The sequence below is a fragment of the Microbacterium sp. CFBP 8794 genome, from assembly GCF_014841235.1.
In the GTDB taxonomy this organism is placed as follows: Bacteria; Actinomycetota; Actinomycetes; order Actinomycetales; family Microbacteriaceae; genus Microbacterium.
Genome location: NZ_JACYTT010000001.1, coordinates 628,608 through 683,383, shown reverse-complemented (window position 1 = coordinate 683,383; position 54,776 = coordinate 628,608). Strand labels below are relative to the sequence as shown.

Here is a 54,776-nt window from a genome sequence, read left to right as displayed (position 1 = left end):
TCCCCGTTGAAGCTGCGGCTCTCCCGCGCGCGGTCGTAAAGGATCCGGGCGATGCTCTCCGCGAGCCGGTTGCCCGAGAACGTCATCACGAGTTCGTGGAAGGCGACGTCCGCGGGAACGAAGGCCTCGGGATCGTCAACCACCTCCGCCATCCGGTCGATCGCGGCTCGCATGCGATCGAGCTGCTCGTCGGTGCGCCGCCCGGCAGTGGCAGCGGCCATGGCCGACTCCAGCCTCGCCCGGACGATCGTCAGCTCGTCGAGGACGTCCAGCGAGTCGTCGCGGCTGATGAGAGCACTCAGCACGATCCGATCGAGCATGTTCCACGAGCTCGTCGGCTGCACTCTGGTCCCCCGACCCTGCGCGACAGCGACCAGGCCCTTCTCCTCGACACGCTTGATCGACTCACGGAGGACGGTCCGGCTGACTCCGAACTGCTGAGCGAGCGGCCCCTCGGGAGGCAGGACGTCCCCGGGCTGCAGCTCACCCGAGACAATCGCCGTGACCAGCCCCTCCACGACAGCGACGCCGAGCCGAGCAGCCGGCGTCCGGGAAGCGCTCGAGAGGACCCGAAGGGTTTCGGGGGCTTCGGATTCACTCATGACACCAGTGTAAGAGAACGTCATACCTCTTCGTTAGGTATGATGTATGCTGTTTATGCCCGGACGGCACGTGGCCGCCCGCACCCATTCGATGATGAGCAGGGAATCCATGAAGATCACGGGCTATCGAACGCTCACCACGGTCCACCGGTGGGGGCGGCCGATCGGGGACGTCAACGGTCACGTCGCGGGTACCACCGAGGTTCCGATCGTCATCCTCGAGACCGATGAGGGACTGGAGGGCATCGGCCTCGGGTCGCACCGCGACCTCGACCGACTGTTCCCGGCACTGCTAGGCGAGGACCCTCGCGCCACCACCGCCCTTTACGACCGCATGCTGGCCTTCGTCTTCAAGTCCGGGCACAGTGGCGCCACCTTCGGCGGCATCGGCGCGCTCGACATGGCCCTCTGGGACCTCAAGGCGAAGGCTGCGGGAGAGCCGCTCTGGCGCCTGCTCGGAGCGCGTGATCGCTACATCCCGGGCTACGCGTCCGGACTCGAGATCGCGGTCGCCGACGAGGATCTGGCGCAGCTGTACAGCGGTTGGGTCGAGCGCGGCTTCACGGCCGTGAAGATCAAGGGCGGCCGCGACCTCGCGAGCGACCGTCGACGCCTCGAGATCGCCGCCGATCTCTTCCGTGCCAACACGACGTCTCCTGCACTCATGTTCGACGCGAACGAGTCCTGGAATCGCAAGCAGGCCGTCCGCCACATCAGCGCGCTCGAGGAGACGCTCGACCTGACCTGGGTCGAAGAGCCCTTGCGCCGATGGGACGCCGCCGGCCTCGCCGCCGTCTCGCAGGCGGTGCGCGCCTCGGTCGCCACCGGAGAGAATCTGACCGGGCTCGACCAGTACCGCTCCCTGTTCGACTCCGGAGCCGTCGACGTCGTCCAGACCGGCAGCGTCTGGGGAGTGACCCACTTCCTTCGCGTGGCCGTACTCGCGCACGGCCACGATCTGCCGATGAGCGCGGTGAGCTACAACACCAATCCCCTCGCCCACGCCGCTGCGGCCATCCCCAACAACCTCTGCATCGAGGTCCAGGATCTCGGATCGCCCGTCGGCATCACCGTCGACCAGGAGATCGCGGACGGCGGGATCGTCCTCGGCGATGCGCCCGGGTCCGGCGTGGTCATCGACGAGGCGGCGATCCGGCAGGCCAAGGGCGCCAATGGGTGGACCGACCCGGTCGGGCCGCACTTCCGCCCCGAGCGTGCCGGGCTCCGACTGGTGCCCGAGCAGGTCTGATCCCCGCCCGCGGTCTCGACCGGGAAGGGCTCCGCGTCGGCTTTCAGGAGTCGGCGCGGAGCCCTTCCGCATACTCGGCGCTCGGGACCCGTCACTCGCTGCGGAGGAGCCCGTACCGAGGAACCCGCCCCGCCGACCACTCCTCCCGGACATCGTCCGACATGATGCCCCCCACCGCTCCTTGTCCTGTTGCCTCGTCTCATCTACGCCCACGGGCAGGGGCAGGGGCTCGATGCGATAACGGCGCCGCAGCGCCGAAATCGAGCTTCTCGGCGTTCCCGTTCGCAGAAGCCGCCTGCCTGCGGTCCCCCGGGGATCCGCGCCGGAACAGCCGTGATCCCCGGGCCCGGTGCGCACGGCACCGATCCCGGGGATCGCGGTCTGTCGGAGGGTCAGCGCGTCACCGGCAGCTCACAGCCCCGTACGACACCTGCACCGTGCTCGAAGCGCGCGCCGGTCCCGTCGCCACGACGGTGAGGACCCCGGCTGGCATCGCCGTAAGCCGCGTCGCGAACGCGGCCGTGGTCGCTGTGCCTGGCTGGACAGCGGCCGTCGCCTTCTCACCGTACGGGGACGACACCTTTACGCCGATCGGTACCCCATCGGTGTTTCGCACGGTCGCGATGAGCTGGACCGTCCCCGCAATGCAGCGGGGCGCGGCGGTGGGTTGCAGGGAGACGCCCCTGCTGGCAGTGATCGACACCTTCCCCGAGGAACTCGCGCCGGTCGCGGAGTCCCGCGCCATCACGGTGTACTCCCCTGCCGTCAGTCGGGGCACGATGACGATCGCAGACCCACGGGCGGGCACGGTCGCGCCGGAACGAAACACCATGCCGCCGGTCGCCGTGCGCGAAGCGGTGACCTCGACGAACTGCTCGCGGTCGGTCGGATTCGTCACCGTCGCGGTCGCCGTCCCGTTGCGCGATCCGTCGGTCTCGGGTGAGGACGCAGTGAGGGTCAGACCCGGCGCCGCGGTGCGCGCCTTCGTGAGGAAGTCGCGGAACGACGCGCTGCCCGCATTACCGGTCACCCCTGCGTTCGTCGACTGCACGACACCGGCGTCGACTGCTCGGTCCCGCCCGGCGGCGAAATAGTCCGTGCGGGTACCGAGCACCTGGAAGGTGGCGCCTCCGTCGAGCGAGTAGGACGCGACCAGAGTCGTGCCGCCCTCGCGGCTGAGCTTCAGCGTGATCGGGCTCGGGATCGTCTGGGCGACGTTCCAGGCCGTGGTGGACGCCGCCTCGACCGTGTACCAGTTGGCCGCCCCGTTCTCGACGGTGAAACGGATTCCGCGCGTCGGGGTGAGCGCCAACACGGCCTCTCCGCTCGAGGTGCCCGTGCCGTTCGAGGCTCCGCTGGAGCCCGAGGTCGAGACTGCGAGGTCGTCGCGGATAATCAGCCCGGACTTAGTGAAGTCGCCGATCCGCTCCTGCCCGGTCACCGTCACCTGGACGGAGTCGTCGGCGCCGAGGACATCGGGCTGGTACACGGTGCTGTACGAATCGGTCTTCGTGGGGTTCTCACCGCTGATGTCCGCGCTGCGCTGCCCGAGGACGGCGATCTGGCTTCCCTCCACGCTCATCGAACTCGCGGTCGCGCCTTGGAGCGAGCTCGTGCGCCACGGCGCGGGCAGGCCGGTGAACGCCCCGTTCGTGATGGTGAAGCTCTGCGCGACCTGGGCCGAAGCGTCGTCCCCAAGGACAGTGACCGTGTAGACGCCACCGCCCAGACGTTCCGCCCGAGTGGCCGCCGTCGCTCCCCCGGCGGCGGTGAGGTCGGCGGAGTGCACAGTCGCGCCCGCGGCGTTCGTGACGACCACCGAGTAGCGCGTCGGATCGACGGTGGGGTTCCTCACCTCCACGCGTGCAGATCCCGACGTCAGTCCTGGCACGGTGGGCTCCTGCGCCGCGATCCGGACCTCCGGTGCTGCGGGAGCCGATTCGCGGACGACGATGCGCACGGCGGTCGTCGCGGCGCCTGCGTCGGTCCGGGCCTCGATGGTCGCCGTGAACGCACCGGCGCGAGTCGGCGTGCCGGTGATCGCACCGGTGGCGGCGAGCGTCAGTCCCTCCGGGAGCGACCCGTCCACGATCGCAAAGCGGGCGTTGTTCGTCGCCGTCAGTGTGGCCGAGTAGGGTCGGCCCGCGACGCCCGCCTTCTCCGGCGCCGCTGTGATTTCGGGCATCGTCCCCGTTCCTGTGAATCGCAGACCGGAGAATATCGCGGTCGACGTCGTCAGCGCCTGCGTCGCCGCGATCGCGATGCGGTCGGCACTCGAGTGGACGAGTCCCGCATCGAGCCTTCCCGTGTCCGCTCCGGTGAGGTCGACCGTGTTCCGCAGGTCCGTGTAGGCGTTTCCGTCGAGGGAGTAGGACGCCTTCAGCGTGTTCCCGGTGCGGGTGATTCGCAGCCACAGGGGACGATCCGGGACAGCGGCCTGATCGATCTGGGTGTCGATCACGCCGTCACCGCTGCGATCGGCGCGGAAGGCGATCCACCCCGGTTCGGCCACAAGAGTGGCGTAGCCCGTCGACTTCTCGGGCACCGCGGCATCGGCCGTGCGGCCCAGATCGTTGCGCACGGAGAGACCGGAGCGGTAGAAGGCTCCTTCGACGGAGTCCAGCCGCGTCGTCACCGTGCCGTCGTTCGCGAGGCCGTCACGCGAGTACACGGTCGTGTACTCGTCACCGGCGATGCCGATGTCGCGGCCAGAGGACTGCAGCGCGATCGACTCACCGCTCCTCACCGCCTGTGGGGCGAGGTAGGTGCCGAATCCGGCGACGGTCAGCGCGGGGTCCACCGGCCCGCCGAGCACCACGGGCAGGGTGCGCTTCACTTCCGTGCTCGTCGTGACGGCCCCGGAGCGACTGGACGTCGACACTGAGACGGTTCCGTCCGTGATCGCGGCGGCTCCCGAGACCTTCCAAGTGGCGGTCCCCGTCGCACCGGGGGCCAGCGAGACCGGAGCCTGCGCGAGTGGCGTGAGGGTCACTCCGCTGGAGCCCGTCGCCCTGACGGTCACCGCGCCGAGCGGGTCCGTTCCGAGATTCGCGACGGTGGCGGTGACCACCTGAGCGCCGGATGCGTCCCGGGTCAGAGCGAGGTCGAGCCCGCGAGGCTCGCCGACACGGTCCCCCGGACGGCGGTGCTCGGGGCGGATGCCCGCGGCAGCGACGACCTTCTGAGCGGCGAGCGGGAGCTCGGATATGCCGATCTGACTCCGGGTCGTGATCCGGTTGTTGTAGCGCCCGTCACCGGCGGGATCGCAGGCGGCGGAGTCGTAGCACCACGGGCCGAGGTTGAGCCCACCGCCGAGAGCCCAGGTGCCGTCGACGGTGTTGTCACGGGTGGTGTTCGGCTGGCCTTTCGCCGGCGTGGGCGTGCCTTCGGAGAAGCCGTTGGCGAAGGTCCAGATCCCGCCGGCCGACAGGACGTTGTCCTTGGCCGTCATGTACCGGGTGCCCTCATCGAAGTAGAGCTTGAAACCTGTCGCGCCGACGACGTGATTGCCCTCCCAGGAGCTCCCCGGCGTGGCTCCGAGGTTGTAGAGGATGCCGCCGTCGGCGCCTTCCTTCTTGAAGTCCCACATCGCGTTGCGGGCGACATGGATGTTCCGGTTCGTCGTCGGGTCGTCGTCCGCGTACCGCTTCATGAACAAGTAGGCGCCGCGTCCCTGGTAGACCGCGTTGCCGCCCGCGTCCGGAACCCCCCAACCCCAGCCCGTGTCGATTGCGTCGTACGCGCCGTCTGACAGCTCGTTGTGGACGACCTCGGCCCCGTCGAAGTAGGTGACGAGAATCGCGGACCGGTCGAAGTAGTCTCTGCCGACGCCTGTGATCCGGTTGTCGCTCACGATAAGCCGAGCATTGCGGCTCGCCTCCCGTGAGGGGTGATGCGCCTCGGGCGAGACTCCTCCGGCCGCGATCGCAGTGCCCGCGATGTCGCGGAACGTGCTGGTGAGCACGGAGACGTCCTGAGCGGCGAGACCGACGCCGCTCAGGGTGGCGCCGGAGTCGTTCCCGATGCCCAGGGCATTGCCGCCGATGTGAGCGAAGGTGCTCCCACTAAAGGTGACGTTCGTCGCCGCGGTCACCTGCACCGCGGAGGACGCCTGCTCGAACAGGTCACGCCAGGATTCGAACGCAATGCACTCGTTCGGGTAGAAGGGGCGTGCGCAGGAAGACTTCGGGGCCTGCGGATGAGCGGCGTTCCACGCCGCCAGCTGGGCGGAGTTCAACGGCAGGTTCGGATAGTCCCGCACATCGATCAACCGGGGCTTGTCGGCCGCCGCCACGGCGCTCCCGTCGTCGAGGTAGCGATGGACGCCATCGCTACCGAGACGGAGGAGTCGGACGACCGGGGCCTGCTCCGCGCCGACGAAGACGCGCTGGTCGGAGGTGGGAAGGTCCTTCGTCACCGGGTCGACGAGGGCGAAGACCCGGCCGGAAATGAAGCTGCCGTTCTGCTGGTTGGCGAATCCCTCGTCGGTATTGGGCCTCAAATCGCTCGAGTGCTCGAACGAGAGGCCTTCGAAGCGGAGATTCCGCACGGGGTTGACGGAGCTCTCGCCACTCACGCTGAGAAGCGTCTGCTGCTGAGGAGCGACGATGTCCACGTTGTTGGGATCGACACCCACGGCGGGCTTGTAATGGAGCGCTCCGGCTGTCTGATCGAAGAACCATTCGCCGGGCTGATCGACGAGCACTCGCGCGTTCTGCAGGCGGAGAGTCCGATGGCTGTTGTCGGGAAGGGGTTTGTCGATGGTGTCCCAGCCCCAGGTGTTGTTGTCCCACGACGGCTGCTGCATCACCGCCGAGGAGGCGGCGAGGGAGGACACGGGCGCGATGCGGTCGGTCCAGGACCCGCGGCTACGCAGCTCGACGCGCTGCTGGTCGCCCGCCGGCAACGCCTTCAGAACGGACCAGATCCGACCGATGTCCGAGGAGAGGTAAGCGGGATCGACGGAGAACCCGGTCCGGTTCCACGTGATCCTGTTCGCATCGAGCTCTACGTGAGAACGCGTTGCCTGTCGTCCGTCGACGTACAGCTGCCGGAAGTCGAAGTCGGACTCCAGGGGCGCCGACCAGACTCCGGATGCGTCAGGACCGGTCCAGTCCTCGACGGCGCGTCCACCGGAGATGACGGGGGCGGCGTCGGGCGCTGCTCGCCACGTCACGCTGTGGCCGTTCCGCCCTCCGTCCTCGACACCGAAGCGCAGGGGACCCTCGAGGAGGAACGTCCCGTCGGCCACGACGACGGTCACGTCCCGATCAGCCGAGGCAGAGCGGACCGCCTCCTGGGCTCTCGTCAAGGATCGGAACGGCGCGGAACTGGACGTCCCGGAGGACGAGTCGTCGCCGCTCGGCGATACGTAGTAGGTCGCCGTGTCGGCTGCAGCAGCGGCGGGAGCGGTCAGGATCGCGGCGAGCAGCGCGGACACTGTCACCAGCGCTGTCGTCAGGACGGACTTCTTCAGTGGCACACGGACTCCTCGTCGAGTTCTCCAGACTCCTCAGCGAGTCCGGGTTAAAGGTAAGACGTATGACTAAGTATTACAAGGAAGAGAAGACGCCTTGTTGCCGTGAACGATCGACGGTCCGGTCCGAGCACCACTCGCAATCGGACTGCGGCCCGCCTGCCACCGCAGCACATCGGACGCAGCCCGATCGCGTGGATCGAAGACGAACCCGAAGGGACTCTTGTCGATGATGACGAGACGATGACACTCGAGCACACGCCCCTGACCATCGGCGCTCTGGCCGCAGCCGCGCTCGTTGCGAGCGACACCGTGCCCGTGGCGGCCGCTGAGACTGGGGCCGCCGTCCCGACCCCCCAGCAGAGCCTGCTCGGGTCGTTCACCTTCGACACGGCGCCCAGCGGCGGTGCCTTCACGGACCGCTCGGCCAGCGCGAGCGTGCAGGGCGCCGCGGCTCTCGTCGTCGGCCAGGAGGGGCAGGGACAGGCCGTGCGCCTCTCCCCATCGTTCTGGCTCGACGTGAAGGCCGCCGACGGCACTTCCCCTACTGAAGGGGGCGGGTCTCGATGTCAGCCGCCCATCCGCGCTCGTTGAACTGATGCGGCCGTTGGTCCGGCACGAGCGCCACGGACGACCACCCGCGGTTACGCGGAGCAGCTGAAGGACGACACGTGGTACGCGGCAGCAGCTATCGCGAGCGATGCACAAGCACTGTGGTCCGATGACCGGACCTTGAACATCCTGGCCGCTGACTTTGGATCACAGACGTTCTCGACCCCCGCGCTACTAGACGTCCTCGAAGAGGAAGGCCGACTCGCGTCCGCCATCGTGACACAGATGCGAGCGCACCTCGTGGCCGAGCGATACGTCCATGCTGACTTCAATGAGGACATCTTCGCCAGGGCTATGACACGCTTCGGCCCGGCGCCGCAATGAACGTCGCGAGCGTAGTCGAGCACCTAGACGGCGTCCGCGCCGAAGCGAAAGTGCGACTTCATGCTCTCACACGCCACTCAGCACACACCGGTCGAAGTCGACGGCGACAGCCTTCCCGCCGGCCTTGGTTGTGTCGCGCACCGCGGCGGTGGTGTCGTGGCCGGCTGCCTGCAGGAAGGAAAGGAGGGGAGCGCCCTGAGCGCCCGTTGCACCATGAACGATGATTGTCATGCGACTATTAGTGCACACACTGCACTATTTACTTCAAGTGCACTAAGGAGTCGGCATGGGGTTCATCGCGCAGACTTGGCCGGAGTGCGGGATCGCTCGCTTCCTGTCCTTGCTGGAGGGGCCATGGGCGACGTTGATCGTCCGAGAGCTCTTGAACGGTCCTCACCGTTTCGGGCAGTTGAGGGACGCTCTGCCTGGGATCAGTGCTCACACGCTGACCGACAGGTTGAGGCGGTTCGAGACGTACGGGATTGTCACCAGGACCTCATACCCGGAAATCCCGCCCCGGGTCGAGTATGAGCTCACCGAGTTGGGGCGAGGACTCCGGCCTGTCCTCGATGCGATGAACGCATGGGCGCTGACTGTCCCCCCCGCCGTTGCCGAGGAAGAGGAGGTCGCGCTCCCGGCCTCTTGTGCTGGCGTCGTCTACGAACCGAACCAGCCGACCTCTCGCGCGTGAGATGAACGATTTAGTTCCGACGCTGCCGGTGACGGCTGACCGCATCGTTGTTGCCGCAGCGCGCTGAGCAGTAGGTCCGGCGCCCATTGCGGCTGGTGTCGACGAAGACCCTGTTGCAATCGGCGCGGGCGCACACACCCAATCGTTCACCTCCGCTTTCGACGAGGAAGATCGCGATACCACCGGCGGTGACGGCCATCACGCGGGCGACGATGTCCTCGTCCTCACCGGTGAAGTGCAGGTGCGGGCTCCAGCCGTCGTGTGTCGTGAGGTAGGCGCGAGTCGTCCCCCCTGTGAGGATCACGTTTGCGGCGCGTGTGCGGTCCTCCGTGGCTGACGCTGCGAACACCTCCCGGAGCAGGTCGGCCCACTGCGCGAGAGCGTGAATGTGGTCATCGGCCAGCTCTGGTTGCCGAATCTCATGAGAAAGCAGCACGTCCCGCATAGCCACGCGGGACAGCGGTTGTCGTACCCCCGTCACGGCATTGACGAGGTCGGCGGCGAGGGCGACGCCCGTCATGTTGTCATGGTCGTACTGCATTTAACAATTACACCACCTCGGCACCACGTCGTTCACGGTGACCCTGCCAGCAGGGCGAGTGCTGCCGGCAAGGTGATGACCGACAAGATCGTCTGAACAGCTGTGATGGAGGCCATCAGTCTTGTATCACCCCCATTCGGGCTGCGAGGACAGTGGCTGACGGGGCGGTGGGAACGGCGGAGATGAGCACGATGGCCACCAAAGATGTCCCCGAGATGCCCATCGCGATCGCGATGGACGCCGCGGCCCACGGGACCGCGACGAGCTTCAGCGCGCTGGCTAACGAAATATCCAACAGGTCCCGCCAACGTGCGTCGAATCGGATGGCTGCGCCGGCCGCAAGAGTCCCCGCAACCAGAGCCGGGGAGGAGAAGAGATTCAGCAGGGGTGCGACAGCATCCGGTACGCCCGTTCCGGTCAGGCTCAGGGCGACTCCGGCCGCGCACGCCAGGATCAGAGGGTTCGAGGCGAGCTCGCGCACGAGTCTCGACCGCGGCCGCGCCGCCGCAAGGTAGCCATAACGCGCGAGGGTGGACACGCACAGGACGTTCACCAACGGCACGACGACGGCGCTAGCAATCGCAAACGACGCCACACCCGCTGTCCCGTGAGGCGCCGCCGCGAAAGCGAGCCCGATATACGTGTTGATGCGGACGCTTCTTTGCACGATCGATGTCACCGCCGGCCCGCGTAGCCTCAACGGGCGTCGCAACGCGATGACGACAGCTGTCGCTGAGACCAGCGGTATAGCCAAGCTTGCAAGCATCAGCAAAGCATCGAGCGAACCTAGGTCCGTTTTGCCGATCGACGAGACAAACAGCGCTGGAGTGAACACGAAATAGCTCAGCCATTCGATCCCGCGCCACACGTCAGGCCTCTTCAAAGTCGAGCGACGAAGCACCGCCCCTAGAACGAGAACAGCGGTGATCGGCAAGACAGTCGAGAACACGATGGACACCTGACGACAGTGATGCAATCAGTCACATCGCTTCAACCATCACGCACGGCTTCGAGCGCCCGATGGGCGGCACCGTTGTCTCGCGGGGGCGACTGTTTCCGGTCGCGCGTTGTGCTTCGAGTGGTCATCGTCGAGGAGCACTCAAACGAAGGTTACGCAGGAGTGGCCGGGTCAGGCTCCACAGGTGCAGATGAGTGTCTGTTTGGAGTCCGTCACGGCTGTAGCAGAACTCAGCTCACGCCCGGCTCGATGCTCAGCGAGGGAGACGAAGGGCATAGTGACAACACTGAGCGTGGTGAGGATGATGCCGAGTGTCGAGCGCTCAGCGTCGATCCGGCCGGCAAGGGAGAAGGCGTCCGCAAAGGTGACGTAGGCGGCGAGAGCAAAGAACGCGAACGCGGTGACGCGGAGGGTTCCCTCCTCCCACCGTTCGGGGTCTCGGTGGGTGCACTGCCAAGCTGCGGCCGCCGCCGAGAGAACCTTGATCGCGCAGTCCAAGCCGAACGCTACGTGCGCGGCAGAGCCAGCGACAGAGCCTGCAGCGATCGCGACTACCGCTTCAATCAAGTTGTAGCCAGTGGTTGCCGTGGCAATCCACCGAATGCGGCGTTGCAGCTTGTGCCGACGTTCTGCGGCGAGATGGGGGTCGCGACAATCAAAGAAGAGACGTCAATATACCCCCCAGGGGTATATTGATGCATGCAGGAGCGCCGATGATCGAGCATGCGCACACCCAGAACGACCACACCAGCCCAAACGCCACGTCGTGGCGGGGGCAGCGACCGTGCATTGCCTGACGGGATGCGCGGTCGGTGAAGTCCTTTGGCATGGTGTTGGGACGAGCCTCGGTCTTCACAAGGCCGGCAACGTCGTGACCTCGATCGCCCTGGCATTTCTCTTCGGCTACGCGTTGACTATGCGCGGCCTGCTGCGGGCCGGACTGTCCTGGCGTGCCGCGGTCGGGATTGCCCTCGCCGCTGACACCGTTTCGATCGCAGTCATGGAGCCCATTGACAACACGGCGATGCTCGCCATCCCCGGCGCGATGGGCGCGGGGATCGCGAGCGGCTTGTTCTAAGGTTCTCTTGTCGCCGCTCTTGCTGTCGCGTTCGTGGTTACGACGCCGGTCAACCGCTGGCTGATCAGCCGCGGCAAGGGCCACGCGGTCGTTCACCGTCTCCACCACCAAAGCGCAGCCCGGAGAGCTACCCCAATAGTCGAGATCTGGACCGGTTTGGACTGAGCTGTCAGTTCGATGCCGTCATTCCGAGAGGGGAAATGGCCGTAGAGCCTGTGGCGTCAAATCTGCGACGGTAGCTCGAGGGGGTGCAGTCGAAGGCGGAGAGAAAGTTCTGGCGGAGGGTGATCGGGCTCCCGAAGCCACAGAGGTTCGCTATCTGGTCGATAGTGAGGTCCGTGGCTTCCAGTAGTCGTCTGGCTTCATCTAGTCGGCGCGAACGCACCCATGCTGCGGGTGTTGCTCCGGTTGCTGACCGGAAAGCGCGGACGTAGGACCGTCTGCTCAAGTGCGCCTGCGCAGCGAGCCGTTCTACGTCGATCTGTTCGCTGAGGTTGGTGAGCGCCCACTCTTGCGACTGGGCGATCGGGTCGCCTGCGTCTGCCTGGGGCACGGGTCGTTCAATGTACTGCGCTTGTCCGCCCTCACGGTGGGGAGCGATGACCATCGATCGTGCAATGCGGTTGGCGGCATCGGCGCCGAGCCGGCCTCGGACGAGATGAAGGCACGCGTCCAGGCCTGAGGCGGTTCCCGCCGAGGTGAGGACGTCTCCGAGATCGAGATAGAGAGCGGATGCGTCGACCGTGATGTCCGGGTGGCGCTCGGAAAGCTGGTCGACTGCACGCCAATGGGTAACCGCTCTTCGGCCGGATAGCAGACCGGTGTCGGCGACTGCGATCGCGCCGAGACAGAGTCCAACGATGAGAGCGCCCCGCGCATGCGCAGCTCGCATCGCACGGCGAAGCCCGGGGCCCAACTCCTTGCCTTCGCGTTGCCACGAGGGAATCACGACGATCTCGGCGTCCGACGTCGCTTTGAGTCCCTTGATCCCGCTTACGGAGTAGCCCTCGGCGGTGCGAACCGACCCGGCGCGGTCGGAGAACAAAACCGTTTCCCACTGTGCGAGACGGTGTCGTCGCACTTCATCGAAGACAATTTGGGGCGTCGACAGGTGAAACATCGTCACCCCGTCGAACGCATAGATGGCGATCTTCACGCGTCTATCTCCCTCCGTGGCCCGAATTCATCGTATGCAGTCATTCGTGCCACTGGCGCACGGCGAGCGGTGCTCGGATGCTGGATGTACCGCCTACCCCTGGAGTTGAGATCTCATGACCACCCCGAATCGCGCGCTGATCCTCGTCGATGTGCAGCAGGAGTACTTCACCGGCCCCCTGGAGATCCAGTACCCGCCGCACGCCGAGTCGCTACCTCAGATCACCGCCGCCATCGACGCCGCGAAGGCCGCCGGCCTCCTGATCGCAGTATTCCAGCACACTGCCGGTAAGGATGCCCCGGTTTTCAATCCCACGATGGACGGCTTCAAGCTGCACCCCGAGGTCGCGGAAAGGGTCACGCCCGAGTGGAAGAGCGTCACGAAGAAATACGGCACGGTCTTTGCTGGTACCGGGTTGCTCAAATGGCTCCGGGTTCATGACGTGGACACCATCACCCTGGTCGGTTACATGACCAACAACTGCATTGTTGCCTCCGCGGCCGAGGCGGAAACGCACGGTCTCGCGGCGGAGGTTCTTTCGGACGCGACTGGCGCGATCAACATTGCCAACGATGCAGGCATTGCGGACGCGAAAACCGTACACACCACCCTGCTGGCCCTGTTGAACTCCAACTTCGCCGCAGTCGCCACCACCGGCGCGTGGGTGGACGCGGTCAACGGCGGCGTGGCCCTTCCCAAGAGCAATCTTGCTGAGTCCGCGGTGATGGGCGCGCAGCGGGCGGCCGCCCAGTGAGCGCCTGCAACCGTCGGTGGCCGTTGGCCGAACGCGTCGCTGAGGAACTGAGGCAGATGGTTTTCACCTACCGGGAGGGACTCGTCGAGCACGACGTCGTCCAGGTCGGCTCATTTTTCAGGAGCTGGTCGCTTCGCCGGGCTGCACCAACGCCCTGACGACCAACTCGCATTCAAACTGGTTGGCTCGCCTGTCACCCTGTGCAGGCGAGCCAACCGCTTATGACAACCTCCTGAGCATTCACGCCGGTGGACAGGGTGTTCGTCGGTCGCGCCCGCATGAACGTCACTCCCATGATCCCGGCTACCGCGATGATCCCCGCCGCCCCCATGAGCACGGCCCCGCCGTCCGCGCGATCAACGCGGCGCTCATCCTGCTCATCGATCACGACCTGGCCGTGTCGACCTTCGCCGCGCGGGTGGCGGCCTCGGCCCGCGCCGACGGGTACGCGGCGGTCGGCGCAGCTCTGGGAGCCGCCGACTCGCCCCTGCACATCGCCGCCGCCACCCGCACCTCCCGCCTGCTCACGCAGGTGCGCCGGGGCAGGGAGCCCGAGCGCGCGCTGGCCGACGCGGTGCAGGACGGCAACGGCATCCCGGGCTTCGGTCATCCCCTCTACAGCGGCGTCGACGACCGCGCCGACGCGCTCTTCCCGCTGCTCGCGCAGCTCCCCGACGGGGAACGAACGATGGATGCCGTCACCCGGCTCAGCGACACCGTCGCCGCCCGTGCGCACGCGCGGCCCAACGTGGATCTCGCGCTGGCCGCCCTGGCATCCGGAGCCCGTCTCCCCGACGACGCGGCGAGCTCGATCTTCGTCGTGGGCCGGCTGGCGGGGTGGATCGCGCACATCGCCGCCGAGTACGCCGAAGCGCCGATGCGCCTGCGACCGCGCGGGGAGTACGTCGGGCCGTGATCCCGCACGAAGCAACCGGGTCTGCGACTCGCTCGCCCGTGGCGGGGTCATGGCAAAGCACCGCGCCCTCGTCCGTCGGGTCTGGTACATCCTTGTGTCACACGACACATACTTGTTACCTTAGGCACATGGATGTTCCGTCTCTGATCGAGCTCCTCGGGCGCACGCCGACCGCAACGGCGCGTGCGACCGGGCTCTCTCGTATGACCGTGCGCCGGGTGCGCGATGGAGTGTCCGCGCCGACGATCGAGACGCTACGCGAGCTCGCGCTGGCGGCCGGGTACGACATCGACGTGCAGCTGGTGCCCGTGAGCGACCCGGCAGCCGCCGTGGCGGCGCGAGTAGTCGCCGACCCGGCCACCCCGACCCGGGAAGATCTTGAGGGCTGGGGGATGACGTCACCTGAGGAAGTCCAGCAGATCGACGAATGGATGGCTCGCCTCGAGCGTCACGCCGGCCCCGACCGGAATCGACTGCTCGAATTGGCGGGCCGGTACTCGGCCGCGCAGCACCGGAAGGGTGCCAGGTTCTTCGCCCCGAAGCCGGGGCTCACGCAGCAGCAGACGATCGAGGTGGCCAACAGTGCTCTGCGTCCGCTGAGCGGGGCAATTTCGGGAGTTGCGGCTGCTCGCGCCTACCTCGGCCACGCCCCGGACCCCGGTCCCGTGGTGGCGTGGTCGACGGATACCGACGCGGTGGCCGAGCGGCTGTCGGCGACGATGCGCGAGGTTGACGAGTATCAGCCGGCCGGTGTTCTGGTTGCGCCTACGATGCAGGCTTACCTGGTCGACATGATGATCCCGCCGGACTGGGAGCAGCAGATCGTCTCGCCGATCCAGGCGGCGATCGACCTGTACGGACTGGGCTACGACCAGCTGGCCGACGAGATCACCGAAGGGTGGTGAACGATGAGCGAAGAGAGCACGCAGGAGCGGTCTCCGAAGAAGTGGGGTATGACCGCGGCGGACTTCGCCACGCGTGCGCAGGAGAACCGTGACCGACACCAGGCGGGGGCTTCGATCCGTGATCCGTTCGTCGGCGACGCCACCCGTGAGCAGCGCACGGGCCGGATCACCTGGCGACCGGGTGCGGTCAACTTCGAACTCGTCGAGCCGTCTGCGGTGCAGCGGTCGCTCTTCCGCCTAGAGAAGTCGCTGCCCGAGCTCGTCTGGAACGCGGCCGCCCTGGAGGGCAACACCTTTACGCTGCCGCAGGTGCAGACCCTGCTGGATGGTGTCACCGTCGGTGGGAAGAAGCACGAGGAGGCGGAGCAGATCCTCGCCCTGAGCGAGGGCATGGACCTGATGATCAGCGCGGTGCGTGACGGCTCCTTCTCGCTGCGCAAAGAGATGAGTGACCGCATCCACGGTGTGATCGCCAGATACGAAGCGATCGAGTCGGGCAACTTCCGTGGCGAGGGTAGCGTGCACGGCGGCGGTTCCGTCACGCTCGCCAGCGGCGGGACCGTCGACGGTGATCCGACCGGGAGGAACGGGGAGCAGCTACGGGAGGACTTCACGAACCTGCTGGCCGGGCTCGGCGCACTCGGCGATCCGAGAGCCCGCGCCCTGGTGTACTTCGCCTCGGCAACCCGGTCCCAGTTCTACTTCGACGGGAACAAACGCACCGCCAGAATCATGATGACCGGCGCGCTGGTCCAGTCGGGCTTCGCGCCCATCAACATCCCCTATGCACGGCAGGAGGAGTTCAACGTCGCGCTGGACGAGGTGTTCCGCACGGACGACGGGACCCGGCTGATCTCCTTCCTCACGACATGCACCATGCTCGACCGACGATGAGAACGCCGGTGATCTGCGGAACTTCCGCGTCGCGTTTCGCACTGCGGTGATGTCGTCTTCGCCGAGAACGACACCTAGCCAGTTTCCTGGCTAGGATGCCGCCATGATGTACAACGTCCTGGACGCGCGGAACAACCTGTCGAAGCTGATCGCCGACGCCGAGTCGGGGATCGAGGTCACGATCGCGCGCCGCGGGGTGCCGGTGGCGCGGATCGTGCCCATCGAGGGCGCCCCGTCTCGCACGCGCAACGCTTTCGCGGAGTGGTTGGCAGCGAACCCCGTCACGGCGGAGCGAGCGCGACCGGTCGACGAGATCGATGCGATCGTCGCCGAGAATCGGGCCGCCGGGGCGTGATCTACGTCGACAGCTGCCTGGTCATCTACGCGGTCGAGCGCGACGACGACATCGGCGAGCGCACGCGCACCGCACTCGCAGCCGCCGACGAGCCGCTCGCGACGAGCCCCCTGGTCATGCTCGAGGCGCTCGTGAAACCGATGCGGGATGCCGACGCCCAGGCGCAGTCGACCATGTGGAGCGCCTTCGATGCTCTCGAACTGCTGCCGGTGGACCCCGACGCCTTTCTCGACGCGGCGTTGCTGCGTGCCCGCTATCGAGGCCTGCAGACGGCGGATGCCCTGCATCTCGCCGTCGCCCGACGGGCGGGGTGCCGCGCTCTCTGGACGAACGACTCGCGTCTCGAGACGGCGTCGGGGGGCTTCGCGGTCGACGTCATCGGCAGCGCTCGCTAGCTCCCCCACCTGCGTGCCCTGCGCCCCCTCCGGCGTTCGAGGCCGATGCCGCCCCGGCGTCTCAGCGGTTCTCCCACCCGCGCGCGAGTTCCACGACCGCCGCCACCGCGGCCTCGGTGTCGGCCGGTGAGCCGCCCGCGCGACCGGCGACGAGCCCCGCGACGAACGCGCTCAGCGGCGCCGCGGGCCGGGCCACGCCGTTCGCGACGTCGCGAGCGAGGTCGAGGATCAGCGAGATGGGGATGTCACCCTCGCCCAGGTCGAAGCGCTCGGCGAGCGCCGCGCTCCAGTCGTTGAGCGCCTCGGGCGGCAGGGTGCGGGATTCGGTCATGGCTGCTCCTCCTCGGGCTTCTCGGAGATCGTCCCACGTGTCGACGTCGTGCGTCAGGGCCGGGTCGACCGACACCGGGGTCACCGTCATCCCTCCGAGCAGGGCCCGCATCGACGCATCGCGGCCGCGGTCGGGAAGAGGGGATGCCGCTGCGCGGAGCGCCGCCGTCCGGTACCGGCCGATCAGCCACTGGCGTCGGCCGTCGTCGAGGCAGACGCCGTCGACGCCCGACGGGAGCACATCGGGCAGCAGCGCCACCGCCTGCCCCGCCGTCGGCAGGTCACAGGCGACGACGTAGACCTCATCGGCATCCACCGACGACAGGGCCGCGATGATCCCCGCCACCGGGCCGCCGAACGGGGGCTCCTCGCGCACCCACTCGACGTCGAGGCCGGGGTCGAGCTCGGGCGCGGCGACCACGATGCGCTCGACGCCCGCCGTGCGGACGGCGGCAATGGCCGCGGCGAGCAGAGTCGTGCCGTTCACCTCGAACAGGGGCTTCACCGCCCCGCCGACCCGCGAGCCGCGCCCCCCGGCCAGCAGGATCGCATCGGCCGTCACCACAGCGTCACGCTCACGAGATCGCCCGCGACGAGGTCGGTCTCGCCCGGGGGGACGACCGCCAGACCCTCGGCATCGCCGAACCCGCGGGTGCCGCGCTCGACCGGACGGGCGAGCCACCGCCCGGGATCACGGCGGTCGAGGGCGACCGGCACGTACTGCACCCGCTCGGCACGCGCGCGCCACCCCGCGGCGAGCGCCACGCGCACGGCGGCGCGACCGAGGTCGACATCGCCCTCGAGCGCGCGCAGCGCGGGCCGAACGAACAGCTCGAACGACACCGCCGCGCTCACCGGGTTGCCGGGGAGGCCGAACAGCAGGGTTCCCGCGGGGGTGCGCCCGAAACCCTGTGGCTTGCCGGGCTGCATGCGCACACGGTCGAAGCGCATGAGGTCGCCGAGGGTGTTCTTCACGACCTCGTACGCCCCGGCGCTCACCCCGCCCGAGAACACCACGACGTCGGCCCCGGCCGCCTCCGCCGCGGCGATCGCGCGGCGGGGTCCGTCGCCCTCGTCGCCCACGCTCGTGCGCAGCACGACCTCGGCACCCGCCTCTTCGGCGAGCCCGGCGAGCAGCACGCTGTTCGACTCGGGGATCCGGCCGCGCGCCAGCGGTGCGCCCGGGGCGACGAGCTCCGAGCCGGTCGACACGACCGCGACGCGAGCGGCGCGCGACACGGTGACCGTGCCGACTCCGGATGCCGCGATGGCACCTGCCCGTGCCGCGGTGACCCGCAGCCCGTCGGCGACGACGAGGTCGCCCGCGCGCACGTCGGAGCCGCGGCGGCGGACGTGCGCACCGGGTCCTCGCGGCGGCACGACGATCGTGACCGACTCGACGCCCCCGTCGAGGCCGTGCGCGGTGTCCTCGAACGGAACGACGGCGAGGGCATCGGTGGGCACGGGCGCCCCCGTCATGATGCGGGCCGCGTCGCCGGCATCCATCCGCGGGTCGAGGTCGGTCCCCGCGGGAAGATCGGCGACCACGCGCAGGGTCGCGGGCGCGAGATCGCGGACGGCGAAGCCGTCCATGGCCGAGCAGTCGAAGGCCGGCACGTCGACGGCCGCCCGCACCGGATGCCGCAGCACCCGGCCGCGGGCCGCCGCCACGTCGCGGGGCTCGGGGTCGAGGGGCTCGACCGCGTCGAGGACGGCGGCGAGGTGGTCGGCGACGTCGATCACGCGGGGGTCCGTGCGGAGGGGACGGGCATGGTTCCAGCGTAGGCGCGGGGGGTGTGCGGGCGGGCGCTGCGTGGGTGGGGCGGGCAGGCGAGCGGGGGCCGCGCGCGCGGGCTGGGCAGGCGCGCGGGGCGAGCGGGGGCTGCGCGGACGGGCTGCGCAGGCGCGCAGGGCGAGCGGGGGCCGCGCGAGCGGGCTGCGCGACATCGAGGCCTCGGCGCGGGGCTGGGCTGCGCCGGGCGCGGGGCGGCGCGCGAGGGCGGAGAGCGGGGCCAGCGGAGGGCGTGGGACAAGCGGAGGACGCGAGAGCGGTCCCTCGCCCCCCGCCGGTCCCACGCCCTCCGCTCATCACACCCTCCGCTCATCACGCCCTCCGGCGGTCCCACATCCTCCGCTCGTCACCTCGCCGCAACCCCCGAAGTCCCGGACGCGCCCGGTCTACCGTGGGGACATGGACGACCTGACCTACGACGAGGTCGGCGCGACGGCCGGCGAGATGCCCCCGGGGTACCACCACGTCCGCGCCCACCGCGTGATCGGGCACGGCCGCGGCGATTTCGAGCGCGCGGCCGACGCCCTGCTCGCGGGCGAGGCCCAGCGGCGCGCCGGCGCCCGGGTCGAGCTGTCCGAGACGCCGATGCGCGACGGCACGCGCGTCACGATGCGGCTGGGTCTCGGCATCCTGGCGTTCCGCATCCCCTGCCTCGTCGTCTGGGCCGAGCGCACCGACACCTCGGCCGGCTTCGCCTACGGCACACGTGCGGGCCATCCCGAACGCGGCGAGGAACGTTTCACGCTGACGCTGCGTCCGTCGGGCGAGGTGGCGTTCGACATCGCGGCCTTCTCGGCACCGGGCCGCTGGTTCACACGCGTGGGCGCACCGCTCGGCCGCGTCGTGCAGGCCTGGATGACGCGGCGATACCTGCGGGCACTCGACGCGCGCTGACGCGTCGTGCCCGGTGCCGGATGAACTCGGGCCCCCGACGACGAGGCGGCAGGCCGGGCGCTGGTGCCCGCGCGGCGTGCACAACTCCTGAGTTCTGGCGGCACCCGTCCGCCGCGGGGGCGGAAATCCGCGTATCGGCCCCCGCGCACCGCCCGATCCTCCGGAGTTGTGCACGGGCGGTCGGCGACGGCTCGGGCACCGAGATCGCCGACGGCGACGCGAAGGGCGCCCCGGCCGAAGCCGGAGCGCCCTTTCGTCGTGCCTGGGGTCAGGAGCGGGGACGGTCGTCTTCCACGACCGACTGCACGCTGTCCGTCGCCGGCGTCTCGTCGTCGGTGCGTACCTCGTCGGCAGCGATCGCGAGGTCGACCGCGGCGTCTTCGAGGGCCTCGGCGACCACGTCGCGCACGTCTCCGCGGTCGTCGGCGGGCGTGCTCGTGACGGGGCTCTCGGGCTCGAGGCCCTCCGTGACGCGGTCCGCCGCAGCGATGTCCGCGTCCGCATCGGCGGAGGCCACCCGCTCGCGTGCCGCCTGCATCGTCTGCTCGACAGCGGCTGCGGCACCGGCGGCGACGTCCTTCGACCTGGCCACGGCGACGTCGACGGTCTCCGACGCGCTGGCGGCGAGGTCCTTCGACTTCGCCACCGCGTCATCGACGGCAGCCGAGGCACCGGCCGCGACGTCCTTCGACTTCGCCTTCATGTCGTCGACCGCCACCGATGCGCGGGCGGCGACGGCATCCGTGCGCTCCTTCACCTCGCCGGCGACGTCACGGGCGCGGGCCGAGACGGCATCCGCCTTCTGCTCCGCCTCGTCGACGACGTCACGGTCGAACGGGCCGAAGACGCCCGTCACGACCACGTCGACGTCGATCCGACCGCGACCGAGGGGCTCGAGCGCGTCGCGGACGGCGGTCCGCACGGCATCCGACACCTCGCGCAGCTTGTGCGGGTAGTCCACGACGAGCGAGATGGTGGCGGTGACGGAGTCGGCGCGATCGGTGTCGATCTTCACACCGGGCGCGGTGCTCGCGAGTCCCACGCGCTCCCGGACGGCATCCGACGCACGCCCCAGCAGGCTACCGAGGGAGTGGACGCCCGTGACGGATCCGGCGGCGGTCGCGGCGAGCGCGGCCGCGGCGTCCAGGGCCGGGGGGTCGATGGCGGGGTCGATGGTGGTCATGACGTCTCCTTGTGGGGTGTCAGCGCACGCGGGTGTTGTCGTGCGCGAGCTTCGCGCGCAGACCCGAGTGGATCGAGATGTAGGCGCGCAGATTCTGACCCGTCAGGGCGGCGAGGTTCGACACGAGGGTGTCGACGTGCTCGGCCACCTGGCGGGGAGAGGTGTTCTGTCGCGGGGTCACCGCGACGTGCAGCACCGACTCCTTGTTGATCTCGCCGGCGGTGATGCGGGCCGAGAGGATCTCGTCGCGCTCGGCCAGGGCGTTCTTCAGCGCTTCGGAGGCGAAGTTGTCGGTGACCGTGATGCGGCCCTCGTCGCTCGCGCTGCCGGTGGACTGCAGGGGTGCCTGACGACGACCGCGCACGGCGGACGAGGCGATGACGATGAGGACGACGGCCAGCACCACGAAGGCGGCGACCGCTCCCCAGCCGGCGGACTCGCGACCGAGGCCCACGAGCCAGCCCTGGAAGCCGCCCATGACCGAGGTCCAGGTGTCGGCTCCGCCGGGGGCGAGCCCGACGAGCAGAGCGAGGGCACCGGCGGCCAGCAGCACGACGGCGACCAGGAAGAGCAGGAAGCGGTTCAGACCGCGACGCGTCGCATTCATCGGGACTCCTTGGTGTCGGGACGCTGCACGCGCAGGTGGGTGCGCACGGCGGGCGAGAGCTTGTACGAGGTGACCTCTTCTTCGACGAGACGGCGCAGCTCGGCTTCGTCGACGGGGATGCCGACCGGGGGCCGCACGGTCACGTCGACCGAGCGGTGGGCCACGCCCACGACGATGTCGTCACGGGCGATGCCCGACTCGTTACTCAGGTGCTGGGCGACGGCGGAGGCCACGACGCCGTTGTCGACGACGACGGCACGCTCACCCCACGCCATCTCGTGACGCGACAGGCGTCCGGGCTTGAGCGCGAGGACGAGAACGAGCACACCCACGAGGGCGAGCACGATGCCGCCGACGATGAACGCGACGGGAAGCAGGGCGGTGGGGGCCGCGACGATGGCGTTCAGCGCTTCGCCGGGCGCGACGAGCAGAGCGGGCTGCCCGACCAGGTTGAGGATGATCTCGACCGCGGCGTAGGCCAGGACGAGCAGGAGCAGCACGGCCACGACGATCATGGCCACGGTGCGCGGCGAGTGGGTCTCGCGGCGCACGACGGTGCGGAGCACGGCGTCGGTCATCACAGCACTCGCTTTCGCTGGGGGGCGGAGGCGCCCGAGATGGTCAGGTCGACGCGCGAGACCTCGCGGCCGAACAGGCGGGTCAGACGCGACCGCAGCTCACTCTGGGCGACGCGGGCGGCTTCCAGCACGGGGGTGGCGGCGCGCACGGCCTCGGTGTCGTCGAGGCGCGGCACGGGGAAGGCCGAGGTCACGCGGACCACGGCCGTGTCGCGGGACGAGACGATCTCGACGCGGACGTTCTTGGCATCCACGCCGATGATGTCGGCGGCGGCCCGCTCCGCGGTCTTCTGCAGCACGCGGTCCGAGATGGCGACGCGGCCCGCGGGGAGGCCGGGGCCGGCAACCGAGCTGCGGTTGCCGACCCCGGGAGAAGCGGTGACGGTGGTCACGATGTGCTCCGACCCTTGAAGGCGTTGACGATGTTGCCGAAGTCGATCTCACCCGCCGTGATGCGGGCGACGACGATTCCGATCGCCATGAACAGGGCGACGAGGATGAATCCCCAGAAGCCGAAGATCAGGGCGCTGAGGGCCAGGACGAGCCCGACCAGGGCGCCCTTCGTCGTGGCGCTCACTGGACGCGCTTTTCGTTGCTGTCGTCGTCGTTGTTGTCGTCGCCCGGGATGTGGACGTCGTTCACGTCGACGTTGACCTCGACGACCTCGAGGCCGACGAGACGGTTGATGGCACCGGCGACGCGGCCGCGGACCTGGTCGGCGACTTCCTGGATGGGGGCGCCGTACTCGACGACGATGGTGATGTCGGCGGCGGCCTGGGTCTCGCCGACCTCGACCTTGACGCCCTGCGTCAGGTCGGTGGCGTTGATCGCGTCACGGATGGCACCCAGCGCGCGGGCTCCGCCGCCGCCGAGCGCGTACACACCGGCGACCTCGCGGGCAGCGATCCCGGCGACCTTGGCGACGACGCCCTCGGCGATCGTGGTCTTGCCCTCGGTGTGGGCGTCCTGTCCGCGGGCGCTCAGCGGGCGGTTCACGCGCGACGCCGTCTGGGGGACGTTCTGCGCGGCGGGGGTGGTGGGGGCGTTCTCAGCCATGTCCGTGCCTTTCAACAGTCGTGACCCGGTCGTTCCGGGGTGGGCGCTTTGGCCTACATGGATAAGACGTACCGGGTGCAGGAATCGTCACGTCGGGATTGAAAAAAACTCCGAAATCTGTATTCGCATGAATGCGAATGAACGCCTTCCGCGTGATTCCGCGGGTGGATGCGCTCCCACGACGCCCCCCGCGTCGGCGGCCCCGGACGCCCGACGAAGCGGATCCCCGTAGTCCCCGCCCCCCGGATCCACCCTCCCCGCCCCTCCCGATCCGGTCGGCGCCGCCGGGCGTACGCTCGATCCATGAGCCCCCTCCGTGCGTTCCTCCGGTCCTGACGTGGGCCGCCTCACCGCCTCCCGCCGCGTCACCCGCCTCACCCTCGACGGGGTCCGTCGCGAGCGACCGGATGCCATCGCCGTCGAAGAGCCGCTCGAGATCCGCGTCGCCGGGTCGCCGTTGGCCGTCACGATGCGCACCCCGGGTCATGACGTCGAACTGGCCGCCGGTTTTCTCGTGTCGGAGGGCGTGATCAGCCGCGGCGACGAGTTCGCCCGGGCGATCCACTGCGGCGGCCCCGGCACCGGCGGTGCCGACGGCAACACGTACAACGTGCTCGATCTCACGCTCGCACCGGGCGTCGCCCTCCCCTCGCCCGACATCGCCCGCTCGTTCTATACGACGAGCTCGTGCGGCGTCTGCGGCACGGCCTCCATCGAGGCGGTCGAGAAGGTGTCGTCCTACGACGTCTCGTCCGACGGCATCCAGGTGTCGGCGCACGACGTCGCGGCCTTCCCCGACCGCCTGCGCGAGCAGCAGAAGACGTTCGACAAGACCGGCGGACTGCACGGCGCCGCCCTCTTCGACGTCGCGAGCGGCGCGATGCTCGTGGCCCGCGAAGACGTCGGTCGGCACAACGCCGTCGACAAGGTCGTCGGGTGGGCGCTGCTGAACGACCGCCTGCCGCTGCGGGGGACGGTGCTGCAGGTCTCGGGCCGCGTGAGCTTCGAGCTGGTGCAGAAGGCCGTGATGGCCGGCATCCCGGTCCTGTCGGCGGTGTCGGCGCCCTCCTCTCTCGCCGTCGAGCTGGCCGACCGTGCGGGGCTCACGCTGGCCGCGTTCGTCCGCGGTGGCAGCATGAACCTGTACACGCGGGCGGATCGCATCCAGGCGCCGTCCACAACCCCCGCGACGGACGAGGTCGCGAGCGTACGCTGACGAACGCGCACGGGGGTGAGGGTGGATGCCACCGCCCCGGCGCTGAAGACTTCGGAGGGTGAACATGGGTGAGTCGTTCGGATTGATGGCCGAGAAGCCGCGACAGGGCGGGCTCGGGCCGGCGGTCACGACCGAGTGGTCGAGCACCGGCGAGTACGAGCACCCGGCCGCCGGCTGGGGGGCCGCCCTCTCGGTCGGAAAAGTGCTGCTCGAGCAGCGCCAGCCCGTCGCGGGGACGCGCGCGATGTTCACGATGAACCACCCCAAGAGCGGGTTCGACTGCCCCGGCTGCGCGTGGCCCGACGACAAGGGCGTCGCCCTCGACATCTGCGAGAACGGCATCAAGCACGTCACGTGGGAGATGACGCACAAGCGCGTCGGCAAGGAGTTCTTCGCCGAGCACTCCGTGACCGAGCTGTCGCAATGGACCGACTTCGACCTCGAAGACGCCGGTCGCCTCGTCGGCCCCCTGGCGTACGACGCGGCATCCGATCACTACGTGCCGATCTCGTGGAACGACGCCTTCCGCATGATCGCGCAGCACCTCACCGCGCTCGACTCGCCCGATCAGGCGGCGTTCTACACCTCGGGGCGCCTGAGCAACGAGGCGTCGTTCCTCTACCAGCTGTTCGCGCGCGAGCTCGGCACGAACAACCTCCCCGACTGCTCCAACATGTGCCACGAGGGCTCGGGACGCGGCCTCACTGCCTCGCTCGCCACCCCGAAGGGCACCGCCGACCTCGAAGACTGGGAGAGCTGCGACGCCCTCTTCGTGCTCGGCGTCAACGCCGCCTCGAACGCTCCGCGCATGCTCACGAGCCTCGCCGAGGCCGTCGACCGCGGCGCACAGGTCGTGCACGTGAACCCGCTGCGCGAAGCGGCGGCAACCCGCACGATCGTGCCCCACGAGATCGTCGACATGGCGACGTTCCAGTCCACCCCCACCAGCACGATGAACCTGCAGGTGCGCCCCGGCGGCGACCTCGCCCTCATCCGCGGCATGGCCAAGGTCGTGTTCGAGGCGTCCGAGACCGACCCCACCGCGCTCGACCAGGCCTTCCTCGACGAGTACACGACGGGCCTCGACGCCTACCGCGCCCTGGTCGAGGCGACCGGCTGGGACGAGCTCGTCGAGCAGGCGGGACTCACCGAGGCCGAGATCCGCGGAGCCGCCGACGTCTACCTGAGCGCCGAGCGCACGGTCATCAGCTGGTGCCTGGGCGTCAGCCAGCATCAGCACGGCGTCGACACGGTGCGCGAGATCGTCAACCTGCTGCTGCTGCGCGGCAACGTCGGACGCACGGGCACCGGCCCCTCGCCCGTGCGCGGTCACAGCAACGTGCAGGGCAACCGCACCTGCGGCATCAATCACAAGCCCACCGAGAAATGGCTCGCCAAGCTCGACGAGGTCTGCGGCATCGTCTCGCCCCGCGAGCCCGGCCTCGACACCGTGCACACGGTCGCGGGCCTGCACCGCGGCGACGTCAAGGTGTTCGTCGGCATGGGTGGCAACTTCGTGCGGGCGGCCCCCGACACCGCCCTCACCGCCGAGGGCATGAGCCGGTGCGAACTGACGGTGCACGTGAGCACCAAGCTCAATCGCAGTCACCTGACCCACGGCAAGGACGCGCTGATCCTCCCGTGCCTCGGCCGCACCGAACGCGACGTGCAAGAGGCGGGCCCCCAGTCGATCTCGACCGAGGATGCCATGAGCTCGGTCATGCTGTCGCTCGGCTCACGCCGCCCGGCATCGTCGCACCTGCTCAGCGAGCCCGAGATCATCGCGCGCATGGCCCGCGCGACGATGCCCGAGTCGGCGACGCCGTGGGAGTGGTACGTCGGCGACTACGACCGCATCCGCGACACCATGGCGAAGGTCCTGCCGGGCTTCGAGGGCTTCAACGAGCTCGTCCGCCAGCAGTACGGCTTCCGCATTCCGCAGCCGGCTCGCGAGCGCGACTTCCAGACCCCGTCGGGCAAGGCGGAGTTCTCGGATGCCGAGCTGCCCGACGTCATCCCCGAAGAAGCCGACGTGCTGGTGCTGCAGACCATGCGCTCGCACGATCAGTGGAACACCACGATCTACTCGGCCGACGACCGGTACCGCGGCGTCCGCAACATCCGCGAGCTGGTGTTCATGCACCGTCGCGACATGAAGGAGCGCGGCATCGCCGAGGGAGACCTGGTCGACATCGTCGCCACCTCGCGCGACGGGTCGGTCCGCCGCGTCACGGCGTTCCGCGCGCTCGAGTACGACACCCCGAGCGGCAGCGCCGCCGGCTACTTCCCCGAGCTGAACGTGCTGCTCGGTCCCGACGACTACAGCCGCCAGAGCGACCAGCCGCTGATGAAGGACATCCGGGTGCGCATCGCGAAGACCGCGTCCTGACCACCGGGCCCGCCGTGCACCGCGGCGAGCCCCCTTCCCTGACACCCGGGTCGGTGCCGCGTTCCGCCCGCCATCCGCTCCAGGGTGGTCAGCGGTCGAGCCGCGACAGGGCCTCCGCGGTCGCCGCGCGGAGGGCGACGACCGGGTCGCGCCGGGCCAGGTCCGCCCCCACGATCCGGGTCATCGAGAAGACGTGGGGGCCGTCGACTCCCGGGGCCACGTTCCCGGCAATCAGGGCGGCGGGCACGCCGTACCCCGCGGCGAGCGCGAGCACGTGACCCGGCCCCTTGCCCTCGAGGGTGGTCGCGTCGAACGCGCCCTCCCCCGTCAGCACGAGGTCGGCTCCGGCGATCGCCGCGTCGAGCCCCCGCGCGGCGGCGACGAAGGCGGCGCCGTCGACGAGCTCCGCCCCGGCGGCGAACAGCGCGCCCGACAGACCCCCGGCCGCGCCCGTCCGCGCCACCCCGTCGAGCGAGCGACCGAACCGTGCGGTCCACTCCGCGGCATCCGTCACGAGTCGAGCCGTGAGGCGCTCGACCATCGCCGCATCGGCCCCCTTCTGCGGGCCGAACACGCGCGCGGCATCGCCGAACGCGGCGGTGGCGTCGGTCAGCACGATGACTCCGGGCGGGAAAGGAACGCGAGCACCCAGCGCGTCGAGCGCCCCGCGCCCGCCGTCGGTCATCGCCGATCCGCCCATTCCCACGACGATCCGCGTCGCCCCGGCGTCGAGGGCGAGAGCCAGCAACTCGCCGACGCCGCGGCTCGTGGCGCCCCACGGGTCGTTGCCTCGCGCACCTCCGGCGAGGACGAGCCCGGATGCCGCGGCCGACTCGATCACGGCACTGTCACCGTCGAGGCGCCAGGCGGCGGCGACCGGAAGACCGAGCGGCCCCGTGACGGTGTCGCGACGGGTCGGGCCGCCGAGGGCGTCGAGCGTGCCGTCACCGCCGTCCGCCATGGGTAGGACGACGGTCTCGGCCTCGGCCCACCGCTCGCGGACCGCCGAGGCCATGGCATCCGCCGCCTCCTGGGCGGTGAGCGTGCCCTTGAACTTGTCGGGGGCGATCACGACGCCCATGGGCACCTTCGGTCGGGGCGGGTGTCTGCACCCTACCGCCGGGCATCGCGCGGCCGGGCGGCCGCCGCACGCCCTCGGCGATCCGCGCACCCTCAGCCCGGATGCCACGAGCCCCCGCCCGCACACAACCTCAGCGATTCGCGCACCCTCAGCCGATCGAGCCCGAATCGAACCGACGTTGTGAGAAGCACTGACCTTGCGCCCGAACGCCCCGAGCGGGCCGCCCGCAGACGGCCCCGGCGATGTCCGACCACCCAACTAGACTGACTCCGTCCGGCCCCTGCGATTTCTGGAGCTCAGCCGCGTGACCACTTCACCCGAATCCGCCGCCCGTACGGCACTCGCCGACACCGTCGAGAACGCCATCTCGACGCCCGAGAAAGAGCAGCCCTACGGCGCCCTCGGTCTCAAGAGCGACGAGTACGCCCGAATCCGCGAGATCCTGGGCCGCCGCCCCACCAGCGGTGAGCTGGCGATGTACTCGGTCATGTGGAGCGAGCACTGCTCCTACAAGTCCAGCAAGATCTACCTGCGCCAGTTCGGCCAGAAGGTCAGCGACGAGATGAAGACCCGCCTCATGGTGGGCATGGGCCAGAACGCCGGCGTCGTCGACGTGGGCGACGGCTGGGCGGTCACCTTCAAGGTCGAGTCGCACAACCACCCCAGCTACATCGAGCCGTTCCAGGGCGCGGCCACCGGCGTCGGCGGCATCGTGCGCGACATCATCTCGATGGGCGCGCGCCCCGTCGCGATCATGGATCAGCTGCGCTTCGGCGCCATCGACCACCCCGACACCCCGCGCGTGGTGCACGGCGTCACCAGCGGCATCTCGTTCTACGGCAACTGCCTGGGCCTGCCCAACATCGGCGGCGAGACCGTCTTCGACGCCGTCTACCAGGGCAACCCGCTGGTCAACGCCCTCGCGGTGGGCGTCATGCGCCACGAAGACATCAAGCTCGCCAACGCGACCGGGGTGGGCAACAAGGTCGTGCTGTTCGGTGCCCGCACGGGCGGCGACGGCATCGGCGGCGCCAGCATCCTGGCATCCGACACCTTCGCCGACGGCGGCCCCACCAAGCGCCCCGCGGTGCAGGTGGGCGACCCGTTCGCCGAGAAGGTGCTCATCGAGTGCTGCCTCGAGCTGTACAAAGACGACCTCGTCGAGGCCATCCAAGACCTGGGGGCCGCCGGCATCTCGTGCGCCACGAGCGAGCTCGCCGCCAACGGCGAAAGCGGCATGAAGGTCGAGCTGTCGAAGGTGCTGCTGCGCGACCCCTCGCTGACGCCCGAAGAGATCCTCATGTCGGAGTCGCAGGAGCGCATGATGGCGATCGTCGCGCCCGAGAAGCTCGACGCGTTCCTCGCCGTCGTCGGCAAGTGGGACGTCGAGACCAGCGTGCTCGGCGAGGTCACCGGAGACGGCCGCCTCGTCATCGACTGGTACGGCGAGCGCATCGTCGACGTCGACCCCTCGACCGTCGCGGTCGACGGCCCCGTGTACGAGCGCCCCGTCGCGTACCCCACGTGGATCGACGCGCTGAACGACGACACGGCGACGACCCTCGCGCGGGCGACGGATGCCGAGACCCTCCGCCAGCAGTTCACCACCCTGGTCGCGAGCCCCAACCTCGCCGACACCTCGTGGATCACGAACCAGTACGACTACTACGTGCTCGGCAACACGGCGCTGAGCTTCCCCGACGACGCCGGTATGATCCGCGTCGACGAAGAGACCGGCCTCGGCTTCGCGATCGCGACCGACTGCAACGGCCGCTACAACCAGCTCGACCCCTACAACGGCGCGAAGCTCGCTCTGGCCGAGGCCTATCGCAACGTCGCGGTCACGGGCGCCGTGCCCACCGCCGTCACCGACTGCCTCAACTTCGGCAGCCCCGAGAACCCCGAGGTCATGTGGCAGTTCAGCCGGGCCGTCGAGGGCCTGAGCGACGGATGCCTCGAGCTCGGCATCCCGGTCACGGGCGGCAACGTCTCGTTCTACAACCAGACCGGTGACCAGCCGATCCACCCGACCCCCGTCGTGGGCGTCCTGGGCATCATCGACGACGTCGCCGCCCGCATTCCCAGCGGGTGGCAGGATGCCGGTGAGAACCTCTACCTGCTCGGCACCACCGCCGACGAGCTCGACGGTTCGCAGTGGGCCGGCACGATCCACGACCACCTCGGCGGCCGCCCGCCCCGGGTCGACCTGGCGCAGGAGCGCAAGCTCGCCGAGCTGCTCAAGGCCGCCGGTTCGCAGTCGCTCGTGTCGAGCGCCCACGACCTGTCGTCGGGCGGTCTCGCGCAGACCCTCGCCGAGGGCGTCATGCGCTTCGGCGTGGGTGCGCGCGTGTGGCTCACCGAGCTCATGGAGCGCGACGGCGTCGATGCCACGGCGGCCCTGTTCAGCGAGTCGACCGGCCGCGTCCTGGTCAGCGTCCCCCGCGAAGAAGACGTCAAGTTCCGAGGCCTGTGCAACGGCCGCGGCTACCCGGTGCTGCGCATCGGTGTGACCGACGTCGAGCCCGGCACGGTGGCATCCCTCGAGATCCAGGACGTCTTCACCGTCACGGTCCCGGAGCTGCGCCGCCTGTCGAACGAGACCCTGCCCGCCGTCTTCGGTCCCACCGTCGCGGAGCCCGTGGCCTGAGGGTTCGGGCCCTCGGCCCCGACACCCCGCCCGCCCAGAGGAGAAGTGCGATGAGCGACGACGACGACATGACGGTGTTCAGCGACAAGCGCCAGCGGCGGGTGAAGCTCACCGCGTGGGTCGTGATCGGTGCGCTCATCCTCACCGGTGGCGGCGCGACCGTGTTGACGTTGATCCTGGGCTGACGCGCGTCCCACGCGAGGGGCGTTCCCCGTCGCCGAGGCTGCGTCCCGGCGGAGCGCCCCCTCTCGCGTCGAACCGACTCGGGCGTCGGGGGTGCTTCCCCTGCGCGTTCCGGCCGAATGCCCGGCGTGATGTCAGACACCGCCCGTAGCATGGGGGTGTGGAACCGCTGGTGATCTTTCTCACCGAGTGGTGGTGGATCGGCCCCGCAGCGGCCGGTGCCGGCACACTCGGGTGGGTCGGCGTGCGCCGCACACGGCAACGCGCGCTCCCCGCGGGAACCACGACCACCGGCGACCGAGCGGCCCGGGCCTGGGCTTCTCGCCCGCTGAGCAAGAACGCCGCCCGTCGTCTCGAGCTCGACGCCGCGCAGCTCGATCTGCAGAGCGCCCGGCACGCCGTCATGCGCGGACGCGCCGAAGTGAAGGTCGCCGATGCCGAGGTGGTGCGCGCTCAGGCCGAGCGCGCGGCTTCCCGCGTTCCGGCCGACGTGGTCGCCGCCGCCCGCGGTCGACTCGTCGACGCCCAACGCGACCTGCGCGCCGCGACCGCCGAGGTGCGGGCCAGCCGCGCCGGAGTGAAAGCGGCGAAGGCCATGCTCCCGGCGATCCGCTCCGGTGGCGCGCCCCTTCCGGTCGCGCGCCTGCTGGCCGAGCACGACGCCATCCTCGCCCGCTGGATGTCGTACGAGACCGACCCCGCGCTGGCGATCGACTACCCCGCCATGACCGACTCGCGCTCCCCCCTGCTCGCCGACTTCCTGCGCGCGCACGAACGCGCGCAGTGGCTGCGTCCGGCCTCGACCACGACGCGTCTCGAGCCCGCCCAGTTCCTCGCGTACCGCGATGCCGTGCGTCACGTCTCGCACGCGTTCGACCGCGCGGAGCGCGCCGCACGGCGCGGCGGCGAGCAGCCCAGCGTCGAGGGCACCGACGCGTGGGGTCGCGTGGCCTCCGATCTCGCCGAGACGGCTCAGCGCGCGCTGGCCCGTTCGATGGAGTCGATGGGCCGTGCAGCGGCCCGCAACTGGAGCGAACGGGGCGCGAAGCGCGCGCAGAAGAAGGGCCCCGACGCCGCTCCCCCCACGCCGAACGAGCGCCCCGTGTGGCCGCCGCCCGCGCGCGAGAAGCCGCGACCGCCGGCATCCTGAGCCGCCGTCGGGCGAGCGGCGTAGCATGGCGCCGTGCAGGAGTTCTGGAATTTCGCCGGCCAGTACTGGTGGCTGGTCTTCCCCGTCTTCGGAATGACCATGGGGGCGGTCAACGCGCGCGTGAAGCACCGCGAGGTCGCCGCCCGTCGGCGCCACCGCGAGCAGATCGAGCTGATCCGCGCGCAGGGCGGGGCCGTTCCGGCGTCGATCTCCGCTCCGACCGTGGGCGCCCCGGTCGCCGACGCCCAGCAGCGCGCCGTGGACGCGCACGACGCCGTCACCCACCGCTGGCTCGAGTACGAGCTCGACGCGTCGAAGCTCATCACCTACCCGGCGATGAGCGACGGCCGCCAGCCGCTCACGGCGGCGTTCCTGCGCGCGAAGAAGGTCGCCGACAATCTGCGCCCCCGCACCGATGAGGTGTTGTCGCCCGATCGGCTCAAGGAGTACCGCGAGGCCGTCACCGACTACGAAGTGGCCTTCGAGGTCGCCGAGCGCGACGCCCGACGGGTCAAGGACGCCGCGTTCACCGCCGACGAGCGCAAGCGCCTCGACACCGCGAAGCAGCTGCTCAGTGTCGCCACCGACCAGGCCGCCACCCCCAACGAGCGGCAGGTCGCCTACCGCCGCGTGCGCGAGGAACTGAACGGTCTCATCTGGCTGTCCGACGAGGCCGTCGACGTGCTCGAGAAGAAGGTCGCGCTCGAACTGCCCCGCGGCAGCGGCGATACACCTCGCACTCCGCTCATCCCGCCCGAGCCCGCGGTCTGACGCCACCGCTCCCGCGCGGGGTCGTCAGCTCTTGCGGCGTATCCGCACCGGCCCCCGCGCCGTCGTCACGTCGACGACGCAACCCTTCTGCGTCACCTCGACCTCGCCCAGGCCGACGAGTTCGTACGCGGCGTCGCGTGCCGGCTGCATGAGGTCTCGCCAGTCGTCGCCGCCGACGGCGCGAGCCGCCTCCGACGGGCAGATCGTCTTGTCGGCGTCGCGCGCGGCGAGCAGTTCGCGAATGGATGCCACGAGCCGAGGATCCGCACCAGATGCCGGGGTCATCTGTCCAGTGTCCCTCCGCGCCGGGGTGCCGGGGTCAGAATGAGCCGGTGATCACCGACCGCCATGCCCCCGATCTGCCCGGACGCGCCGTCATCGAGCAGCGGTGGAACCGCGCCGTCTTCGTGCACTGGCGGGTGGACCCGGCCGACGTCGCGCCGCTGCTCCCGGCCGGTACCCGTCCCGACGTGCACGACGGCTCCGCGTGGGTGGGGCTCGTGCCCTTCGTGCTCAGTGAGTTCCGCTTCCTGCCCCTGCCGCCCGTGCCCTTCGTCGGCACGTTCACCGAGATCAACGTGCGCACCTACGCGATCGACGACGAGGGCCGCCGCGGCGTCGTGTTCCGCACGCTCGAGGCCGAGCATCTGGCCCCCGTCCTCGGGGCCCGCGCGCTGTTCGGCCTGCCCTACCGATGGGCTCGAGCCGGAGTCCGCACCGACGGGGCGCGCATCGAGTACCTCTCGCGGCGTCACGGGGGTCGGCATCCGGGAACCCACGTGCGTGCCACCCTCGGCACCGACACGGTCGACACCCCCCTCTCGCGGTTCCTGACCGCGCGATGGGGCTTCCACGAGCGTCACCTGGGCCGCACGATCTGGGCCGCGAACAGCCACGAACCGTGGCCCCTGGTCGAGGCGCAGCTCGACGTGCTCGACGACGAGCTCGTGGCCGACGCTGGCTTCCCCCAGCTCGCCGGCCGCACGCCCGACTCGGTGCTGGCGATGCCCGCGGGCCACCCCGGCTTCATCACGCGCTTCACGACGGCGCACGCGATCGCCTGACTCCACCGTTCCTCCTGTCACGACCGCCGGCCACCCGCGGCGTGGGGCGACATGACGCGAACTCGCCGCGCTCGGGCGCCCTCTCCCCGGCGTCCGCGCACGAGAAGACGGCCCCCTCCATGCCGGAGGGGGCCGTCTTCTCGCGGGATCTCAGTCGCGCTGCGTCGGGAACGCGTCGGGGTACTGCTCGAGCCACGCCTGCACGGCCTCGGGCTCCTTGCCCTCGCCGTACTCGTTGACCACGAGGTCTTCGAGCGAGCCGTACTGCTCGTCGTCGAGCTGGATGCCGGCGATGAGCTCGGCGGCATCCGGGTACTTCTCGGCGAAGCCGGAGGTGGCGAGGAAGTGCAGCGCCTCGGGGTCGCCCATCAGACCCTGGGGGTCTTCGAGGTCCTTCACGTCGTAGGCGTCGTTCGCCCAGAAGGGACGCCACAGGGTGACCGCGATGTCCTTCTGCGCCGCGATGGCGTTGTCGAGCTCGGTGAGCATCGCCGCGGTCGACGAGGTGACGAGTTCGAAGTCGCCGTCGAGGCCGTAGCCGGGCAGCATGGTCTCCTGCGTCTGCTTCGTGAGGCCGGCACCCGGCTCGATGCCGTAGATGCGCCCCTCGAAGCGGTCGGCGTTGGCCTGCAGCTGCTCGATCGAGTCGACGTCGACGTAGCTGGGCACCGCGATCGTGAGCTTGGCGTTGTCGTAGTACGCGCCGAGGTCTTCGATCTTGTCGCCGTAGGTGTTCATGTAGTCGGCGTGCGTCAACTCGGGCCATGCCGACGGGTAGATGTCGACGTCGCCCTGGGCGAGGCCGGCGTAGAGCGGGCCCGCCTCGGTGAGGGTCTGCATCTCGACGGTGTAGCCGAGCTTCTCGAGCTGGTCCTCGAGCAGGTAGGCGGTGCTGAGGCCGTCGGTCCACGACGGCAGGAACCCGAGCGTGATCGTGCCCTTGTCGCCGCCGCCGTCTCCGCCCTCGGCCTGGTTGCCGCTCGCGCAGCCGGCGAGCGCGAGGGCGCTGACGGCCCCGAGGGCCAGGGTGGTGGTGAGGTTTCGCTTGTTCATCGCTGTGTTCTCTTCCTTTTCGTATGCGTTTCCGTGTGTGCGCGCGCGTGAGGTGCCAGGACTCACGCGGGGGTGGGGGTGAGGGCGGCGGGGGCGGCCGGGGCGCGACGTCGGCCCAGCGCCGCGAGCAGCGACGAGGCGTTGTCGGCCCGGTTGCCGAGGGCGGCGGTGAGGCGGTCGAGGTACACCGCCAGCACGACCACGCTGAGGCCCGCCTCGACGCCCTTGGGCAGGTTGACGGTCGAGATCGACTGCACGACCTCCTTGCCCAGGCCGTCGGCGCCGACGATGCCGGCGACGACCGCCATCGACAGGGCGAGCATGATGACCTGGTTGACGCCCGCCATGATGGTGGGCATCGCGAGCGGCAGTTGGATGCCGCGCAGGATCTGTCCGGGCGTCGCGCCGAACGCATGCCCGGCCTCCACGGTCTCGGAGTCGACCCCGCGGATGCCGAGCTCGGTCAGACGCACGCCCGGGGGCAGCGCGAAGATGACGGTCGAGACGACACCGGGTACCACCCCGATGCTGAAGAACGTGATCGCGGGGATCAGGTAGACGAAGGCGGGCATGGTCTGCATGAAGTCGAGGATCGGCTTCATGACGGCGCGCACGGTGGGATTGCGCGCCGACCAGATGCCGAGCGGCACCGAGATCGCCACGGCCACGATCGTCGCCACGAGCACGAGCGCGAGCGTCTGCATCGCCGTGACCCACTGACCCATGCCCAGGATGAGGGCGAAGCCGATCACCGTGCCGAGGGCGAGCTTCCACGAGCGCAGGAGCCACGCCAGCAGTGCCGCGATCACGATCACGACGATGATCGGGGCGGCCAGCAGCACGTCGCTGAGGCCCCCGACGAGAAAGCGCACGGTCACGGCGATGACGTCGAAGAGCCCCGAGAGGTTGTCGCGGAGCCAGTCCACGCCGGCGTCGACCCACTGGCCGACCGGAATGCGGAAACCATCCATCAGCGCATCCCTCCGTTCTCGGATGCCGGGACCCCGGGGTCGGCGAAGGTCGCGTCGAGCACCGCGTCGATCTCTGCCGACGGAAGCGGGTTCGGAAGCACGGTGATCTCCTCGGTGGCGGTGGGGCCGGGGCCGAGAGCGGCCAACAGGGTGACGCGCGGGATGACGCCGGCGAGGCGTCCTTCGGCGTCGAGCACGGCCAGCGGCAGCGGCGACTCGACCGACGGCACGAAGAGGTTCATGAGCACGTCCTCTTCGCGCACGCTCTGCGGCAGCGGCCGGAGCCTGCCGAGTAGCGAGTTCTCTCCCGCGCGCACGAGCTTGATCGCGTCGCGGTCGGTGATGATGCCGAGCGGCTTGCGGTCGCGGTCGGTGACGTAGGCGGCCGACATGTATGCGTCGCGCATCTGGCGCAGGGCCGTCCGGGGGCCCGCCGACGCGTCGACGCGCGGTCGGGGACGTTCCATGACGTTGCCGGCCGTGAGCACGCGGGCGCGGTCGACGTCCTGTACGAACTGCTCGACGTAGTCGTTGGCCGGGTCGGTGAGGATGTCTTCGGGGGTGCCGATCTGCACGATGCGCCCGTCGCGCATGACCGCGATGCGGTCGCCGAGGAACATGGCCTCGTTGAGGTCGTGGGTGATGAAGACGATCGTCTTCTTCAGTGTCCGCTGCAGTTCGAGCAGCTGCTCCTGCATCTCGCGACGGATGAGGGGATCGAGGGCGCTGAAGGCCTCGTCCATGAGCAGGATGTCGGTGTCGGCGGCGAGAGCGCGGGCGATGCCGACGCGCTGCTGCATACCGCCCGACAGCGCGGAGGGGAGCTTGTCGCCCCATCCCTCGAGCCCGACGAGAGCGAGGATCTCGTCGGCCTTGGCGAGGCGCTCGGCCTTGCCGACGCCGCGGAGCTCGAGCGGGTAGGCCACGTTGGCCGCGACCGTCCGGTGCGGCAGCAGCGCGAAGTGCTGGAACACCATCGCGAGACGATCGCGCCGCAGCGACCGGAGTCGCGCGGTGCCGACGCCCGTGAGGGGATCGCCCTGCACCTCGACGGTGCCCGCGCTGGCCTCATGGAGGCCGTTCAGCATGCGGATGATGGTGGACTTGCCGGAGCCGGAGAGCCCCATGATGACGAAGATCTCACCGGGGTGGACCTCGAAGCTCGCGTCGATGACGGCGGCGGTCCCGTGGTCGGCGATCTCGTCGCGACGGGCGCCGGAGCGGAGCTTCTCGACGGCGGCCTGGGGGGCGCGGCCGAAGACCTTGAACAGGTTCTTCGCCGCGAGGGCAGGCGCCTCGAACGCAGGCGGATGGGTCACTGTGTGCACCTCAGCGGCCTCGGGTGGCCGCAGCGGTCACGCCCGGGTGGCAGCCGTCAGCACTCCTCGGGGGGTGGAGTGCGTCGGCGTCGAATGTCGGATCCGACGCCCAGGCCGCCGACCGTACGCTCGCGGCGTCGACTCCCCCGAGTCGTCACCGGCGACCGCGGACTGGTCGGGTGGGCGGCCCGAATTCGGGCCTCCACCAAGGTTTCACGGTGATGGATCGGCTGGCAAATCGCCCGCCGCGTTGCGCTCTCGAGCACCCTGTGGCACGCGCGTGCGCGTGCCCGATGCTTCCCGGGCTCTCCCCCGCGGGCATCCCCGGATGCGAGCCCGGGCGTGTCGCGCGACGTCGGCGGAGGCGCTCCGGCATCCCGAAACCGTCGCGCCGAGGCGACTGCCGCTCAGTCGGTCCCGGGGTGCGCGGCGGCGGACCGGTGGTGACGGATGACCTCGGCGACGACGAAGTTGAACCACTTCTCGGCGAACGCGGGGTCGAGGTCGGCGTCTTCCGCCAACCGCATGAGCCGGGCGATCTGCTGCTCTTCGCGCGAGGGATCGGACGCCGGCATGCCGTGCTGGGCCTTGAGCACACCCACCTGCTTGGTGCAGCGGAATCGCTCGGCGAGCAGGAAGATCAGCGCGGCGTCGATGTTGTCGATGCTGCCCCGCAGGCCCTGCAGGATCGTGGTGGGGTCGGCGTCGGTCATATGTCCTCCCAGATCGCTCCGAGGATACCGCGCGCGAGGCTCGACGTAACGCGCTCCCCGCAGACCCTTACAGTGTTGAGCATGAGCCGATCGACGCGCCCCGACCCCACCTCCGAGGGCGCCGAGGCGGGGACCCCCACCTCCCGCGACAAGCCGGTCTGGTCCGCGGTCTCGCGCCCCTACGCCGCCGGCTTCTTCCTCACCCTCGGCGGTCTCACCGCGCTCCTGCTGGGTGCTGCGCTCTCGAACATCTCCACGGTGCTCATCTACATAGCGATCGCCCTCTTCGTGGCCCTCGCCCTCGACCCCCTCGTGCGCCTGCTGGTGCGCCGCGGCCTGTCGCGCGCGTGGTCGATCGTCATCGTGTTCGGCGGCCTCGCCGTCATCCTCGCCGGCGCCCTGTGGTTGCTGATCCCGCCCGTCGTCCGTCAGGTCGAGCAGTTCGTCCGCGACATCCCGAACTTCGTCAACGACCTCATCGACAGCGACGCCGTGCACTGGGTCGAGTCGAACTTCGGCGACAGCCTGGGCGACGTGCTCAAAGAGGTGCAGGGCTTCGCCACCAACCCCACGAACATCGCGGCGATCGGCGGCGGTCTTCTTCAGGTCGGCATCACCATCGGCACGTTCGTCTCGGGAGCGATCATCGTGCTGGTGCTGAGCCTGTACTTCCTCGCGTCCCTGCCCAAGATGAAGAACAGCCTCGTGCGTCTGACGCCCGCGCGCAGCCGCGCGACGGTCTCGGACATGACGGGTCAGATCACCGACTCGGTCGGCGGGTACCTCGCGGGCATGGTCGTGCTGGCGCTGTGCAATGCGGTCTTCGCGTTCATCGTGCTGACGATCCTGCAGCAGCCCTTCGCCGCGCTGCTGGCGGCCCTCGCCTTCGGGATCACGCTCATTCCGCTCGTCGGCTCGGTGCTCTTCTGGGCGACCGCCACGGTCTTCACGCTCATCGTCAGCCCGAGCGCCGGCCTCATCTTCGCAATCGTGTATCTCGTGTACATGCAGGTCGAGGCATATCTCCTCACCCCCCGCGTGATGAACCGCACGATCTCGGTTCCCGGCTCGCTCGTGGTGATCGGCGCGCTGGTCGGCGGCACCCTGCTGGGGCTCCTCGGTGCGCTGGTCGCGATCCCGGTCACGGCCTCGGTGCTGCTCATCATCAAGCAGATCGTCATCCCGCGTCAGGATGCCAAGAAGTAGGCACTGACGTGTGCCGCCGCCGGGGCGTGCCCCGGTGCTCGCGAGCGTGCGCATGACGGGCGTCCGGGGAGAGCGGCATCCCGAGCCGGTCCGTCGCTGACGCAGCTGAGCGGGCGGGGCCGGCACGCGGGCCGGACCGCTGGGGCGGCTCAGCGCAGCGGCAGCAGCCGGGTCGGCGAGGGCGACGGGGTGCGGTGACGGACGCGGCCCGGGATGCCGGTGCGCACATCGAGCGGGAGCGAGACGATCTCGTCGGCGAGCTGGCCGGCGACCAGCAGCGTGTCGGCGACCACGACATGGTGGCGCGGCCAGTGCGTGCCGGTGTCGGCGAGCGCGAGGAGCTGCACCTGCTCGCCGGCGCCGCGCACCGACAGCACGCCGACGGTGTCGCTGCCGCGCACCCCGGCGTACACCGTCGCGCCGTCGCGGCTCGCGCACAGCTCGGCGGCCGTGTCGGTGTCGAGGGTGCCGATCAGGGGCTGCCCCGACACGATGCTCCACCGCCCCGAGGCGTCGGCGGCCAGCACGAAGACCTCTCGGCTGAGCTCCGTCACGACGTAGAGGTGTCCGGAGGGGTGCCACAGCCCGTGCCGGGGGCCGCTGCCCTGGGGCAGAACGACCTCTTGCACGGGACGTAGGCCCGCCGGGCCCGAGCGCCAGAAGCGCACCAGGTCGAGGCCCATGTCGGTCGTCGCGACCAGGCCGCCCGGAAGGAAGATGGCCTGGTGCGCGCGCGACACGCGCTCACCCGCGGCGGCTTCTTCGGACTCGGCATCGGTCACGGGCGCGTCGTCGTACGCGGGCACGAAGTGCGCGTACTGCTCACCCACGGCCTCGCGCAGCGCGCGGGCGGCCGCAGCCAGATCGGGCACCGCCGCACCCGAGACGCGTGCGCCGGTCGAGATCGTCTCGCCCGTCGGACCGGCTCCGTAGGGGTCCGACGCGTCGGCGGCGATCACGGGGCGCGACGGGCGACCCGCGGCATCGAGGTCGATCCTCACGACCCGGCCGTCGCCCCAGCAGCTGGCGACCAGGTGCGAGGCGTCGGGGGCGACCGCCACGTGGCAGACCGCGGCTCCCGCGTCGACCGGCGTGCCAAGCGGCGCCAACCGCGTCTCGGCGCTGCGGCGGTAGGCCTGCACGGTGCCGTCGGACTCCAGCGCCGCGTAGAGCACGTCGAGCGTGGGGTGGGCCGCGACCCACGAGGGCGAACCGGGCGCGACGACGGCCGTTCCGACCATGCCGAGAGGGCCCGAGGCCACCGGCGAGTCGGCCTCGCCGGCCTGGAGCAGGCCGATGCCCTCGGCCGCTCCGCTGTCGGCGGCGTAGGCCCCGACCCAGAACCGCACGTCAGTCGACCAGGGGGTGCCGCACGATCACCTGGTCGCGCGCCGGGCCGACGCCGATGACCGAGATGCGGGTGCCGCTCATCTTCTCGAGAGCGAGCACGTACTCCTGAGCGGTCCGCGGCAGATCCTCGAAGGTGCGGGCCGTCGAGATGTCCTCGCTCCAGCCGGGGTAGGTCTCGTAGATCGGCTTCGCGTGGTGGAAGTCGGTCTGATTGACCGGCAGGTCGTCGTAGCGCACACCGTCGACGTCGTACGCGACGCAGACGGGGATCTCGTCGAGACCGCCCAGGATGTCGAGCTTGGTCAGCACCAGGTCGGTGATGCCGTTGATACGCGTGGCGTAGCGGGTGATGGGCGCGTCGTACCAGCCGACGCGGCGGGGGCGACCCGTCGTCGTACCGAACTCGAATCCGCGCGAGCGCAGCCAGTCGCCGCTCTCGTCGAACAGCTCGGTGGGGAAGGGCCCCGAACCGACGCGCGTCGTGTAGGCCTTGACGATGCCGACGATGCGGTCGAGGCGGTTCGGCCCCACGCCCGATCCGGTGGAGGCACCGCCCGCGGTCGCCGACGACGAGGTGACGAAGGGGTAGGTGCCGTGGTCGACGTCGAGCATGGTGGCCTGGCCGCCCTCGAAGACGACGACGTCACCGGCATCCAGTGCCTCGTTCAGCAGCAGCGAGGTGTCGGCGACCATGGGGCGCACGCGCTCGGCGTACGAGAGCAGGTCGTCGACGATCTCGTCGACGGTGATCGAGCGACGGTTGAAGACCTTCACCAACAGGTGGTTCTTCTGGTCGAGGGCGCCCTCGACCTTCTGGCGCAGGATGTTCTCGTCGAAGAGGTCTTGCACGCGGATGCCGACGCGGTTGATCTTGTCGGCGTAGGCGGGGCCGATGCCGCGACCGGTCGTGCCGATCATGCGCTTTCCGAGGAAGCGCTCGGTGACCTTGTCGAGCGTGCGGTGGTACTGCGTGATGAGGTGCGCGTTGGCGCTGATCTTGAGGCGGCTGGTGTCGAGGCCTCGGGCGTTCAGCGCCTCGAGCTCGGCGAAAAGCACCTCGAGGTCGACGACGACGCCGTTGCCGATCACCGCGTTCACCCCGGGAGACAGGATGCCGCTGGGCAGCAGGTGCAGTGCGTACTTCTCGTCGCCGATGACGACGGTGTGGCCGGCGTTGTTTCCGCCGTTGAACTTCACCACCCAGTCGGTGCGCTCACCGAGCAGATCGGTGGCCTTGCCCTTGCCCTCGTCGCCCCATTGGACTCCGACGATCACAATTCCGGGCATGTGCGCTCCTCGCGTCTGATTCCGGCGGTCACCCCATCCTATCGAGCGGGTCCGACACCGCCCTCGCAAGCCCCCTCGACCGACGGGGGCCGCCGCTAGCCTGGGGCGATGCACCGATCGCGCGGGTGGGCCACCGGATGGAACCTCGCACGGATCGCCGTGGCCGTGCTCATCGTCGTCGCCGTCGTCGCGCAATTCGTCTCGACGCTCGGCGAGGCCGTCGCCCGCGGCCGCGACACCACGACCGTGATCGCGAACTTCTTCAGCTTCTTCACGATCCTCTCCAACGTCTCGGCCGCGGTCGTGCTCGTGCTGCTGGGCGTGCGCTTCCTCGTGCGCGGTCGCCGTCTCGAGGTCGATCCGCCCGCGCTCGCGACGGTGCTGGCGTGGGTGTCGACCTACATGATCGTCACGGGCATCGTCTACAACCTGCTGTTGCGCGGCCTCCCCCTGCAGCCCGAGACGGTGGGCTGGTCCAACGAGATCCTGCACGTGTGGGGGCCGCTCTTCCTGCTCCTCGACGTGTGCCTCGGGCCGAACCGGCGCCGTCTCCGCTGGACCGCCGCCCTGGGCGCCGCCGTCTTCCCGATCGCCTGGATCGTCTACACGCTCCTGCGGGCGCCGCTGGTGACGAACCCGACCACCGACGCCCCGTTCTGGTATCCGTACCCCTTCCTCGACCCCAGCACCGGCGGGTGGGGCAGCGTCGCGGGGTACATCGTGGTCATCGCCGTCGCCATCGTCGCTCTCGCCGTCGGCGTCGTGGCGATCGGTCGGGCGCGCGGCATCCGCCCGAACTAGACCGACGCGTTCTCGCAGGGCGGGCCGCGCCGACGACCTACCCTGGGAGCGTGCGTATGCGATCGATGTCCGCGGCCCTGGCCGCTGCCGCCCTGCTCCTGCTCGCCGGTTGCTCCGGAGGCGCGTCCGACGGGGCCGCTCCGTCGGCGGGCGCCTCCGCCGGGGAATGCTCCTATGCCGCCTCGGGTCAGCCGGCGGTCGACGTCACGCCGCCCGCCGCGGGCACCGACCGCCCGACGGGGCAGGTCGACGTCGTCCTGTCGACCTCCGCCGGTGACATCCCCATCGCCCTCGACGGCGAGAGCGCCCCGTGCACCGTCGAGAGCTTCGTCTCGCTCGCGCAGCAGCAGTACTTCTCCAATACCGAGTGCCACCGCCTCACGACGTCGGACATCTTCGTGCTGCAGTGCGGCGATCCCACGGGCACCGGCCGCGGCGGCCCCGGATACCGCTTCGCGGACGAGCTCGACGGCAGCGAGACCTACCCCGCGGGCACCGTCGCCATGGCCAACGCGGGCCCCGGCACCAACGGCTCGCAGTTCTTCCTCGTCTACGAGGACACGCAGCTCGCGCCCGATTACACGGTCTTCGGCACCATGTCGCCCGAGGGACTCGACGTGGTGAAGTCCATCGCCGCCGCGGGTACGGCCGGCGGCGCCGCCGACGGCGCTCCCGCCACCCCCGTCACGATCTCCGACGTCACGGTCGGCTGACCCGCGCCGCCCGCGCGCCGCGGCGCCCACGAATCGGGGTGTGCGGGCGGGGCGCAATAGAATCGACGGCATGTCCAAGGTCTTGCAGTCCCTTCCCGTCGGCGAGCGCGTCGGCATCGCCTTCTCGGGTGGTCTCGACACCTCGGTGGCCGTCGCGTGGATGCGCGACAAGGGCGCCGTCCCCTGCACGTACACCGGCGATCTCGGCCAGTACGACGAAGACGACATCGCGTCGATCCCGGGTCGCGCCACGCAGTACGGCGCCGAGGTCTCGCGCCTGGTCGACTGCAAGACGGCGCTCGTCGAAGAGGGCTTCGTCGCCCTCGCGTGCGGCGCGTTCCACATCCGCTCGGGCGGTCGCACGTACTTCAACACCACGCCGCTGGGCCGCGCCGTCACCGGCACCCTGCTCGTGCGCGCGATGAAAGAAGACGGCGTCGACATCTGGGGCGACGGCTCCACCTACAAGGGCAACGACATCGAGCGGTTCTACCGCTACGGCCTGCTCGCCAACCCGTCGCTGCGCATCTACAAGCCGTGGCTCGACGCCGACTTCGTCACCGAGCTCGGCGGGCGCAAAGAGATGAGTGAGTGGCTCGTCGCCCACGACTTCCCCTACCGCGACAGCGTCGAGAAGGCGTACTCGACCGACGCCAACATCTGGGGCGCCACGCACGAGGCCAAGACGCTCGAGCACCTCGACGTCTCGCTCGAGATCGTCGAGCCCATCATGGGCGTGCGCTTCTGGGACCCCGCGGTCGAGATCGAGACCGAAGACGTCACGGTCGAGTTCGAGGCCGGTCGCCCCGTCGCCATCAACGGCACGCGCTTCGACGACCCGGTCGAGCTGGTCCGCGAGGCCAACACCATCGGCGGCCGCCACGGCCTCGGCATGAGCGACCAGATCGAGAACCGCATCATCGAGGCCAAGTCGCGCGGCGTCTACGAGGCCCCGGGCATGGCGCTGCTGTTCCTGACGTACGAGCGCCTGGTCAACAGCATCCTGAACGAGGACACCCTCGCGACCTACCACGAGCAGGGTCGCCGCCTGGGCCGCCTGATGTACGAGGGCCGGTGGCTCGAGCCGCAGTCGCTCATGCTGCGCGAGTCGATCCAGAAGTGGGTCGGTTCGACCATCACCGGTTCGGTCACGGTGCGCCTGCGCCGCGGCGAGGACTACACGATCCTCGACACGGTGGCCTCGGGCATGTCGTACTCGCCCGAGAAGCTGTCGATGGAGCGCGTCGGCGACGCGGCCTTCGGCCCGGTCGACCGCATCGGCCAGCTCACCATGCGCAACCTCGACATCGCCGACTCGCGCGCCCGCCTCGAGCAGTACGCGAGCATGGGCCTGCTCGGCGGTCCGACCGGCGAGCTCGTCGGCGACGTCGCCGCGGGCGGCGCGAACGAGATCATCGAGTCGGCCTCGCCCCTCGACGCCGCCGGCGAGCGCCTCGCCGAGGCGACGGATGCCGCGGGCGAAGCCGCCGCGTTCGACTCCGGCACCGACTGACCGCACGTCCTCCCGAGAGCCCGCGGCGTTCGACGTCGCGGGCTCTCGTGTGTTCGGGGGGCGGGGTGCCGCCGCCAAGAAGTTGCACACGACCGTGCACTTTCGGCGTACACTGAGGCACCGTGACCACTTCCACCCGCCGCGACGCCGTCGAGAACCGCGCCGGTATCGTCGACGCCGCCACCGCGGTCATCGGCCACGACCCTCGCGCGTCGATCGACACGATCGCGCGCCGCGCCGGTCTCTCGCGGCGCGCCCTGTACGGACACTTCGACGACCGCAACGCCATCGTGCGCGAGGTCATCGCCGCGGGCGCCGCCCGCTTCAACGCCATCGCCGATCGTGTCGACGACGCCGATTCCCGCGTCGCGCTCGCCCGTCTGGCATCCGAGCTGTGGGCCGAGGCCGCGCACGTGCAGGCCGCCGCAGCCCTCGCGCTCGACGACGCGCACCTGCCCGAGACCTCGGCCGCCCTCGCGCCGCTCCGCCGCCGCATCGACGCGATCGTGCGTCGCGGCCAGGAGTCGGGCGAGTTGCGCACCGACCTTCCCGCGCCCACGCTCTCGCGCCTGCTCGAAGAGACCGGGCGCACCGTGGTCGCCCGCGTCGACGCCGGATCGAGCACCGCCCGGTCCATCGCCGTGCGCGCCGTGCTCGGCATCGCGGGACTCTCGTGGACAGAAGCACGCGACCTGGTGGCGCAGTACCCCGAACTGGAGGCGCAGTGAGAATCGTCCTGAACGCGGTCGCGAAGGGTCGCGCCGAGCGCGCGCTGCCCGCGACGTCGACCGCCTACGAGACCGGGCGCGCGACCCTGGTCGTCGCCGAGACCGAGCAGCGTCCCACGGTGCTGGGCCTCGTGGCATCCGGCCGCATGAACATCGACAGCGGTTCGGTACTGGTCGACGGGCACGCCGATGCCAGGACCCTGCGCCGCCGGGTCGCCCTGGTCGACGCCCCCGTCGTGTCGGAGCCCGAACCGAACGTGACGGTCACCGGCGTCGTCGCCGAGGAACTGATGTTCGCCGGCCACGCGCCGACGCCGTTCGCCGCCGCACGCTGGCTGGAGGGCATCGGGCTCGACGAGATCGCCGGGCTGCCGATCGGCAACGTGGAGCCGGCCGCCCGCATCCGCCTGCTGCTGGAACTCGCCGCGCTGCGCAAGGACGTCGAGGCGCTGGTGCTCGTCGCCCCCGACCGCCACGGCGGCGAGCCCTCGGCCTGGTGGGCCATCGCCCGCGAGTTCGCCGAGCGCGGCTACGCGGTGCTCGTGATCGCGGGACAGGCCTCTCGCACGGCAATCGACGCGATCGAGAACGCAGGAGAACAGGTCCGATGAAGATCCCGCAGATGATCGCGGCGGAGTTGCGCCGACTGACCTCCACCCGCATGTCGGTGATCGCCCTGGTGGCGCTGCTCGCCGTGCCCATCCTCTACGGCGGCCTGTACCTCTGGGCCAACCAGGACCCCTACGGCAACCTGTCCAGCGTCCCCGTCGCGCTCGTCGTCGACGATCAGGGCGCCGACGTCAACGGACAGCAACGCAACCTCGGCGACGAGGCGGCCGATCAACTGCTCGGCAGCGACACGTTCGAGTGGCACCGGGTCAGCTCCGACGCCGCCGACGCCGGGCTGCAGGCGGGCGACTTCGACTTCATCGTGACGCTTCCGGCCGACTTCACCGAGGCGGTCGCGTCGCTGTCGAGCGCGACCCCGCGCCAGGCCGACATCGAGCTGCGCACCAACGACGCCAACAACTACCTCGCCTCGACCATCGGCACGCAGGCCGTGGCCCGCATCCAGGCGTCGGTGGCCAAGAAGGTCGTCGACGAGGCGGGGCTCACGCTGCTCGACGCCCTGCACACGGTTCGGGTCAGTCTCGTGGATGCCACGACCGGGGCGACGCAGGTCGTCGACGGTCTGAACTCGGCGAAGTCGGGCTCGTCTCAGCTCGTCTCGGGCTCGTCGCAGCTCGCGGACGGCTCGTCGCAGCTCGCCGACGGCACCGCTCAGCTCTCGAGCGGCGCGAGCCGGCTGCGCGACGGAACCGCCCAGCTGCGCGACGGGGCCGCGCAGGTGGCCGACGGTGCGCAGCAGGTCGCCGGGGGTGTCGATCGCATCGACGCCGCCGCGCGCGAGGTCGGCTCCGTCGCCTCCGACGCCGCCGCCCGCCTGCCCGAGGCGCGCGCCGACATCGCGAAGGCCCTCGCCGACGCCGGTCTCGACCAGGCCCGCATCGACGAGATCCTGTCGCGTCTCGACCCCGTGGGTCAGCGGCTCACCGAGGCCAACGGTCGCGTCCAAAGCACCGTCAACCAGATCGACCAGCTCGACGATGGCGCCCGACAGGTCGCCTCGGGCAGTGCGTCCGTGGCCTCGGGCGCGGCGACCGCGGCCGACGGAGCCTCGGCCCTCGCCGACGGCGCGGGCTCGGCGGCATCCGGAGCCGCCTCGCTGCGCGACGGGTCCGCGCAGGTGCGCGACGGCGCGGGCCAGCTCGACGCCGGCCTCGCCCAGCTCGCGACCGGCGCCACGCAGCTGCGCGACGGGCTGGCCTCGGGCGTGCAGCAGATCCCCGACAACGATCAGACGACGCGCCAGGCCCAGGCCTCGGCCATCTCCGACCCGGTCGCCGTGGGCACCAGCGCGGTGACGAAGGCGCAGAACTACGGCGCGGGCCTCGCCCCGTTCTTCGCCGCCCTGGCCGGCTGGATCGGCATCTACGCGCTGTTCCTCATCGTCAAGCCCGTGTCGAAGCGCGCGGTGACGGCGCTGCGCTCCCCCGTGCGCGTGACCCTCGCCGGGTGGCTGACACCGGCGGGCCTCGGCGCCCTGCAGATGGTCGGGTTGTTCACGGTGCTCGCCGTCGCGCTGCAGTTCTCGTTCGCCAACCCGTGGGCGGCCCTCGGCATCCTGATCTTCGCCTCGGCGACGTACGCGGCCATCGTGCTGGCGTTGAACGTGTGGCTCGGATCGGTGGGACAGTTCCTCGGCCTCGTGCTGATGGTGCTGCAGCTCGTGACGGCCGGCGGCACGTTCCCCTGGCAGACCCTCCCCGCTCCCCTCGCGGCGCTGCACCACGTGCTGCCCATGGGTTACGTGGTGGATGCCATGCGGCAGGTCATGTACGGAGGAGACGTCGGCCGCGTCGGCTACGACCTGCTCGTGCTCGGCGCGTGGATGGTCGGCGGGGTGCTGCTCGCCGCGATCGGCGTGACGCGCATGACGCATCACCGCACGCTGCGGGATCTGCAGCCGAGCCTGATCGGCTGACGCGCGACGGCGTGAGGTTCCAGAATTCGTCGCGGGGAACAGCCCGCCGGCGACGAATTCGGTCGACTCACGCCGCAGGCAGCCGCACCTCGAACACCGTCCGGCCCGGCGCGCTCTCGACCGCGATCGAGCCCCCGTGCGCCGCCGTGATCGCCTGGGCGATCGACAATCCCAAGCCGGTGCTGCCGGCGTCGCGGTTGCGCGAGTCGTCGCCGCGGGCGAAGCGCTCGAACAGCCGCTCCGCGATGCCGGGGTCGATCCCCGGGCCGGTGTCGGCGACGCGCAAGACGGCCTCGCCGCCCGCGCGTGCGAGCGACAACGTCACCACCGTTCCGGCCGGCGTGTGCGTCTGGGCGTTGCGCAGCAGGTTCGCGACGACCTGGCGCAGGCGGTTCTCGTCGCCGGGCACCGATATGAGGTCGTCGGTGACGTCGAGGCGCCACTCGTGCGTGGCGTCCGCCGCTTGCGCGTCGCTCACGGCGTCGACGGCGAGAAGGGTCAGTTCCACCTCTTCGCGGCGCAGCGGCTGGCCGGCGTCAAGACGCGCCAGCAGCAACAGGTCGTCGACGAGGGATGCCATGCGCTCGGCCTCCGACTCGATCCGGTCGAACGAGCGGGCCTGCGTCGGGGTCATCGGACCGGCTTCGCCCAGCGACAGCTGCGCGTAGCCGCGGATGCTCGACAGCGGCGTGCGCAGTTCGTGACTGGCATCCGCGATGAACCGCCGCAGCTGCTCCTCGCTGTGCTGACGCGCGGCCAACGACGACTGCACGTGCCCGAGCAGATCGTTGAGCGAGGAGCCCACCCGGCCCACCTCGGTATCGGCGTCGGTGTCGGCCGCGGCGACCCGGTCGGGGATGTCGACGCTCCCCGCGTCGAGCGACAGCGTCGACACGCGCTGGGCGACGTCGGCGACCCGGTCGAGGGGCCGCAGGCTCCTCCGCACGAAGAGCGACAGGGTGAGCACCGCGATGAGCAGGGTGACCGCCGAGACCGCGACGAGGATCCCCGTCAGCGCCGACGTGGTCGCCGTCACGTCGGCCTCCGAGTTGCCGGCGATGACCGTGGTGCCGTCGTTCTCGGCCGCCGCGATGCGGAAGGCGCCGAGGTCTCCCCCCAGGTCGACGGTCGTCGGTGTGCGGTCGGTCGCGACCGAGGAGCGCAGCTGGGCGACCTGATCGTCGCTCACCACGACCTCGGTGCCGTCGGCGCGCGTGTACTCCGAGGTCTGCACCGAGCCGTCGCCGGCGATCACCACCAGCAGGGTGCCGACCCGCGGCGCGGGGCTCGCGGCATCCATTCCCGGGGGCCGGTCGACATCGCCCCGCCCGTCGAAGCCGCCCCGGCCGGCGGCGAACGACAGTCCCTCGCGCACCTGTTCGTCGAGGCGGTCGAACGCGAAGGAGCGCAGCGACAGGATCGTCGCGACGCTCATCACGACGAAGGCGAGGGCCACGAGCACACTCGTCCCCGCCACGAGCGTGCGCCGCAGCGTCCAGCGACGCCGGGTCGATCGCCTCTGCGTCATGGCGTCTTGATCGTGTAGCCGACCCCGCGCACCGTGTGGATGAGGGGCTCGCCGAGGGTGTCGATCTTCTTCCGCAGGTACGAGATGTAGATCTCCACCACGCTGCCGTTGCCGCCGAAGTCGTAGCTCCACACCTGGTCGAGGATCTGCGCCTTGCTCAGCACCCGCCGCGGATTCTGCATGAGGTAGCGCAGCAGCTCGAACTCCCTCGCGGTGAGCTTGATCGGGATGCCGCCGCGCTCGACCTCGTAGGACTCCTCATCGAGCGACAGGTCGCCCACGCGCAGCCGCGGGTCGGCGTCGGCGACGGCGGCGACGTGGCGCCGGGCCATCCCGCGCAGACGCACGATGACCTCCTCGAGGTTGAAGGGCTTGGTGACGTAGTCGTCGGCCCCGGCCGAGATCCCCGCGATGCGGTCCTCCACCGCGTCCTTCGCCGTGAGGAACAGAACCGGGGCGTCGTTGCCGGCCGCGCGCAGGCGCGACAGCAGTTCCCTGCCGTCGACGCCCGGCATCATGATGTCGAGCACGAGCAGATCGGGCGAGAACTCGCGGATGACGCCCCACGCCTCCTGCCCGTTCGCGGCCGTGCGCACGTCCCAGCCCTCGTTCTGCAGCGCCATGCGCAGCAGCTCGCTGAGGTTCGCTTCGTCGTCGACCACGACGGCGCGGATGGGAGAGCCGTCGGGGCGGGCCAGGGGTGCGGGGCGGGAGGTCACGAGAGCCAGCATGCAGCCTCACGGGCCCCGGAGTCACGCGACATACCCGCTTCATAGCAACGGTGAGGGAACGGTGAGGGCGTCGTTCCTACCTTCGGGAACACGGCCGCACCCCGCGTCCGAGAGGAGAGACATGTACGGCACCTACCTGCGGCGCGAACTCGCCGGCCGCACCAAACAGACCGTGATCGTCGCGGTCGGACTCGCGATCGCCATCGCGCTCGTCATCATCGTCAACGCGCTCTCGGCGGGCGTGCGCGACGCGCAGTCGCAGGCCCTCTCGTCGGTGTACGGGGTCGGCACCGACCTCACCGTCACCGGCGCGCAGGCCCAGCCCAGCGAGGACGGGGGCGGGCCGCGGTTCGACTTCGGCGCCGACGCCGGCTCGACGCAAGACGGCACGACCACCCTCAGCCAGTCGCGCCTCATGACCGACAGGATGCGCGCGACCCTCGACGCCTCGACCGTCACCACCGTCACCGGTCTCGACGGCGTGTCCGCCGCCACCGGGGCCCTGGCCCTGACGAACACGACGTTCTCGGGTCAGATGCCCGACCGCAGCGCCACCACCGACGCGGGCACGGGCACCGGAGGCGGCATGGGCGGCAGCGCGGGCCAGCCGCCGTCCGGCGGCCCCGGCGGCGACGGCGGGAGTGCGTTCGGCGTCGACTCGTTCAGCGTGCTGGGCGTCGACCCCGCCGCCACCGTCGGTCCGCTGTCGTCGGTGACGGTCACCGACGGCCGGGGCCTCACCGCTGCCGACGCCGGCACCGACGTCGCCGTGATCGACGCCACGTACGCGGCGAGCGCCGGGCTGGCCGTGGGCGGAACGATCGACCTGGGCGGAACGACGATGCAGATCGTCGGCGTCGTGGCCTCGGCGTCGTCCGATGCCGACACCGCGGCGAACGTGTACCTGCCGCTCGACGTCGCCCAGAGTCTCGCGGGCGTCGGCGACGTGGTCTCGACCGTCTACGTGCAGGCCGATTCCGCGGATGCCATCGACACTGTGCAGAGCGAGGTCTCGACCGCGCTGCCCGACGCCACCGTCAGCTCGCAGTCGGAGCTCGCTTCGACGGTCTCGGGCTCGCTGTCCAGCGCGTCATCGCTCATCTCGAACCTCGGCACCTGGCTGTCGATCGTGGTCCTGCTGGTGGCTCTGTCGCTCGCGGTGCTGTTCACGATCTCCGGCGTCGCACGCCGCACGCGGGAGTTCGGCACCCTCAAGGCCATCGGCTGGTCCAACGGCCGGATCGTCCGCCAGGTCGCCGGGGAATCGTTCGCGCAGGGCCTCATCGGCGGCGTCGCGGGTCTGATCCTGGGCCTCGGCGGCATCCTGCTGGTCAACGTCATCTCGCCCACCGTCTCGGTGACGTCGAGCGCCACCACGGGTGGCCCCGGCGGTCAGGGCGGTCCCGGCGGTGGGGGCGGCTTCGGCCAGGCCGCCGCGCAGGCCACCGACATCGTGCTCAGTGCGCCCGTGACCCCCGTGGTCGTGGTGGCGGCCGTCGGCATCGCCGTGCTGGGCGGCGTGCTCGCCGGCGCCTTCGGCGGGTGGCGTGCCGCACGCCTCAGCCCCGCCGCCGCCCTCCGCTCGGTCGCGTGACCAGAATCCCGTTTTCGAAGGAGACATCATGACCCTCACCGCCCCCACCGATACCCTGACCGCCTACCGCCTGCGGGGCGTCACCCGCACCTACCGCCAACGCGACACCACGGTGCAGGCGTTGGCCGGTGTCGACCTCGACATCGCCGCGGGCGACTTCGTCACCATCCAGGGCCCCACCGGCGGCGGCAAGTCGACGCTGCTGCAGATGCTCGGCGCTCTCGATCGCCCCTCCGCCGGGTCGGTGACGCTCGGCGACCTCGACATCGCGCGCGCCTCGAACTCCGACCTGAGTCGCGTGCGCGCCGCCGAGATCGGCTTCGTGTTCCAGGGCTTCAACCTCATCCCCACGCTCACCGCCGCCGAGAACGTCGACATGGGCCTCCAGCCGCTCGGTCTCGACCGAGACGAGCGGCGACGGCGCGTGACCGAGGCCCTGGAACGCGTGGGGCTCGCCGATCGCCGCGACCACCGCCCGGGCGAGCTGTCGGGCGGGCAGCAGCAGCGCGTCGCGATCGCGCGCGCGATCGCCAAGCAGCCCCGGGTGCTGCTGGCCGACGAGCCGACGGGCAACCTCGACGAGAGCATGCGCGACGAGATCCTCGAGGTGCTCGAGGGACTGAACGCCGAGGGCCTGACGCTCGTGGTGGTGACCCACGACTCCGCCGTCGCGCGGCGGGCCCGCCGCCGCCTGCGCCTGGCGAAGGGCGTGGTGACCGACATCACGGCAGGCTGACTCGGCCGGGCTCGACCTCGGTACCCCGAGGCCGCTGAGCCCACCGGAGCGACCGGGCGTTCCTCGACGCCCGGTCGCTTCGCCGTCCCCGTCGACGGCTCCACAGCTCTCTCCCCACCCCCCGTCAAGTCCCGAGGCCGCCGAGCCGCCCGCGCCGTAAAGTCGAGTCACGACGACCGAGGGGACACCATGGCCGCCCGAAACACACGCCTGATGCGCTGCACGCCCGACGACCTGTTCGCCGTGCTGTCCGACGGCTGGCTGTACCCCGTGTGGGTCGTCGGGGCGGCGCGCATGCGCGACGTCGACGAGCACTGGCCGCGCGAGGGCGCGCGCATCCACCACTCCCTCGGCATCTGGCCGGTCATGATGCACGACGAGACCGAGATCGTCGAGTGGTCTCCGCCGCACCGGCTGCGGCTGCGGCCGAAGGCCGGCATCCTGGGTCGCGGGGTGATCCGCATCGACGCCCGTCCGCACGCCGACGGCACCGCGGTCACGATCCTCGAGGAACCCGTCTCGGGCGCAGCGTCACTGCTGCCCGCGGCCCTGTGGAAACCGATGCTCGTCCTGCGCAACCACGAGTGCCTGAACCGCCTGGCGTTCCTGGCCGAAGGCCGCCGCGAAGAGCGCGAGGCGCGCGAACTCGATCACCGCACCGAGACGCCCGACCCGCAGGACGGCACCCCGTCGCCGCAGGCACGTGAAGACGTGCGCGACGCCGGCGTTTGACCTCAGCTCTCGGGGCGCGACTGCGCGCCCGTCGCTCCGGGCTGCTCGGTGCTGTGGTGCAGTTCGTCGATGTACAGGTTCTTCTCGTCGGTCGTGCGGTTGCGGTACGCGGCGCGTCCGACCATGTGGGCGGCCAGAGGAGCGGTCGCGAATTGGATGAGCACGATCGGGATGCCGAAGGCGAGGGCCTCCCACGTGCGCAGCGACAGCGCGACCGCCGACACGATGAGCAGCACGCCGAGCACCTGCGGCTTGGTGGCCGCGTGCAGACGGGTCGGCACGTCGCGCCAGCGCAGCAGGCCGATCGTCGCGGTCAGGCACAGCACCGCGCCGATGAGCACGAGCACGAGCGCGACGGTGTCGAGAACGGAGTCGAGGGTCATCTCGGGTTCTCCTTGCGCGCGACGAAACGGGCGACCGCGATCGAGCCGAACACGCCGACCGCGGCGATGATGAGCATCGCGGGCAGCGACTGGGTGTGCTTGTTGATCACCATGTCGGCACCCAGGATGCAGAGCACCTCGGTGAGCAGCACGTCGGCGGCCACGGCGCGGTCGAGGATCGACGGGCCGATCACGAGGCGGATCAGCGCCAGCACCGCGGCGGCGGCGAAGACGGCGAGGATGACGACGACGAGCGGGTTCACAGCAGGGTTCTCCCGTCGCGCGGGGTCTCGGCTCCGTGCCGGGCATCGGCATCGGACTCGGCGATCTTGGCCCGCAGCTCCTGCAGCTCTTCCTTCGAGCCGACGGCCCGCGTGATGCGGGCTTCCCAGCCGAGCACGACGCGGCGCTGATGCTCGGCATCCGCATCGCTTCGCACGCCGATGGTGTGCAGGAACAGGGTGCGGTTCTCGCGGTCGACGTCGACGATGAGCGAGCCGGGAATGAGGGATGCCGTGACGGCGGTGTGCGCCATGATCACGTCGTCGTCGACACGCAGAGGCACCGCGATGATCGCGGCCCCCGGCTGCCGCCGGAGATCGACGACCTGCCACGCCACGATGAGCGAGCCGCGGATGACCGCGCCGAGGAAGGTGACGACGAAGACGAGCCCGTACCAGAGGTTGATGCGGCCCGACAGCTCGACCGGGGGCAGGCGGAACACCCGCGTGACGAAGATGGCCGCCACCAGACCGGTGAGGAACGCCAGCCAGGTGAACTGGCCCCACAGCAGCATCCACAGGGCGACCAGCCACACCAGGAACGGCAGCTGGTGCAGGAACAGCCCCACCTGGGACCGGCGCGACGGGCTCATTGCTGACCCGCCTGTTCCCGCACCTGCACGAGACTCACGCCGTCGGTGATGGTGACGCCCGCCCGCAGGCACATGTCGAGCAGCGGGCCCGCGAACACCGTCAGCGCCAGGGTGACGGCCACCATGCCGACGGTCGCCGAGGTCATGATGCG

General features: G+C 70.3%; 58 protein-coding genes (2 of these 58 cut by a window edge). 28 read left to right on the top strand and 30 right to left on the bottom strand.

Features of this window, described 5'->3' with window-relative positions; genetic code table 11:
- Nucleotides 1-602, bottom strand: the 5' portion of a protein-coding gene (locus tag IFU19_RS03130) for a FadR/GntR family transcriptional regulator (RefSeq protein WP_191916794.1). Its footprint begins 157 nt before the window's first position; only the first 602 of its 759 coding nucleotides appear in the window; the start codon lies at nucleotides 600-602; the stop codon falls past the left edge of the window.
- Nucleotides 603-711: 109 nt separating this feature from the next.
- Here IFU19_RS03130 and IFU19_RS03125 point away from each other — a divergent pair, with 109 nt between their 5' ends.
- Nucleotides 712-1,851, top strand: coding sequence for a mandelate racemase/muconate lactonizing enzyme family protein (locus IFU19_RS03125; RefSeq protein WP_191916793.1), 1,140 nt, complete (start codon nucleotides 712-714; stop codon nucleotides 1,849-1,851).
- A 400-nt stretch (nucleotides 1,852-2,251) separates the two neighbouring features.
- On the opposite strand, the gene IFU19_RS03120 is transcribed toward IFU19_RS03125, so the two are convergent.
- Nucleotides 2,252-7,114, bottom strand: coding sequence for a hypothetical protein (locus IFU19_RS03120; protein ID WP_192012893.1), 4,863 nt, complete (start codon nucleotides 7,112-7,114; stop codon nucleotides 2,252-2,254).
- Nucleotides 7,115-7,570: 456 nt separating this feature from the next.
- Between IFU19_RS03120 and IFU19_RS03115 the strand changes: the two genes are divergently transcribed.
- Nucleotides 7,571-7,921 carry a hypothetical protein gene (locus IFU19_RS03115; protein ID WP_191916791.1) on the top strand — a complete coding sequence of 117 codons (351 nt, stop codon included), beginning with the start codon at nucleotides 7,571-7,573 and terminating at the stop codon, nucleotides 7,919-7,921.
- 408 nt (nucleotides 7,922-8,329) lie between these two features.
- Here IFU19_RS03115 and IFU19_RS03110 read toward each other — a convergent pair whose 3' ends face one another.
- A complete protein-coding gene (locus tag IFU19_RS03110) occupies nucleotides 8,330-8,494 on the bottom strand; it encodes an NmrA family NAD(P)-binding protein (RefSeq protein WP_191916790.1) in 165 nt (54 codons plus the stop codon).
- Between the two features lie 55 nt (nucleotides 8,495-8,549).
- Here IFU19_RS03110 and IFU19_RS03105 point away from each other — a divergent pair, with 55 nt between their 5' ends.
- Entirely contained in the window at nucleotides 8,550-8,954 is a 405-nt protein-coding gene (locus tag IFU19_RS03105; protein WP_191916789.1) for a winged helix-turn-helix transcriptional regulator, read from the top strand.
- Between the two features lie 10 nt (nucleotides 8,955-8,964).
- Here the strand turns inward: IFU19_RS03105 and IFU19_RS03100 are convergent, their stop codons facing one another.
- The 3 genes from IFU19_RS03100 to IFU19_RS03090 all read right to left on the bottom strand — a co-directional run bounded on the left by IFU19_RS03100 (nucleotide 8,965) and on the right by IFU19_RS03090 (nucleotide 10,951).
- Entirely contained in the window at nucleotides 8,965-9,495 is a 531-nt protein-coding gene (locus tag IFU19_RS03100) for a CGNR zinc finger domain-containing protein (protein ID WP_192012892.1), read from the bottom strand.
- A 115-nt stretch (nucleotides 9,496-9,610) separates the two neighbouring features.
- Nucleotides 9,611-10,453 carry an AEC family transporter gene (locus IFU19_RS03095; RefSeq protein ID WP_197979093.1) on the bottom strand — a complete coding sequence of 281 codons (843 nt, stop codon included), beginning with the start codon at nucleotides 10,451-10,453 and terminating at the stop codon, nucleotides 9,611-9,613.
- Nucleotides 10,454-10,624: 171 nt separating this feature from the next.
- Nucleotides 10,625-10,951 carry a hypothetical protein gene (locus IFU19_RS03090; protein WP_244630827.1) on the bottom strand — a complete coding sequence of 109 codons (327 nt, stop codon included), beginning with the start codon at nucleotides 10,949-10,951 and terminating at the stop codon, nucleotides 10,625-10,627.
- A 103-nt stretch (nucleotides 10,952-11,054) separates the two neighbouring features.
- On the opposite strand from IFU19_RS03090, the gene IFU19_RS03085 reads away from it, so the two are divergent.
- Nucleotides 11,055-11,531: a DUF4396 domain-containing protein gene (locus IFU19_RS03085; protein WP_244630829.1), complete on the top strand. Its 477-nt coding sequence runs from the start codon at nucleotides 11,055-11,057 to the stop codon at nucleotides 11,529-11,531.
- Nucleotides 11,532-11,700: 169 nt separating this feature from the next.
- On the opposite strand, the gene IFU19_RS16975 is transcribed toward IFU19_RS03085, so the two are convergent.
- Nucleotides 11,701-12,687 carry a helix-turn-helix domain-containing protein gene (locus IFU19_RS16975; protein WP_191916787.1) on the bottom strand — a complete coding sequence of 329 codons (987 nt, stop codon included), beginning with the start codon at nucleotides 12,685-12,687 and terminating at the stop codon, nucleotides 11,701-11,703.
- 115 nt (nucleotides 12,688-12,802) lie between these two features.
- Between IFU19_RS16975 and IFU19_RS03075 the strand changes: the two genes are divergently transcribed.
- Nucleotides 12,803-13,441, top strand: a complete 639-nt coding sequence (locus IFU19_RS03075; RefSeq protein ID WP_191916786.1) for an isochorismatase family protein — start codon at nucleotides 12,803-12,805, stop codon at nucleotides 13,439-13,441.
- Nucleotides 13,442-13,634: 193 nt separating this feature from the next.
- Here the strand turns inward: IFU19_RS03075 and IFU19_RS16970 are convergent, their stop codons facing one another.
- A complete protein-coding gene (locus tag IFU19_RS16970) occupies nucleotides 13,635-13,829 on the bottom strand; it encodes a hypothetical protein (protein ID WP_342343367.1) in 195 nt (64 codons plus the stop codon).
- A gap of 9 nt (nucleotides 13,830-13,838) precedes the next feature.
- On the opposite strand from IFU19_RS16970, the gene IFU19_RS03070 reads away from it, so the two are divergent.
- From IFU19_RS03070 to IFU19_RS03050, 5 genes are all read left to right on the top strand, one after another.
- A complete protein-coding gene (locus IFU19_RS03070; protein ID WP_342343366.1) occupies nucleotides 13,839-14,357 on the top strand; it encodes a citrate/2-methylcitrate synthase in 519 nt (172 codons plus the stop codon).
- 128 nt (nucleotides 14,358-14,485) lie between these two features.
- A complete protein-coding gene (locus tag IFU19_RS03065) occupies nucleotides 14,486-15,262 on the top strand; it encodes a helix-turn-helix domain-containing protein (protein ID WP_191916591.1) in 777 nt (258 codons plus the stop codon).
- A 3-nt stretch (nucleotides 15,263-15,265) separates the two neighbouring features.
- Complete coding sequence (locus IFU19_RS03060; protein WP_197978727.1) at nucleotides 15,266-16,156, top strand: hypothetical protein; 891 nt, start codon at nucleotides 15,266-15,268, stop codon at nucleotides 16,154-16,156.
- A gap of 103 nt (nucleotides 16,157-16,259) precedes the next feature.
- Nucleotides 16,260-16,511 (top strand): type II toxin-antitoxin system Phd/YefM family antitoxin, encoded by a 252-nt coding sequence (locus IFU19_RS03055; protein WP_191916592.1) that lies wholly within the window; start codon nucleotides 16,260-16,262, stop codon nucleotides 16,509-16,511.
- Nucleotides 16,508-16,906 carry a PIN domain-containing protein gene (locus IFU19_RS03050; RefSeq protein ID WP_192012890.1) on the top strand — a complete coding sequence of 133 codons (399 nt, stop codon included), beginning with the start codon at nucleotides 16,508-16,510 and terminating at the stop codon, nucleotides 16,904-16,906. Before IFU19_RS03055 ends, IFU19_RS03050 begins: the two co-directional genes overlap by 4 nt.
- Before the next feature lie 61 nt (nucleotides 16,907-16,967).
- On the opposite strand, the gene IFU19_RS16550 is transcribed toward IFU19_RS03050, so the two are convergent.
- Both IFU19_RS16550 and IFU19_RS03040 read right to left on the bottom strand, forming a co-directional pair.
- The gene (locus tag IFU19_RS16550; protein WP_342343365.1) at nucleotides 16,968-17,801 is read right to left on the bottom strand and encodes an NTP transferase domain-containing protein; all 834 of its coding nucleotides are present in this window, start codon (nucleotides 17,799-17,801) and stop codon (nucleotides 16,968-16,970) included.
- On the bottom strand, nucleotides 17,795-18,979 hold the full coding sequence (locus IFU19_RS03040) for a molybdopterin-binding protein (RefSeq protein ID WP_192012889.1): 1,185 nt from the start codon (nucleotides 18,977-18,979) through the stop codon (nucleotides 17,795-17,797). The genes IFU19_RS16550 and IFU19_RS03040 overlap by 7 nt, the downstream gene beginning before the upstream one ends.
- A gap of 448 nt (nucleotides 18,980-19,427) precedes the next feature.
- Between IFU19_RS03040 and IFU19_RS03035 the strand changes: the two genes are divergently transcribed.
- Nucleotides 19,428-19,922: a DUF1990 family protein gene (locus IFU19_RS03035; protein ID WP_192012888.1), complete on the top strand. Its 495-nt coding sequence runs from the start codon at nucleotides 19,428-19,430 to the stop codon at nucleotides 19,920-19,922.
- A gap of 268 nt (nucleotides 19,923-20,190) precedes the next feature.
- Here the strand turns inward: IFU19_RS03035 and IFU19_RS03030 are convergent, their stop codons facing one another.
- Genes IFU19_RS03030 through IFU19_RS03005 form a run of 6 tightly spaced genes read right to left on the bottom strand, consistent with a single transcriptional unit; the run spans nucleotide 20,191 to nucleotide 23,346 of the window.
- Nucleotides 20,191-21,105: an Asp23/Gls24 family envelope stress response protein gene (locus IFU19_RS03030; RefSeq protein ID WP_192012887.1), complete on the bottom strand. Its 915-nt coding sequence runs from the start codon at nucleotides 21,103-21,105 to the stop codon at nucleotides 20,191-20,193.
- A 19-nt stretch (nucleotides 21,106-21,124) separates the two neighbouring features.
- On the bottom strand, nucleotides 21,125-21,712 hold the full coding sequence (locus IFU19_RS03025) for a hypothetical protein (protein WP_192012886.1): 588 nt from the start codon (nucleotides 21,710-21,712) through the stop codon (nucleotides 21,125-21,127).
- Entirely contained in the window at nucleotides 21,709-22,290 is a 582-nt protein-coding gene (locus tag IFU19_RS03020) for a hypothetical protein (protein ID WP_055832187.1), read from the bottom strand. Before IFU19_RS03020 ends, IFU19_RS03025 begins: the two co-directional genes overlap by 4 nt.
- Complete coding sequence (locus IFU19_RS03015; protein WP_055832190.1) at nucleotides 22,290-22,682, bottom strand: hypothetical protein; 393 nt, start codon at nucleotides 22,680-22,682, stop codon at nucleotides 22,290-22,292. The genes IFU19_RS03020 and IFU19_RS03015 overlap by 1 nt, the downstream gene beginning before the upstream one ends.
- On the bottom strand, nucleotides 22,679-22,867 hold the full coding sequence (locus tag IFU19_RS03010; RefSeq protein WP_055832192.1) for a DUF2273 domain-containing protein: 189 nt from the start codon (nucleotides 22,865-22,867) through the stop codon (nucleotides 22,679-22,681). The genes IFU19_RS03015 and IFU19_RS03010 overlap by 4 nt, the downstream gene beginning before the upstream one ends.
- Entirely contained in the window at nucleotides 22,864-23,346 is a 483-nt protein-coding gene (locus IFU19_RS03005) for an Asp23/Gls24 family envelope stress response protein (RefSeq protein ID WP_055832194.1), read from the bottom strand. The genes IFU19_RS03010 and IFU19_RS03005 overlap by 4 nt, the downstream gene beginning before the upstream one ends.
- Before the next feature lie 337 nt (nucleotides 23,347-23,683).
- On the opposite strand from IFU19_RS03005, the gene fdhD reads away from it, so the two are divergent.
- A complete protein-coding gene (gene fdhD / locus IFU19_RS03000) occupies nucleotides 23,684-24,562 on the top strand; it encodes a formate dehydrogenase accessory sulfurtransferase FdhD (RefSeq protein ID WP_055935302.1) in 879 nt (292 codons plus the stop codon).
- A gap of 64 nt (nucleotides 24,563-24,626) precedes the next feature.
- Complete coding sequence (locus IFU19_RS02995) at nucleotides 24,627-26,951, top strand: FdhF/YdeP family oxidoreductase (protein ID WP_192012885.1); 2,325 nt, start codon at nucleotides 24,627-24,629, stop codon at nucleotides 26,949-26,951.
- Between the two features lie 88 nt (nucleotides 26,952-27,039).
- On the opposite strand, the gene IFU19_RS02990 is transcribed toward IFU19_RS02995, so the two are convergent.
- Nucleotides 27,040-28,032, bottom strand: a complete 993-nt coding sequence (locus IFU19_RS02990; protein ID WP_192012884.1) for a glycerate kinase — start codon at nucleotides 28,030-28,032, stop codon at nucleotides 27,040-27,042.
- 304 nt (nucleotides 28,033-28,336) lie between these two features.
- Here IFU19_RS02990 and purL point away from each other — a divergent pair, with 304 nt between their 5' ends.
- The 4 genes from purL (at nucleotide 28,337) to IFU19_RS02975 (ending at nucleotide 32,783) form a co-directional block, all read left to right on the top strand.
- A complete protein-coding gene (purL, locus tag IFU19_RS02985; protein ID WP_192012883.1) occupies nucleotides 28,337-30,679 on the top strand; it encodes a phosphoribosylformylglycinamidine synthase subunit PurL in 2,343 nt (780 codons plus the stop codon).
- Between the two features lie 50 nt (nucleotides 30,680-30,729).
- Nucleotides 30,730-30,864, top strand: a complete 135-nt coding sequence (locus IFU19_RS16800) for a hypothetical protein (protein WP_258027439.1) — start codon at nucleotides 30,730-30,732, stop codon at nucleotides 30,862-30,864.
- A 158-nt stretch (nucleotides 30,865-31,022) separates the two neighbouring features.
- Nucleotides 31,023-32,012 (top strand): hypothetical protein, encoded by a 990-nt coding sequence (locus IFU19_RS02980; protein WP_192012882.1) that lies wholly within the window; start codon nucleotides 31,023-31,025, stop codon nucleotides 32,010-32,012.
- 33 nt (nucleotides 32,013-32,045) lie between these two features.
- Nucleotides 32,046-32,783 carry a hypothetical protein gene (locus IFU19_RS02975; RefSeq protein WP_055832203.1) on the top strand — a complete coding sequence of 246 codons (738 nt, stop codon included), beginning with the start codon at nucleotides 32,046-32,048 and terminating at the stop codon, nucleotides 32,781-32,783.
- 24 nt (nucleotides 32,784-32,807) lie between these two features.
- Here the strand turns inward: IFU19_RS02975 and IFU19_RS02970 are convergent, their stop codons facing one another.
- A complete protein-coding gene (locus IFU19_RS02970) occupies nucleotides 32,808-33,068 on the bottom strand; it encodes a DUF3253 domain-containing protein (protein WP_192012881.1) in 261 nt (86 codons plus the stop codon).
- 47 nt (nucleotides 33,069-33,115) lie between these two features.
- Between IFU19_RS02970 and IFU19_RS02965 the strand changes: the two genes are divergently transcribed.
- Complete coding sequence (locus tag IFU19_RS02965) at nucleotides 33,116-33,847, top strand: DUF2071 domain-containing protein (protein ID WP_192012880.1); 732 nt, start codon at nucleotides 33,116-33,118, stop codon at nucleotides 33,845-33,847.
- Between the two features lie 150 nt (nucleotides 33,848-33,997).
- On the opposite strand, the gene IFU19_RS02960 is transcribed toward IFU19_RS02965, so the two are convergent.
- The 4 genes from IFU19_RS02960 to IFU19_RS02945 all read right to left on the bottom strand — a co-directional run bounded on the left by IFU19_RS02960 (nucleotide 33,998) and on the right by IFU19_RS02945 (nucleotide 37,903).
- Nucleotides 33,998-34,900 carry a glycine betaine ABC transporter substrate-binding protein gene (locus tag IFU19_RS02960; RefSeq protein ID WP_192012879.1) on the bottom strand — a complete coding sequence of 301 codons (903 nt, stop codon included), beginning with the start codon at nucleotides 34,898-34,900 and terminating at the stop codon, nucleotides 33,998-34,000.
- A 62-nt stretch (nucleotides 34,901-34,962) separates the two neighbouring features.
- Complete coding sequence (locus IFU19_RS02955; protein ID WP_055832210.1) at nucleotides 34,963-35,871, bottom strand: ABC transporter permease; 909 nt, start codon at nucleotides 35,869-35,871, stop codon at nucleotides 34,963-34,965.
- Complete coding sequence (locus IFU19_RS02950) at nucleotides 35,871-37,190, bottom strand: betaine/proline/choline family ABC transporter ATP-binding protein (protein WP_192012878.1); 1,320 nt, start codon at nucleotides 37,188-37,190, stop codon at nucleotides 35,871-35,873. The genes IFU19_RS02955 and IFU19_RS02950 overlap by 1 nt, the downstream gene beginning before the upstream one ends.
- Nucleotides 37,191-37,597: 407 nt before the next feature.
- Nucleotides 37,598-37,903: a chorismate mutase gene (locus IFU19_RS02945; protein WP_055832214.1), complete on the bottom strand. Its 306-nt coding sequence runs from the start codon at nucleotides 37,901-37,903 to the stop codon at nucleotides 37,598-37,600.
- A gap of 81 nt (nucleotides 37,904-37,984) precedes the next feature.
- Here IFU19_RS02945 and IFU19_RS02940 point away from each other — a divergent pair, with 81 nt between their 5' ends.
- A complete protein-coding gene (locus tag IFU19_RS02940; RefSeq protein ID WP_156458672.1) occupies nucleotides 37,985-39,109 on the top strand; it encodes an AI-2E family transporter in 1,125 nt (374 codons plus the stop codon).
- Nucleotides 39,110-39,258: 149 nt separating this feature from the next.
- Here the strand turns inward: IFU19_RS02940 and IFU19_RS02935 are convergent, their stop codons facing one another.
- Nucleotides 39,259-40,458 carry a beta-propeller fold lactonase family protein gene (locus tag IFU19_RS02935; protein WP_192012877.1) on the bottom strand — a complete coding sequence of 400 codons (1,200 nt, stop codon included), beginning with the start codon at nucleotides 40,456-40,458 and terminating at the stop codon, nucleotides 39,259-39,261.
- A gap of 1 nt (nucleotide 40,459) precedes the next feature.
- Nucleotides 40,460-41,746: an adenylosuccinate synthase gene (locus IFU19_RS02930; RefSeq protein ID WP_192012876.1), complete on the bottom strand. Its 1,287-nt coding sequence runs from the start codon at nucleotides 41,744-41,746 to the stop codon at nucleotides 40,460-40,462.
- 108 nt (nucleotides 41,747-41,854) lie between these two features.
- Between IFU19_RS02930 and IFU19_RS02925 the strand changes: the two genes are divergently transcribed.
- The 6 genes from IFU19_RS02925 (at nucleotide 41,855) to IFU19_RS02900 (ending at nucleotide 48,046) form a co-directional block, all read left to right on the top strand.
- Nucleotides 41,855-42,547 (top strand): Pr6Pr family membrane protein, encoded by a 693-nt coding sequence (locus IFU19_RS02925; RefSeq protein ID WP_191916611.1) that lies wholly within the window; start codon nucleotides 41,855-41,857, stop codon nucleotides 42,545-42,547.
- A gap of 56 nt (nucleotides 42,548-42,603) precedes the next feature.
- A complete protein-coding gene (locus tag IFU19_RS02920) occupies nucleotides 42,604-43,260 on the top strand; it encodes a peptidylprolyl isomerase (RefSeq protein ID WP_191916620.1) in 657 nt (218 codons plus the stop codon).
- A gap of 70 nt (nucleotides 43,261-43,330) precedes the next feature.
- The gene (gene argG / locus IFU19_RS02915) at nucleotides 43,331-44,773 is read left to right on the top strand and encodes an argininosuccinate synthase (RefSeq protein ID WP_191916612.1); all 1,443 of its coding nucleotides are present in this window, start codon (nucleotides 43,331-43,333) and stop codon (nucleotides 44,771-44,773) included.
- Nucleotides 44,774-44,895: 122 nt separating this feature from the next.
- Nucleotides 44,896-45,501 (top strand): TetR/AcrR family transcriptional regulator, encoded by a 606-nt coding sequence (locus tag IFU19_RS02910; RefSeq protein WP_055832225.1) that lies wholly within the window; start codon nucleotides 44,896-44,898, stop codon nucleotides 45,499-45,501.
- The gene (locus tag IFU19_RS02905; protein WP_070408852.1) at nucleotides 45,498-46,112 is read left to right on the top strand and encodes a hypothetical protein; all 615 of its coding nucleotides are present in this window, start codon (nucleotides 45,498-45,500) and stop codon (nucleotides 46,110-46,112) included. The genes IFU19_RS02910 and IFU19_RS02905 overlap by 4 nt, the downstream gene beginning before the upstream one ends.
- Nucleotides 46,109-48,046, top strand: coding sequence for a YhgE/Pip domain-containing protein (locus IFU19_RS02900; protein WP_192012875.1), 1,938 nt, complete (start codon nucleotides 46,109-46,111; stop codon nucleotides 48,044-48,046). Before IFU19_RS02905 ends, IFU19_RS02900 begins: the two co-directional genes overlap by 4 nt.
- A 67-nt stretch (nucleotides 48,047-48,113) precedes the next feature.
- Here IFU19_RS02900 and IFU19_RS02895 read toward each other — a convergent pair whose 3' ends face one another.
- On the bottom strand, nucleotides 48,114-49,574 hold the full coding sequence (locus tag IFU19_RS02895) for a sensor histidine kinase (protein ID WP_192012874.1): 1,461 nt from the start codon (nucleotides 49,572-49,574) through the stop codon (nucleotides 48,114-48,116).
- Entirely contained in the window at nucleotides 49,571-50,305 is a 735-nt protein-coding gene (locus IFU19_RS02890; protein WP_055832233.1) for a response regulator transcription factor, read from the bottom strand. The genes IFU19_RS02895 and IFU19_RS02890 overlap by 4 nt, the downstream gene beginning before the upstream one ends.
- A 121-nt stretch (nucleotides 50,306-50,426) precedes the next feature.
- Between IFU19_RS02890 and IFU19_RS02885 the strand changes: the two genes are divergently transcribed.
- From IFU19_RS02885 to IFU19_RS02875, 3 genes are all read left to right on the top strand, one after another.
- The gene (locus tag IFU19_RS02885) at nucleotides 50,427-51,899 is read left to right on the top strand and encodes an ABC transporter permease (protein ID WP_192012873.1); all 1,473 of its coding nucleotides are present in this window, start codon (nucleotides 50,427-50,429) and stop codon (nucleotides 51,897-51,899) included.
- Nucleotides 51,900-51,927: 28 nt separating this feature from the next.
- Entirely contained in the window at nucleotides 51,928-52,635 is a 708-nt protein-coding gene (locus IFU19_RS02880; RefSeq protein ID WP_192012872.1) for an ABC transporter ATP-binding protein, read from the top strand.
- 189 nt (nucleotides 52,636-52,824) lie between these two features.
- A complete protein-coding gene (locus IFU19_RS02875) occupies nucleotides 52,825-53,367 on the top strand; it encodes an SRPBCC family protein (protein ID WP_055935245.1) in 543 nt (180 codons plus the stop codon).
- Nucleotides 53,368-53,369: 2 nt separating this feature from the next.
- Here the strand turns inward: IFU19_RS02875 and mnhG are convergent, their stop codons facing one another.
- The 4 genes in view from mnhG to IFU19_RS02855 are tightly spaced (each overlapping or abutting the next) and all read right to left on the bottom strand, a layout consistent with a single transcriptional unit that may run on beyond the window.
- Nucleotides 53,370-53,750 carry a monovalent cation/H(+) antiporter subunit G gene (mnhG, locus tag IFU19_RS02870; RefSeq protein ID WP_055832240.1) on the bottom strand — a complete coding sequence of 127 codons (381 nt, stop codon included), beginning with the start codon at nucleotides 53,748-53,750 and terminating at the stop codon, nucleotides 53,370-53,372.
- The gene (locus IFU19_RS02865; RefSeq protein ID WP_055832242.1) at nucleotides 53,747-54,013 is read right to left on the bottom strand and encodes a monovalent cation/H+ antiporter complex subunit F; all 267 of its coding nucleotides are present in this window, start codon (nucleotides 54,011-54,013) and stop codon (nucleotides 53,747-53,749) included. The genes mnhG and IFU19_RS02865 overlap by 4 nt, the downstream gene beginning before the upstream one ends.
- The gene (locus tag IFU19_RS02860; protein WP_055832244.1) at nucleotides 54,010-54,624 is read right to left on the bottom strand and encodes a Na+/H+ antiporter subunit E; all 615 of its coding nucleotides are present in this window, start codon (nucleotides 54,622-54,624) and stop codon (nucleotides 54,010-54,012) included. Before IFU19_RS02860 ends, IFU19_RS02865 begins: the two co-directional genes overlap by 4 nt.
- On the bottom strand, nucleotides 54,621-54,776 hold the final stretch of the coding sequence (locus IFU19_RS02855) for a Na+/H+ antiporter subunit D (RefSeq protein ID WP_055832246.1). Its footprint extends 1,401 nt past the window's final position; 156 of the gene's 1,557 nt are visible here — the last part of the coding sequence; the start codon falls outside the window, past its right edge; its stop codon occupies nucleotides 54,621-54,623. The genes IFU19_RS02860 and IFU19_RS02855 overlap by 4 nt, the downstream gene beginning before the upstream one ends.

What these genes read in the sequence shown, in the direction of transcription:
- IFU19_RS03125 (WP_191916793.1), top strand. Translation starts at nt 712, where the DNA reads ATGAAGATCACGGGCTATCGAACGCTCACCACGGTCCACCGGTGGGGG.
- IFU19_RS03115 (WP_191916791.1), top strand. Translation starts at nt 7,571, where the DNA reads ATGACACTCGAGCACACGCCCCTGACCATCGGCGCTCTGGCCGCAGCC.
- IFU19_RS03110 (WP_191916790.1), bottom strand. Translation starts at nt 8,494, where the DNA reads ATGACAATCATCGTTCATGGTGCAACGGGCGCTCAGGGCGCTCCCCTC.
- IFU19_RS03105 (WP_191916789.1), top strand. Translation starts at nt 8,550, where the DNA reads ATGGGGTTCATCGCGCAGACTTGGCCGGAGTGCGGGATCGCTCGCTTC.
- IFU19_RS03100 (WP_192012892.1), bottom strand. Translation starts at nt 9,495, where the DNA reads ATGCAGTACGACCATGACAACATGACGGGCGTCGCCCTCGCCGCCGAC.
- IFU19_RS03085 (WP_244630829.1), top strand. Translation starts at nt 11,055, where the DNA reads ATGCGGCGTTGCAGCTTGTGCCGACGTTCTGCGGCGAGATGGGGGTCG.
- IFU19_RS03075 (WP_191916786.1), top strand. Translation starts at nt 12,803, where the DNA reads ATGACCACCCCGAATCGCGCGCTGATCCTCGTCGATGTGCAGCAGGAG.
- IFU19_RS03065 (WP_191916591.1), top strand. Translation starts at nt 14,486, where the DNA reads ATGGATGTTCCGTCTCTGATCGAGCTCCTCGGGCGCACGCCGACCGCA.
- IFU19_RS03060 (WP_197978727.1), top strand. Translation starts at nt 15,266, where the DNA reads ATGAGCGAAGAGAGCACGCAGGAGCGGTCTCCGAAGAAGTGGGGTATG.
- IFU19_RS03055 (WP_191916592.1), top strand. Translation starts at nt 16,260, where the DNA reads ATGATGTACAACGTCCTGGACGCGCGGAACAACCTGTCGAAGCTGATC.
- IFU19_RS03035 (WP_192012888.1), top strand. Translation starts at nt 19,428, where the DNA reads ATGGACGACCTGACCTACGACGAGGTCGGCGCGACGGCCGGCGAGATG.
- IFU19_RS03030 (WP_192012887.1), bottom strand. Translation starts at nt 21,105, where the DNA reads ATGACCACCATCGACCCCGCCATCGACCCCCCGGCCCTGGACGCCGCG.
- IFU19_RS03025 (WP_192012886.1), bottom strand. Translation starts at nt 21,712, where the DNA reads ATGAATGCGACGCGTCGCGGTCTGAACCGCTTCCTGCTCTTCCTGGTC.
- IFU19_RS03020 (WP_055832187.1), bottom strand. Translation starts at nt 22,290, where the DNA reads ATGACCGACGCCGTGCTCCGCACCGTCGTGCGCCGCGAGACCCACTCG.
- IFU19_RS03005 (WP_055832194.1), bottom strand. Translation starts at nt 23,346, where the DNA reads ATGGCTGAGAACGCCCCCACCACCCCCGCCGCGCAGAACGTCCCCCAG.
- IFU19_RS02995 (WP_192012885.1), top strand. Translation starts at nt 24,627, where the DNA reads ATGGGTGAGTCGTTCGGATTGATGGCCGAGAAGCCGCGACAGGGCGGG.
- IFU19_RS02990 (WP_192012884.1), bottom strand. Translation starts at nt 28,032, where the DNA reads ATGGGCGTCGTGATCGCCCCCGACAAGTTCAAGGGCACGCTCACCGCC.
- IFU19_RS16800 (WP_258027439.1), top strand. Translation starts at nt 30,730, where the DNA reads ATGAGCGACGACGACGACATGACGGTGTTCAGCGACAAGCGCCAGCGG.
- IFU19_RS02970 (WP_192012881.1), bottom strand. Translation starts at nt 33,068, where the DNA reads ATGACCCCGGCATCTGGTGCGGATCCTCGGCTCGTGGCATCCATTCGC.
- IFU19_RS02960 (WP_192012879.1), bottom strand. Translation starts at nt 34,900, where the DNA reads ATGAACAAGCGAAACCTCACCACCACCCTGGCCCTCGGGGCCGTCAGC.
- IFU19_RS02955 (WP_055832210.1), bottom strand. Translation starts at nt 35,871, where the DNA reads ATGGATGGTTTCCGCATTCCGGTCGGCCAGTGGGTCGACGCCGGCGTG.
- IFU19_RS02945 (WP_055832214.1), bottom strand. Translation starts at nt 37,903, where the DNA reads ATGACCGACGCCGACCCCACCACGATCCTGCAGGGCCTGCGGGGCAGC.
- IFU19_RS02940 (WP_156458672.1), top strand. Translation starts at nt 37,985, where the DNA reads ATGAGCCGATCGACGCGCCCCGACCCCACCTCCGAGGGCGCCGAGGCG.
- IFU19_RS02930 (WP_192012876.1), bottom strand. Translation starts at nt 41,746, where the DNA reads ATGCCCGGAATTGTGATCGTCGGAGTCCAATGGGGCGACGAGGGCAAG.
- IFU19_RS02925 (WP_191916611.1), top strand. Translation starts at nt 41,855, where the DNA reads ATGCACCGATCGCGCGGGTGGGCCACCGGATGGAACCTCGCACGGATC.
- IFU19_RS02920 (WP_191916620.1), top strand. Translation starts at nt 42,604, where the DNA reads ATGCGATCGATGTCCGCGGCCCTGGCCGCTGCCGCCCTGCTCCTGCTC.
- argG (WP_191916612.1), top strand. Translation starts at nt 43,331, where the DNA reads ATGTCCAAGGTCTTGCAGTCCCTTCCCGTCGGCGAGCGCGTCGGCATC.
- IFU19_RS02900 (WP_192012875.1), top strand. Translation starts at nt 46,109, where the DNA reads ATGAAGATCCCGCAGATGATCGCGGCGGAGTTGCGCCGACTGACCTCC.
- IFU19_RS02895 (WP_192012874.1), bottom strand. Translation starts at nt 49,574, where the DNA reads ATGACGCAGAGGCGATCGACCCGGCGTCGCTGGACGCTGCGGCGCACG.
- IFU19_RS02890 (WP_055832233.1), bottom strand. Translation starts at nt 50,305, where the DNA reads ATGCTGGCTCTCGTGACCTCCCGCCCCGCACCCCTGGCCCGCCCCGAC.
- IFU19_RS02885 (WP_192012873.1), top strand. Translation starts at nt 50,427, where the DNA reads ATGTACGGCACCTACCTGCGGCGCGAACTCGCCGGCCGCACCAAACAG.
- IFU19_RS02880 (WP_192012872.1), top strand. Translation starts at nt 51,928, where the DNA reads ATGACCCTCACCGCCCCCACCGATACCCTGACCGCCTACCGCCTGCGG.
- IFU19_RS02875 (WP_055935245.1), top strand. Translation starts at nt 52,825, where the DNA reads ATGGCCGCCCGAAACACACGCCTGATGCGCTGCACGCCCGACGACCTG.
- mnhG (WP_055832240.1), bottom strand. Translation starts at nt 53,750, where the DNA reads ATGACCCTCGACTCCGTTCTCGACACCGTCGCGCTCGTGCTCGTGCTC.
- IFU19_RS02860 (WP_055832244.1), bottom strand. Translation starts at nt 54,624, where the DNA reads ATGAGCCCGTCGCGCCGGTCCCAGGTGGGGCTGTTCCTGCACCAGCTG.